The 55,548-nt window shown below is 65.0% G+C and carries 53 protein-coding genes and 1 tRNA gene (1 of these 54 only partly in view); 31 read left to right on the top strand and 23 right to left on the bottom strand.

Going from position 1 to position 55,548, the window contains the following annotated elements:
- A protein-coding gene (locus ILT46_RS09795; protein WP_199504465.1) for a serine hydrolase crosses the window boundary here: on the bottom strand, positions 1 to 82 show its 5' portion. It extends 923 nt beyond the left edge of the window; 82 of the gene's 1,005 nt are visible here — the first part of the coding sequence; it begins with the start codon at positions 80 to 82; its stop codon lies off the left edge, out of view.
- A 175-nt stretch (positions 83 to 257) separates the two neighbouring features.
- On the opposite strand from ILT46_RS09795, the gene ILT46_RS09790 reads away from it, so the two are divergent.
- The 3 genes from ILT46_RS09790 to ILT46_RS09780 all read left to right on the top strand — a co-directional run bounded on the left by ILT46_RS09790 (position 258) and on the right by ILT46_RS09780 (position 5,730).
- A complete protein-coding gene (locus ILT46_RS09790) occupies positions 258 to 1,583 on the top strand; it encodes a phosphotransferase (RefSeq protein ID WP_233397168.1) in 1,326 nt (441 codons plus the stop codon).
- Positions 1,583 to 2,869: an acyl-CoA dehydrogenase family protein gene (locus ILT46_RS09785; RefSeq protein WP_199504463.1), complete on the top strand. Its 1,287-nt coding sequence runs from the start codon at positions 1,583 to 1,585 to the stop codon at positions 2,867 to 2,869. Before ILT46_RS09790 ends, ILT46_RS09785 begins: the two co-directional genes overlap by 1 nt.
- Before the next feature lie 107 nt (positions 2,870 to 2,976).
- Positions 2,977 to 5,730 (top strand): TonB-dependent receptor plug domain-containing protein, encoded by a 2,754-nt coding sequence (locus ILT46_RS09780; protein WP_199504462.1) that lies wholly within the window; start codon positions 2,977 to 2,979, stop codon positions 5,728 to 5,730.
- 73 nt (positions 5,731 to 5,803) lie between these two features.
- On the opposite strand, the gene ILT46_RS09775 is transcribed toward ILT46_RS09780, so the two are convergent.
- From ILT46_RS09775 to ILT46_RS09750, 6 genes are all read right to left on the bottom strand, one after another.
- Positions 5,804 to 7,216: a baeRF12 domain-containing protein gene (locus ILT46_RS09775; protein WP_199504461.1), complete on the bottom strand. Its 1,413-nt coding sequence runs from the start codon at positions 7,214 to 7,216 to the stop codon at positions 5,804 to 5,806.
- 62 nt (positions 7,217 to 7,278) lie between these two features.
- Entirely contained in the window at positions 7,279 to 7,509 is a 231-nt protein-coding gene (locus ILT46_RS09770) for a hypothetical protein (RefSeq protein ID WP_199504460.1), read from the bottom strand.
- Between the two features lie 76 nt (positions 7,510 to 7,585).
- Positions 7,586 to 8,002 (bottom strand): secondary thiamine-phosphate synthase enzyme YjbQ, encoded by a 417-nt coding sequence (locus ILT46_RS09765; RefSeq protein ID WP_199504459.1) that lies wholly within the window; start codon positions 8,000 to 8,002, stop codon positions 7,586 to 7,588.
- A gap of 68 nt (positions 8,003 to 8,070) precedes the next feature.
- On the bottom strand, positions 8,071 to 9,711 hold the full coding sequence (groL, locus tag ILT46_RS09760; RefSeq protein ID WP_199504458.1) for a chaperonin GroEL: 1,641 nt from the start codon (positions 9,709 to 9,711) through the stop codon (positions 8,071 to 8,073).
- Positions 9,712 to 9,767: 56 nt separating this feature from the next.
- Complete coding sequence (gene groES, locus ILT46_RS09755) at positions 9,768 to 10,055, bottom strand: co-chaperone GroES (RefSeq protein ID WP_199504457.1); 288 nt, start codon at positions 10,053 to 10,055, stop codon at positions 9,768 to 9,770.
- A gap of 136 nt (positions 10,056 to 10,191) precedes the next feature.
- Positions 10,192 to 11,580 carry an MATE family efflux transporter gene (locus ILT46_RS09750; RefSeq protein WP_199504456.1) on the bottom strand — a complete coding sequence of 463 codons (1,389 nt, stop codon included), beginning with the start codon at positions 11,578 to 11,580 and terminating at the stop codon, positions 10,192 to 10,194.
- 90 nt (positions 11,581 to 11,670) lie between these two features.
- Between ILT46_RS09750 and ILT46_RS09745 the strand changes: the two genes are divergently transcribed.
- Both ILT46_RS09745 and ILT46_RS09740 read left to right on the top strand, forming a co-directional pair.
- Positions 11,671 to 12,222, top strand: a complete 552-nt coding sequence (locus tag ILT46_RS09745; protein WP_199504455.1) for an acyloxyacyl hydrolase — start codon at positions 11,671 to 11,673, stop codon at positions 12,220 to 12,222.
- A gap of 66 nt (positions 12,223 to 12,288) precedes the next feature.
- Entirely contained in the window at positions 12,289 to 12,747 is a 459-nt protein-coding gene (locus ILT46_RS09740) for a c-type cytochrome (RefSeq protein ID WP_199504454.1), read from the top strand.
- 515 nt (positions 12,748 to 13,262) lie between these two features.
- Here the strand turns inward: ILT46_RS09740 and rplL are convergent.
- The 6 genes from rplL to ILT46_RS12315 form a co-directional block, all read right to left on the bottom strand.
- Positions 13,263 to 13,640 (bottom strand): 50S ribosomal protein L7/L12, encoded by a 378-nt coding sequence (gene rplL / locus ILT46_RS09735; RefSeq protein ID WP_199504453.1) that lies wholly within the window; start codon positions 13,638 to 13,640, stop codon positions 13,263 to 13,265.
- Positions 13,641 to 13,708: 68 nt separating this feature from the next.
- Positions 13,709 to 14,224, bottom strand: coding sequence for a 50S ribosomal protein L10 (rplJ, locus tag ILT46_RS09730; RefSeq protein WP_199504452.1), 516 nt, complete (start codon positions 14,222 to 14,224; stop codon positions 13,709 to 13,711).
- 339 nt (positions 14,225 to 14,563) lie between these two features.
- A complete protein-coding gene (locus ILT46_RS09725; RefSeq protein ID WP_199504451.1) occupies positions 14,564 to 14,944 on the bottom strand; it encodes a hypothetical protein in 381 nt (126 codons plus the stop codon).
- A 70-nt stretch (positions 14,945 to 15,014) separates the two neighbouring features.
- On the bottom strand, positions 15,015 to 15,266 hold the full coding sequence (locus ILT46_RS09720; RefSeq protein ID WP_199504450.1) for a helix-turn-helix domain-containing protein: 252 nt from the start codon (positions 15,264 to 15,266) through the stop codon (positions 15,015 to 15,017).
- On the bottom strand, positions 15,266 to 15,814 hold the full coding sequence (locus ILT46_RS09715; RefSeq protein ID WP_199504449.1) for a DUF2975 domain-containing protein: 549 nt from the start codon (positions 15,812 to 15,814) through the stop codon (positions 15,266 to 15,268). The genes ILT46_RS09720 and ILT46_RS09715 overlap by 1 nt, the downstream gene beginning before the upstream one ends.
- Positions 15,815 to 15,839: 25 nt before the next feature.
- Positions 15,840 to 15,965, bottom strand: coding sequence for a hypothetical protein (locus tag ILT46_RS12315; protein ID WP_255528378.1), 126 nt, complete (start codon positions 15,963 to 15,965; stop codon positions 15,840 to 15,842).
- 389 nt (positions 15,966 to 16,354) lie between these two features.
- Here ILT46_RS12315 and rpoB point away from each other — a divergent pair, with 389 nt between their 5' ends.
- The 7 genes from rpoB (at position 16,355) to ILT46_RS09680 (ending at position 29,523) form a co-directional block, all read left to right on the top strand.
- On the top strand, positions 16,355 to 20,572 hold the full coding sequence (rpoB, locus tag ILT46_RS09710) for a DNA-directed RNA polymerase subunit beta (protein ID WP_199504448.1): 4,218 nt from the start codon (positions 16,355 to 16,357) through the stop codon (positions 20,570 to 20,572).
- Positions 20,573 to 20,686: 114 nt separating this feature from the next.
- Positions 20,687 to 25,018 carry a DNA-directed RNA polymerase subunit beta' gene (rpoC, locus tag ILT46_RS09705; protein WP_199504447.1) on the top strand — a complete coding sequence of 1,444 codons (4,332 nt, stop codon included), beginning with the start codon at positions 20,687 to 20,689 and terminating at the stop codon, positions 25,016 to 25,018.
- 77 nt (positions 25,019 to 25,095) lie between these two features.
- The gene (locus ILT46_RS09700) at positions 25,096 to 25,968 is read left to right on the top strand and encodes a hypothetical protein (protein WP_199504446.1); all 873 of its coding nucleotides are present in this window, start codon (positions 25,096 to 25,098) and stop codon (positions 25,966 to 25,968) included.
- Between the two features lie 27 nt (positions 25,969 to 25,995).
- Positions 25,996 to 27,348, top strand: a complete 1,353-nt coding sequence (locus ILT46_RS09695) for a glutamate--tRNA ligase (RefSeq protein ID WP_199504445.1) — start codon at positions 25,996 to 25,998, stop codon at positions 27,346 to 27,348.
- Between the two features lie 61 nt (positions 27,349 to 27,409).
- Positions 27,410 to 27,853: a cupin domain-containing protein gene (locus tag ILT46_RS09690; protein WP_199504444.1), complete on the top strand. Its 444-nt coding sequence runs from the start codon at positions 27,410 to 27,412 to the stop codon at positions 27,851 to 27,853.
- Between the two features lie 10 nt (positions 27,854 to 27,863).
- Positions 27,864 to 28,622, top strand: a complete 759-nt coding sequence (locus ILT46_RS09685) for a histidine phosphatase family protein (protein WP_199504443.1) — start codon at positions 27,864 to 27,866, stop codon at positions 28,620 to 28,622.
- A 7-nt stretch (positions 28,623 to 28,629) separates the two neighbouring features.
- On the top strand, positions 28,630 to 29,523 hold the full coding sequence (locus ILT46_RS09680; RefSeq protein ID WP_199504442.1) for an NAD(P)H-hydrate dehydratase: 894 nt from the start codon (positions 28,630 to 28,632) through the stop codon (positions 29,521 to 29,523).
- A 6-nt stretch (positions 29,524 to 29,529) separates the two neighbouring features.
- Here the strand turns inward: ILT46_RS09680 and pyk are convergent, their stop codons facing one another.
- Complete coding sequence (gene pyk, locus ILT46_RS09675; RefSeq protein ID WP_199504441.1) at positions 29,530 to 30,993, bottom strand: pyruvate kinase; 1,464 nt, start codon at positions 30,991 to 30,993, stop codon at positions 29,530 to 29,532.
- 148 nt (positions 30,994 to 31,141) lie between these two features.
- On the opposite strand from pyk, the gene ILT46_RS09670 reads away from it, so the two are divergent.
- Positions 31,142 to 31,378 carry a DUF2312 domain-containing protein gene (locus ILT46_RS09670; RefSeq protein ID WP_067676531.1) on the top strand — a complete coding sequence of 79 codons (237 nt, stop codon included), beginning with the start codon at positions 31,142 to 31,144 and terminating at the stop codon, positions 31,376 to 31,378.
- 70 nt (positions 31,379 to 31,448) lie between these two features.
- Entirely contained in the window at positions 31,449 to 32,468 is a 1,020-nt protein-coding gene (locus ILT46_RS09665; RefSeq protein ID WP_199504440.1) for an SDR family oxidoreductase, read from the top strand.
- A gap of 17 nt (positions 32,469 to 32,485) precedes the next feature.
- Here the strand turns inward: ILT46_RS09665 and ILT46_RS12175 are convergent, their stop codons facing one another.
- A complete protein-coding gene (locus ILT46_RS12175; RefSeq protein WP_199504439.1) occupies positions 32,486 to 33,214 on the bottom strand; it encodes a CPBP family glutamic-type intramembrane protease in 729 nt (242 codons plus the stop codon).
- Positions 33,215 to 33,302: 88 nt separating this feature from the next.
- Here ILT46_RS12175 and ILT46_RS09655 point away from each other — a divergent pair, with 88 nt between their 5' ends.
- From ILT46_RS09655 to ILT46_RS09635, 5 genes are read left to right on the top strand one after another with little or no spacing between them, the layout of a single operon-like run.
- Positions 33,303 to 34,046 (top strand): YebC/PmpR family DNA-binding transcriptional regulator, encoded by a 744-nt coding sequence (locus ILT46_RS09655; protein WP_199504438.1) that lies wholly within the window; start codon positions 33,303 to 33,305, stop codon positions 34,044 to 34,046.
- On the top strand, positions 34,046 to 34,396 hold the full coding sequence (locus ILT46_RS09650) for a DUF3147 family protein (RefSeq protein WP_199504437.1): 351 nt from the start codon (positions 34,046 to 34,048) through the stop codon (positions 34,394 to 34,396). Before ILT46_RS09655 ends, ILT46_RS09650 begins: the two co-directional genes overlap by 1 nt.
- Positions 34,393 to 34,878 (top strand): crossover junction endodeoxyribonuclease RuvC, encoded by a 486-nt coding sequence (gene ruvC, locus ILT46_RS09645; RefSeq protein ID WP_199504512.1) that lies wholly within the window; start codon positions 34,393 to 34,395, stop codon positions 34,876 to 34,878. The genes ILT46_RS09650 and ruvC overlap by 4 nt, the downstream gene beginning before the upstream one ends.
- Entirely contained in the window at positions 34,875 to 35,222 is a 348-nt protein-coding gene (locus tag ILT46_RS09640) for an ArsC family reductase (protein ID WP_199504436.1), read from the top strand. The genes ruvC and ILT46_RS09640 overlap by 4 nt, the downstream gene beginning before the upstream one ends.
- The gene (locus ILT46_RS09635) at positions 35,201 to 36,238 is read left to right on the top strand and encodes a glycerophosphodiester phosphodiesterase family protein (protein ID WP_199504435.1); all 1,038 of its coding nucleotides are present in this window, start codon (positions 35,201 to 35,203) and stop codon (positions 36,236 to 36,238) included. The genes ILT46_RS09640 and ILT46_RS09635 overlap by 22 nt, the downstream gene beginning before the upstream one ends.
- Here the strand turns inward: ILT46_RS09635 and ubiG are convergent.
- Positions 36,219 to 36,953 carry a bifunctional 2-polyprenyl-6-hydroxyphenol methylase/3-demethylubiquinol 3-O-methyltransferase UbiG gene (gene ubiG, locus ILT46_RS09630; RefSeq protein WP_199504434.1) on the bottom strand — a complete coding sequence of 245 codons (735 nt, stop codon included), beginning with the start codon at positions 36,951 to 36,953 and terminating at the stop codon, positions 36,219 to 36,221. The genes ILT46_RS09635 and ubiG overlap by 20 nt on opposite strands.
- Before the next feature lie 68 nt (positions 36,954 to 37,021).
- On the opposite strand from ubiG, the gene ILT46_RS09625 reads away from it, so the two are divergent.
- From ILT46_RS09625 to purT, 4 genes are all read left to right on the top strand, one after another.
- Complete coding sequence (locus ILT46_RS09625; protein WP_441344187.1) at positions 37,022 to 38,314, top strand: aspartate kinase; 1,293 nt, start codon at positions 37,022 to 37,024, stop codon at positions 38,312 to 38,314.
- Between the two features lie 72 nt (positions 38,315 to 38,386).
- Positions 38,387 to 39,022 carry a helix-turn-helix domain-containing protein gene (locus ILT46_RS09620; protein WP_199504433.1) on the top strand — a complete coding sequence of 212 codons (636 nt, stop codon included), beginning with the start codon at positions 38,387 to 38,389 and terminating at the stop codon, positions 39,020 to 39,022.
- Positions 39,023 to 39,141: 119 nt separating this feature from the next.
- Entirely contained in the window at positions 39,142 to 40,017 is an 876-nt protein-coding gene (locus tag ILT46_RS09615; RefSeq protein ID WP_199504432.1) for a GGDEF domain-containing protein, read from the top strand.
- Between the two features lie 37 nt (positions 40,018 to 40,054).
- Positions 40,055 to 41,221 (top strand): formate-dependent phosphoribosylglycinamide formyltransferase, encoded by a 1,167-nt coding sequence (gene purT / locus ILT46_RS09610; protein ID WP_199504431.1) that lies wholly within the window; start codon positions 40,055 to 40,057, stop codon positions 41,219 to 41,221.
- Here purT and ILT46_RS09605 read toward each other — a convergent pair.
- Positions 41,218 to 43,287, bottom strand: coding sequence for a S46 family peptidase (locus tag ILT46_RS09605; protein WP_199504430.1), 2,070 nt, complete (start codon positions 43,285 to 43,287; stop codon positions 41,218 to 41,220). The genes purT and ILT46_RS09605 overlap by 4 nt on opposite strands.
- A gap of 130 nt (positions 43,288 to 43,417) precedes the next feature.
- Positions 43,418 to 44,065 carry a hypothetical protein gene (locus ILT46_RS09600; RefSeq protein ID WP_199504429.1) on the bottom strand — a complete coding sequence of 216 codons (648 nt, stop codon included), beginning with the start codon at positions 44,063 to 44,065 and terminating at the stop codon, positions 43,418 to 43,420.
- Positions 44,066 to 44,271: 206 nt separating this feature from the next.
- Between ILT46_RS09600 and ILT46_RS09595 the strand changes: the two genes are divergently transcribed.
- The 3 genes from ILT46_RS09595 to ILT46_RS12170 all read left to right on the top strand — a co-directional run bounded on the left by ILT46_RS09595 (position 44,272) and on the right by ILT46_RS12170 (position 46,831).
- A complete protein-coding gene (locus ILT46_RS09595) occupies positions 44,272 to 45,282 on the top strand; it encodes an NAD(P)H-dependent flavin oxidoreductase (RefSeq protein ID WP_199504428.1) in 1,011 nt (336 codons plus the stop codon).
- A gap of 134 nt (positions 45,283 to 45,416) precedes the next feature.
- Positions 45,417 to 46,064 (top strand): OmpA family protein, encoded by a 648-nt coding sequence (locus ILT46_RS09590; RefSeq protein WP_199504427.1) that lies wholly within the window; start codon positions 45,417 to 45,419, stop codon positions 46,062 to 46,064.
- Positions 46,065 to 46,144: 80 nt separating this feature from the next.
- On the top strand, positions 46,145 to 46,831 hold the full coding sequence (locus ILT46_RS12170) for a CsbD family protein (protein WP_233397167.1): 687 nt from the start codon (positions 46,145 to 46,147) through the stop codon (positions 46,829 to 46,831).
- Positions 46,832 to 46,908: 77 nt separating this feature from the next.
- Here ILT46_RS12170 and ILT46_RS09580 read toward each other — a convergent pair whose 3' ends face one another.
- Positions 46,909 to 48,333: an aldehyde dehydrogenase family protein gene (locus ILT46_RS09580; RefSeq protein ID WP_199504426.1), complete on the bottom strand. Its 1,425-nt coding sequence runs from the start codon at positions 48,331 to 48,333 to the stop codon at positions 46,909 to 46,911.
- Positions 48,334 to 48,487: 154 nt separating this feature from the next.
- On the opposite strand from ILT46_RS09580, the gene ILT46_RS09575 reads away from it, so the two are divergent.
- From ILT46_RS09575 to ILT46_RS09565, 3 genes are all read left to right on the top strand, one after another.
- On the top strand, positions 48,488 to 49,348 hold the full coding sequence (locus ILT46_RS09575; protein WP_199504425.1) for a dienelactone hydrolase family protein: 861 nt from the start codon (positions 48,488 to 48,490) through the stop codon (positions 49,346 to 49,348).
- A 93-nt stretch (positions 49,349 to 49,441) separates the two neighbouring features.
- Positions 49,442 to 50,470: an SPFH domain-containing protein gene (locus ILT46_RS09570; protein ID WP_199504509.1), complete on the top strand. Its 1,029-nt coding sequence runs from the start codon at positions 49,442 to 49,444 to the stop codon at positions 50,468 to 50,470.
- A gap of 8 nt (positions 50,471 to 50,478) precedes the next feature.
- Positions 50,479 to 50,994 (top strand): NfeD family protein, encoded by a 516-nt coding sequence (locus tag ILT46_RS09565; protein ID WP_199504508.1) that lies wholly within the window; start codon positions 50,479 to 50,481, stop codon positions 50,992 to 50,994.
- 6 nt (positions 50,995 to 51,000) lie between these two features.
- Here ILT46_RS09565 and ILT46_RS09560 read toward each other — a convergent pair whose 3' ends face one another.
- On the bottom strand, positions 51,001 to 51,948 hold the full coding sequence (locus tag ILT46_RS09560; RefSeq protein ID WP_199504424.1) for an NAD(P)H-binding protein: 948 nt from the start codon (positions 51,946 to 51,948) through the stop codon (positions 51,001 to 51,003).
- Positions 51,949 to 52,127: 179 nt separating this feature from the next.
- Between ILT46_RS09560 and ILT46_RS09555 the strand changes: the two genes are divergently transcribed.
- Positions 52,128 to 52,214 (top strand) — tRNA-Leu (locus ILT46_RS09555).
- A 177-nt stretch (positions 52,215 to 52,391) separates the two neighbouring features.
- Positions 52,392 to 53,606, top strand: coding sequence for a tyrosine-type recombinase/integrase (locus ILT46_RS09550; protein WP_199504423.1), 1,215 nt, complete (start codon positions 52,392 to 52,394; stop codon positions 53,604 to 53,606).
- A 187-nt stretch (positions 53,607 to 53,793) separates the two neighbouring features.
- Here ILT46_RS09550 and ILT46_RS09545 read toward each other — a convergent pair whose 3' ends face one another.
- The 3 genes from ILT46_RS09545 to ILT46_RS09535 are packed head-to-tail and all read right to left on the bottom strand — an operon-like array spanning position 53,794 to position 55,294.
- The gene (locus ILT46_RS09545; protein ID WP_054945953.1) at positions 53,794 to 54,084 is read right to left on the bottom strand and encodes a hypothetical protein; all 291 of its coding nucleotides are present in this window, start codon (positions 54,082 to 54,084) and stop codon (positions 53,794 to 53,796) included.
- A complete protein-coding gene (locus ILT46_RS09540; RefSeq protein ID WP_199504422.1) occupies positions 54,081 to 54,731 on the bottom strand; it encodes a hypothetical protein in 651 nt (216 codons plus the stop codon). The genes ILT46_RS09545 and ILT46_RS09540 overlap by 4 nt, the downstream gene beginning before the upstream one ends.
- Positions 54,728 to 55,294 (bottom strand): hypothetical protein, encoded by a 567-nt coding sequence (locus ILT46_RS09535; RefSeq protein ID WP_199504421.1) that lies wholly within the window; start codon positions 55,292 to 55,294, stop codon positions 54,728 to 54,730. The genes ILT46_RS09540 and ILT46_RS09535 overlap by 4 nt, the downstream gene beginning before the upstream one ends.
- Positions 55,295 to 55,548: the final 254 nt, after the last annotated feature.

The following is a 55,548-nucleotide window of genomic DNA, read 5'->3' as shown; positions in this document are numbered from 1 at the left end:
CGCTCTGCGCGTGCGCGGGGGCAATGCTCGCCGCGCCGAGTGCCAATGCGGCGGTCAGCCGCCCGATCAGTCCCCGTTTCATTACCCCGATCTATCCCAAGCTTGCTTGCCCCTTGGTTAACTCGGGCGGCCGCGGCGGCAAGCGGCCAAGCGACAGGCCGTGGCGCAGCTTCGATATACGGGAAAATCCGGGGGGGCCGCTTGCCCGCCCGTGCCGGGCAGGGCAGCATCGCGATCGAGCAGGGCAGGGGATGGCAATGGCTGCACAGCTGAGCGCGCTTCTGAGGCCGATGCTGGCCCGGTTAGGTCTGCCGCCGGCCAGCGCCGTCACCCGGCTCACCGGCGGGGCGACGATGGAAAGCTGGTGCATCAGCTCCGGCGGCGCGGATTACGTGCTGCGCCGCGCGCCGTCGCCCGCCTTCATGGCCGGCCGTCCGTTCGGCCATGCGGAGGAGGCTGCGATCATCCGCGCCGCGCGTGCGGGCGGGGTGTGCGCGCCCGAAATCATCGGCGTCCTGGAAGACAGCGACGCCCTCGGCAGCGGTTTCCTGATGCGCGCTTTGCCCGGCACCGCCGATCCGGGCTCTATTCTCGGCACAGCGGACGGGCCGGCGCTGCTGGCTGAATGTGCCGGGCAGTTGGCGCGGATTCATGCGCTCTCCCCCGCCGCTCTGCCGGAAGCGGTCCCAACGCTGGATTACCGCGCGGGAGTCGCCGAGCTGGTGCGTCAGTTCGAGGCGACGGGCGGCGACCGGCCCATCATCGCACTGGGCCTTCGCTGGCTGCGGGATAATTGCCCGCCGCCGGCCGAGCCGGTGCTGAACCACGGCGATTTCCGATTGGGCAATCTGCTGGTCGATGATGGCCGGCTGACGGGCGTGCTCGATTGGGAGCTGGCCCATCTCGGCGACTGGCACGAGGACCTTGCGTTCGGCTGCATGGCCGTCTGGAGGTTCGCCCGCTATGACCGCCCGGCGCTGGGGCTGGGGGCGCTGGACGATTATTTTGCCGCCTACGACGCCGCCGGCGGGCGCACGGTGGATCTTGGGCGGTTCCGCTTCTGGAGCGTCTATCGCACTGTCTGGTGGGCGCTTGGCTGCCTGAGGCAGGCGCAGGTCTGGCGCGACGGGCAGGACCGGATGCTCGAACGCGTGGTCATCTCGCGCCGGACGAGCGAGAATGAGCTCGATTTGCTGATGCTGCTCGATGGCGAATTGGCGCCCGGTATCGCGCCGCCGCCGGCCAAGGCAGCCGCCGCGGAAACGGGCGAAGCGAGCGCAGCCGAACTGGCCGAGGCTGTGGGCGAATGGCTCGCCAGCCTGAAGGACAAAGTCAGCGGGCATGACCGGTTCCAGCTCGCCGTCGCCCGCAATGCGCTGGGCATGGCGGCGCGCGAGCATCGCATCGCCCCTAACGTGCGCGACCGGGCGCTCGCCGATGCGTTGCTGGCGGGACGCAGCGATGACGCCGCCGGCACCGCCATCGCGCAGCTGCGCCGCGATGCGCTGGACAAGCTCGCGGCCGACGTGCCCAAATATCCCGCCCTCGCCGCGGCGCGGGCGCTGTGGGAAGGAGAAGACTGATGGATTTCACCGTCCCCGCTGATCTCGAAGCCTATTACGCCGAACTGGTCCGCTTCATCGAGGCCGAGATCGTCCCGCTCGAACAGGCGGATGACAACATACGCTTCTTCGACCATCGCCGGGAACATTCCCGCACCGATTGGGAGCGCGGCGGCCTTCCCCGCGCCGAGTGGGAGGCGCTGTTGCGCGAAGCCAGCCGACGCGCCGACGCCGCGGGCCACTGGCGCTTTTCCGCGCCCAAGAAATATGGCGGGCAGGACGGGTCAAACCTGTGGATGGCGGTGATCCGCGACCGCTTCGCCCAGCGCGGGCTGGGCCTCCACAACGATCTCCAGAACGAACATTCGATCGTCGGCAATTTCCCCTTCGTGGCGATGTTCGAAACCTTTGGCACGGCCGAACAGCAGGAGGAGTTCATCGCCGGCGGCTTTGCGCGGGAAAGGCGGGTGGCGTTCGGCCTGACCGAACCCGATCACGGCAGCGACGCGACGCATATTGAAACGCGCGCAGTGCCCGAAACACGCGACGGCGTGGCCGGCTGGCGGATCGTTGGCGAAAAGATGTGGATCACCGGGATGCACCACGCGACGCATTGCGCGGTGTTCGCCCGCACCAGCGGTGCGGCGGGCGATGCGCGCGGGATCACCTGCCTGCTGGTGCCCAATCCCACGCCCGGCCTCGAGATCGAGGAATGGCTGTGGACCTTCAATATGCCGACCGACCATCCGCGCCTGTCGCTGACGAACGTCTGGGTGCCAACCAGCGCGATGCTGGGTGAGGAAGGGCGCGGGCTCGCTTTGGCGCAGAGCTTCGTCCACCAGAACCGCGTCCGCCAGGCCGCCAGCAGCCTCGGCGCGGCGACCTATTGTATCGAGGAAAGCGTGCGCTACGCCCGGCAGCGGAAGCCCTTTGGCGAGGAACTCGCGCGCAACCAGGCGATCCAGTTCCCGCTGGTCGAACTCGCCACCCAATGCGAGATGCTGCGCCTGCTGATCTACAAAACCGCGTGGGAGATGGATCGCCTGCCCCACGAGGACATCGAACGGACGATCTCCGACAAGGTCAGCATGTGCAACTACTGGGCGAACCGGCTGGTCTGCGAAGCGGCCGACCGAGCGATGCAGGTCCATGGCGGGATCGGCTATTCGCGGCATAAGCCGTTCGAACATATCTACCGCCACCACCGCCGCTACCGCATTACCGAAGGAGCCGAGGAGATCCAGATGCGGAAGGTCGGCGCCTATCTGTTCGGTTATTTAGGACCGCGGAGGGGGCTGTTCGCGTAACAACCTGTGCGTTGCAGCACCGTCACAGTTAAGAAACATTCGTGTCGTCCCGGCTGTTCATGTCGCGGCAAGGTGCTAGTCATCCCTCGACAGAGGGAGAACCGCCGATGACCGCCGCCCGCCGCTTCAGCCTGCTCGCTACCCTTTCGCCGCTCGCGCTGGCTGTGCCGGCCCATGCGCAGGACACGTCTGAGACGGCGCAGGACCAGCCGACCATCATCGTCACCGGAACCCGCGCCAGTGCCCGGACGGTGGAAGATTCGCCGGTGCCGGTCGACGTGCTGAGCGCCGATGCGATCCAGAATGGCGGGCAGGTCGAAACCAACCGCGTGCTCAATCGGCTAGTGCCAAGCTTCAACTTCCCGCAACCGGCGATCGCCGACGGGTCCGATGCGCTGCGCCCGGCGACCTTGCGCGGGCTCGCGCCCGATCAGACGCTGGTGCTGGTCAATGGCAAGCGGCGCCATGTCTCGGCGCTGCTCAACATCAACGGCACGGTCGGGCGCGGCTCGGCGGCGGTCGATATGAACTCGATCCCCGCGCTGGCGATCGACCGGATCGAGGTGCTGCGCGACGGCGCCTCGTCGCAATATGGGTCGGACGCGATCGCCGGGGTGATCAACATCCGCCTCAAGGCTGCGGGCGAAGGCGGGCGGGCCAGCGCGTCCTATGGCCGCTATCACACGACCATAAACGATGTGGCCGAAATTGCCGGCCTGCAATTGGTCGGCGGGCAGCCGGTGCTCGACCCGGCGGACGGCCGCTATCTCGCCGCAACCAGCACTGGCGAGCGCAAGGCGCGCGACGGCGAAAGCTATGCGGTGGCGGCCAATGTCGGCCTGCCCTTTTTCGGCAGCAGCGGTGGCTATCTCAACCTGACCGGCGAATATCGCCATCGCGGTTATACCAACCGCCAGGGCTATGATCTCAGGCCCAATTACATCCGCCCGACCAGCACGACGTTCGACCCGCGCGAGGCGAGCTTCGACCGGCTGCAATTCCGCTTCGGCGATCCGCAGGCGGACGATTTCATCCTGTTCGCCAATGCCGGAATCCCGCTGGGCGAGGCGGCGGAACTGTATGCCTTTGCCAGCTTCAACCAGCGCGATTCAATCTCGGCGGCCAATTACCGCCAGGCCAATGCGGCGGCCAATCGCGACTTTTCCGTGCTGGCGCCCAACCAATCGCCCAGCAACGCCAATTTCGTCGGGCTGACGCCGGACGGTTTCCTGCCGTTCATCCAGTCGGACCTGACCGACCGCGCTGCGACCATTGGCGTGCGAACCGAATTGGGCGGCTGGCGCGGCGATCTGTCGCTGAGCTGGGGCAAGAACACTTTCGACTATCGGGTGGAAAACTCGCTCAACACCAGCTTCGGCCCGCAATCGCAGCGCGCGTTCGATGCCGGCGGGCTGGGCTACCGGCAGTGGATCGCCAATCTCGACCTCAGCCATGAATACGAAGTCGGCTTTGCCGCGCCGCTGACCGTGGCGGTGGGGGCGGAATACCGCTCCGAAAACTTCACCATCCGCCCGGGCGATCTGCAATCCTATGCCATCGGGCCGTATTTCCGCGCCTCCTTTGCGACCACGGCCGTCAATTGCGCGGCCCAGACCGGCGTGTTCAATGCAACCAGCGGGATCTGCTCGTTCCCCGGCCGCACGGCGGGCGCGGGCGCGCAAGGTTTCCCCGGCATTCCGGCGGGCAGCGCGACGGATGAAGGCCGGCACAATGTCGCGGCCTATATCGAGTTCGATACCGAACCTTTCGCAGGCCTGACCACCACGCTGGCCGGCCGGTACGAGAATTATTCGGATTTCGGCAGCACGGTGACGGGCAAGTTTGCCGCGCGGTTCGAACTGACGCCCGGGTTCGCGGTGCGCGGCTCGGTCTCGAACGGGTTCCGCGCGCCGTCGCTGCACCAGCAATATTTCACCACCACCTCGACCAATTTCATCGGCGGGGTGCCGGTCGATATCAGCACGCTGGCGGTTGGCAGCCCGGTCGCGCGCGCGCTCGGCTCGCAGGATCTGCGCCCGGAAAAAAGCTTCAACCTGTCGGCCGGGTTCACTGCCAGCCCGCTCAATGGCCTGACGCTGACGGTCGATTATTACAATATCCGCATCAACGACCGGATCGTGCTGACCGAAAATCTCGGCGCGGCGGGCAGCGGCACGGCGGCGGTCAACGCCGCGGTCAAGGCGGTGCTCGACGCCGGCGGGTTCAATTCGGTCGGCGCGGCGCGGTTCTTCGTCAACGGCCTCGACACCCGCACGCAAGGGGTCGATGCGGTGCTCAACTGGCGGTTGCCGGTGGAAGGCGTTGGCCGCTGGAACCTGACTGCAGCATATAATTATAACGACCAGCAGATCCTCGAACGCAAGAACGAGCTGGGGCCCCTGGCGACCATCCCCGGCCTGATCCTGTTCGGCCGGGTCGAAGGGCTGCGCTTTACCGAAGGGCAACCGCGCGACAAAGTGGTCCTCAGCCTCGATGGCGATGTCGGGATGTTCGGGATTACGGCACGCACCACGCGTTTTGGCAAGGTCACCTCGCCCGGTTCGGCCAATCCGATCGCCGCGCCGACCAGCCTCACTGATTACGGGCCGGACGATATCTTCTTGCGGCCCAAATGGATCACCGACCTCGAGCTGCGGCTGAACCTTGCCGAGCGCCTCAGCATCGCGCTGGGGGCAGATAATGTGTTCGACATCTATCCTGACCGTTCGCCCTACGGTCCACGCCCGGCGACGATCGGTGGGCTCTACCCGGCGAACCAGCAATATATCCCGTTCTCGATCTTCTCGCCCTTCGGCTTCAACGGGCGGTATCTCTACGGCCGGGTCAGCCTCGACTTCTAAAGGCTCGGCACACAAACGACAAAAGGGCGGCCCGGCATCAGCCCGGCCGCCCTTCCTGCGCTTGCCCGATGGGTCAGGCGTTTTCGATCGCGCGGATGATATCCTCGACCGGCGAATTCGTCAGCGTCTTGTCGATCTCGCCGACTAGCGCGGCCTGCAATTCGGTATGATAATGCCGGCGCATTTCGCCCAGGCTCGACGGGTCGGCGATGATTACCACCTTGTCGAGCTTGTTGGTCACGGCGAGGTGGTTGAGCTTGTCGGCAACGCCCGCCGCGTGGCTCAACTCCTCCATTTGGCGCCCGCCATCGAGCCGGTCCGTCGCCTCGTGATCGCGCACGCCCGCACTCTTGTTGTTGGTTTCGATGTCCTTCGCTTCGATCCCCTGCAGCTTGATTGCATTGGCTTCGCCGACATTCCTGAAGAACCGGAACTGGGTGCCATCGACGACGGCGACATGGGCATTGGCGGGCAGTTTCATGAAAGCTCCTGTTGGCTGAACACCTGTCGGCTCAACGCGTACCGCCCGCCAAGGTGCCCGCTCAATCGTCGGTGGGCAGGTCGGGCTGACGTGGCAGGTCGGGCCAGCGGCGCTGCGGCGTCGCCTGCCGGTGCCAGACAACCATGTCGAACCCGGGTGTCCAGATGAAGGCGGTGCGGCAAAATCCTTCTGCCAATTGTCCGCGAACACAAGCCACCCTTCGGCCGGCCAGAATTTCCAGGCTGTGCGGAACCCGGCGAGCGCAGGTTCGGCGCGGAGGCGGTCCATGTCGATCCAGGCCGCCTGCCGTCCCGGAAGCGCCGCTGCGAACAGCGCGCCAACCGTGTCCGGCCCGCTATTGGGGAGCGGCACCAGTTGATCATTGACCCGGACCTGTGCCAGCTGTTGGCCCGTTCGCGCCGGGGTGGTCCGCACGATCGCGTCGGTAAAGCTGAAACCGATGCTGCGATAGCCGGCACCCAGCGCATCCTCGAGCTCCATCCCAAGCGAGCGATAGCCGCTCATCGCGGCAAAGGGTGGGTCCAGCCGGTCGATCACGTGCAGATCGTGCGCCCAGATGACCGCGCCTTTTCCGGTGCGCTGCTGCATCCTGAGAGCGATGCGCGCCATCGCCCTGTCGCGCCGACCGTAATATTCCGCCCGGTTCATCCCTTCCGGCGGGTCCAGCCCGTGCTCGAAAATGCTCAGCCCGGCGACCGCGGCGTCACGCGCGGCGAGGTAGGTCAACGCAATGTCCGCGTCGCGGCCGCTATCCTGCGCGTCGAAGCCTGCGATGCGGACCATGTCGTCCGGGTGCGCCAGGTTCCAGGCCCGCATCCACAGGACCAGCCCGGCAAATTCGTCGCCCTTGACGTTGCGGAACTGGCTGAGGTCGCGCAGCGCATCGGCCGGGTCGCCGATCCCGGCGCGGACATAGTCGTCAAGCCGCGCATTGGGCGCCAGATTGCTCTTCATCAGCAGCAGCCGCACCTGTCCGGTGCGCACCAGCGCCTTGATCAGTTCGGCCTTGAACGCCTGATCCTCGTGCGTGCCATGCGTCGCCTCGCCTATGCGACGATGCTGGCGCCGGCCAGCCGCGCGACTATGGGCGCGACGTCGGCTTCGGTCGGGCCGGCGGCGCTGATCGGCGTGGCGTTGGCGGCAACCCAGGCGGTAAAGGCCGCATCTTCTGCCGGGGTCGCATGGCGCGGTACTGGCTCGGCGGGTCGCGCCAGGGCAGGCGCCGCCGCGGGGAGAGCAAGTGTCAGGCCGGCGAACAGAATTCGGGTGCGCAGCATCGTGCGGCTCCCTCCCTTATCCGACCCGGCGCGTATCCTATGCCGCTTCTTTCCCCCGGCAAGCGAAAACCGCAGCTTATGCCCCGACGAGATGCAGTGCCACTTCGCGCCGGTGCGGCGCGCGGCGATGTTCGGCCAGAAAGATGCCCTGCCACTGGCCGAGAGCCAGCCGCCCGCCAACGAGCGGGATAGCGAGCGACACGCCGGTCAGCACCGCTTTGAGATGCGCTGGCATATCGTCGGGCCCTTCGTCGGCATGGGCGTATCCAGCGCCCTCCGGCGCCAGCCGGTCGAGCCATGCGCCAATGTCGTCCAGCACCTCGGGCGAGGCGTTTTCCTGAATCGTCAGCGAGGCCGAAGTGTGGCGGCAGAACAGCGTGAGGAGCCCGGACGCGAACGCTGCCTCAGCGGTCCATTGCGCCACGTCATGCGTGATCGGATAAAGGCCCGCGCCGCTGGTCCGGAAGGCGAGGATCGTACTGTGCTGCTCCATGGCGGGCGAACGAAAAAAGCCGGGAAGGTTTCCCCTCCCGGCTCCTTTTCGGATGCGAAGTGCGGGGCTTAGAAGCCCATGCCGCCGCCCATGCCGCCCATGTCGGGCATCGCCGGGGCCGGCTTGTCTTCCGGCTTCTCAGCGATGGCCGCTTCGGTGGTGATCAGGAGACCCGCGACCGAGGCCGCGTTCTGCAGCGCGGTGCGGACCACCTTGGTCGGGTCGATGACGCCGGCCGACACGAGGTTTTCATAGGTGTCGGTCGCCGCGTTGAAGCCCATCGTTTCGTCATTGCCGTCAGTCAGCTTGCCCGACACGACCGCGCCGTCATGGCCGGCGTTCGAGGCGATCTGGCGGACCAGCGACGACAGCGACTTGCGGACGATATCGACGCCGCGGGTCTGGTCTTCATTGGCGCCGTTGACGCCGTCCAGCGCCTTGGCGGCATAGAGCAGCGCGGTGCCGCCACCCGGGACGATGCCTTCTTCGACCGCGGCGCGGGTCGCGTGGAGCGCGTCGTCGACGCGGTCCTTGCGTTCCTTCACCTCGACTTCCGACGCGCCGCCGACCTTGATCACGGCCACACCGCCGGCCAGCTTCGCGAGGCGTTCCTGCAGCTTTTCGCGGTCATAGTCGCTGGTGGTGGCGTCGATCTGCGTGCGGATTTCACCCACGCGCGCCTTGATCTCGTCAGCCGAACCGGCGCCATCTACGATGGTCGTGTTGTCCTTGTCGATGGTGACCTTCTTGGCCTGGCCGAGCATCCCGACGGTGACCGATTCCAGCTTGATGCCGAGATCTTCGCTGATCATTTCGCCCGCGGTCAGGATGGCGATATCCTGCAGCATCGCCTTGCGACGATCGCCGAAGCCGGGCGCCTTGACCGCCGCGACCTTGAGGCCGCCGCGCAGCTTGTTGACCACCAGGGTCGCCAGCGCTTCGCCTTCGATGTCTTCGGCAATGATCAGCAGCGGACGGCCCGACTGCACCACCGCCTCGAGGATCGGCAGCATCGCCTGGAGCGAGGACAGCTTCTTTTCGTGGATCAGGATGTAGGGGTTATCGAGTTCGACCGTCATCTTTTCCGGGTTGGTGATGAAGTAGGGCGACAGATAGCCCCGGTCGAACTGCATCCCTTCGACCACGTCGAGCTCGAATTCGAGACCCTTGGCTTCTTCGACGGTGATGACGCCTTCCTTGCCGACCTTTTCCATCGCTTCGGCGATCTTTTCGCCGACTTCGCGGTCGCCATTGGCCGAGATGATCCCGACCTGGGCGATTTCCTGCGAACCCGACACCGGCTTCGAGCGGTTCTTGAGGTTTTCGGTGACCTTTTCGACGGCCAGATCGATACCGCGCTTCAGGTCCATCGGGTTCATGCCGGCCGCAACCGACTTCATCCCTTCGGTCACGATCGCCTGGGCAAGCACGGTGGCGGTGGTGGTGCCGTCACCGGCATTGTCGTTCGTCTTCGAGGCGACTTCGCGCAGCATCTGCGCGCCCATGTTCTCGAACTTGTCCTTCAGTTCGATTTCCTTGGCGACGGTAACGCCGTCCTTGGTGATGCGGGGGGCGCCGAAGCTCTTGTCGATCACGACGTTGCGGCCCTTGGGGCCCAGCGTCACCTTGACCGCATTGGCGAGCGTGTCCACGCCCTTGAGGATGCCTTCGCGTGCGTCGCGCGAGAAGCGTACGTCCTTGGCTGCCATTGGAATTTCTCCGTAAAATCAGAAGTTGAGGGGGAGGTAAGCGATGGGCGGCTGGATCAGCCGATGATCCCCATGATGTCGCTTTCCTTCATGATCAGCAGGTCTTCGCCGTCGAGCTTGACTTCGGTGCCCGACCATTTGCCAAACAACACGCGGTCGCCGGCCTTGACGTCGAGCGGGGTGATCTTGCCATCTTCGGCCTTGGTGCCCGAACCCACGGAAATGACTTCGCCTTCGCTCGGCTTTTCCTTGGCGTTGTCGGGGATGATGATGCCGCCGGCGGTCTTTTCCTCGGCTTCGATGCGGCGGACCAGCACGCGGTCGTGCAGCGGACGAAATGCCATGATATGTGCCTCTTTCGATAGAGTGTGAATGGTGCACTTGGCACTCGCCCGGGGGGAGTGCCAGCGAGGTCCATATGTGAATGGCGCGCCGGCGAGTCAACCGCTACGGCGGGAAAAATGTGCCGGGCCGCGGCGCCTAAGGGACCAGCGCCAGCGCCTCTCGCCGGTGCCAGCGCCAGGTCAAAAGCGCGGCGGCGAACACCAGCCCGACGGCCAGCCCGATCCAGATGCCGGTCCCGGCAAGCGGCGTATAGAAGCCCAGCCAGATCGCGGTGCCAAAACCCGGCACCCAATAGGAAAAGATCGCGATCAGCATCGGGATGCGCGTGTCCTGCAGGCCCCGCAACGCGCTCGCCGCGACCGCCTGGATGCCGTCGACCAGCTGGAACGCGGCGGCCACGACCATGAATTGCAGCGCAAAGCCGACCATAGCCGCATTGGCCCGCGCTGCCGGATCGACGTAGATGCGAAGGAGCCACAAGGGCGCCAGCACCATCGCGGCGGCGGTGGTCAGCATGAACGTGCCGCCAAGGATGATCCCGCCCCAGCCCGCGCGCCCCAGCGCCAGCCGGTCGCCCGCGCCGTAATGATAGCCGACGCGGATGGTGGTCGCCTGCCCGATCCCGAACGGCACCTGAAAGGCAAGCGCAGCGATCTGCAACGCGACCGTGTGCCCGGCCAGTTCGGACGCGCCGATCCGCCCCATCAGCAGCGCCGCGCCCGAAAACAGCCCCGCTTCGGCAAGGATAATGACCATTACTGGCAGGCCCAGCCGGACCAGCGTGCGCAGGCGCACCCATTCGGGCCGCCACCAATTGCCGAAGATGCGATAACGCCGCAGCCGCCGGTCGATCAGGATCGCACTGACATAGCTCGCCAGCTGCACCAGCGCGGTCAGCACGCTCGCCAGCGCCGAGCCCTCCAGCCCCAGCGCCGGCGCGCCGAGATTGCCGAACACGAAGGCGTAATTGAACAGCAGGCTGGCGGCGAGCGCGATGCCGGTGATCGCGGTGGCAAAGATCGGCCGGCCGAGCGCGCTGACGAAATTGCGCAGCACGCTGGCCGCGACCATCGGGATCATCGCGAACTGGATGATCCGCAGAAAATCGCCGGTGCGTGCCGCAATGTCCGGTTCCTGCCCGGACGCGCGCATCAGCGCCTCGCCGCCGAGGCCGCACAGTGCCATTCCCGCGAGGCCCGCACCCACTGCCAGCCACAGCGCCATGCGCACGCTGCGCCGCACCTCGCGCACCGCGTGCTTCTTGCGCCCGAGTTCTTCGGCAATCAGCGCCGCGACGATCCCCGTCAGGCCCGACAGCGCCCACATGACGAGGCCGAACAGCGCCACGCCGAGCGAGGCCGCGGCCAGCTCGCGCTCGCCCAGCCGGGCGACAAACATCACATCGACCGCGTGGACCAGCATCTGCAGCAGATTGGCCAGCGCCAGCGGCCAGCCGAGCGCCAACACCGCCAGCAGCTCGCTGCGCCAGGTACCGCTGCGGGCCGGGGGGATGAAGGATGCCATGACGCGCGGGCGGTAGAGCCTTGTCCGCCTGCGGGAAAGGGCCGAGGCGCTTCAGCTTGCGGCAAGCATGGCGCCGCCACAGCGCGGCCCATGACCAGATCAGCCTTGCGCGTCGCCACCGCCGTTGCTGGCTCTGCCATCATCTTCTCCGCCGCGCCCGCCCATGCCGGCGAGCTCTATGGCGGGCTTTATGCCCACGGGGTCGAAACCCCGTTCACCTTCGACACGGGCGAGGGCGGGGCCGATATCCAGGCCGGCTACCGGTTTGACGGGATCGAGGCGCTATCCGCCATCGGCAGCCCGGCGCCGCAATTGTTCGCCTCGGTCAACATGCATGGCGAAACCAGCTTCGTCGGGGCCGGGCTCAGCTGGAAAGCGCGCCTCGGCCCGGTCTATCTGCCCCCCGGCGTCGGGCTGGTGGTGCACAATGCGCCCGAATTGCGGGTCGATCCGGATAGCGGGATGCGCACCGATCTCGGCAGCCGGGTGCTGTTTTCGCCCGAACTGGCGGTCGGCACGCGGCTGTCTGAGCGCGTTTCGGTCGAAGCGAGCTGGGTGCATATCAGCGGCGCGCGGCTGTTCAATAACGAGCAGAACCCGGGTATCGACATGATGGGCGTAAGGCTGAATTACCGGCTGTAGCTTGCTGCCGATCAACGACAGCGCCGGCAACCTGTGCTAGCGGGTGCGCGGAACAGGGAGAGTGCCATGCACAGCATCAGGGCGTTTATCGTTGCATTTGCCATCAGCGCACCGCTGGTCGCTTGCGGTAGCCCGGCAGAGGCGCCCGCCGCACCCGCGACCGGCGCGGCGGCGATGGCGCAGACGGCCACACCGCCAGCCGCCTCTCCGACCGCGCCCATGGCCGCAGCGGGCGCCGCGCCGGCGGCCTTTGCCCAGTGCCGCGCCTGCCATTCGGTCGAGGCGGGCAAACACGGCGTCGGCCCCTCGCTGCATGGGGTCTTCGGGACCAGATCGGGCGAAATCCCCGATTATGCATTTTCGGAGGCAATGAAGACCGCCGGTCTGACCTGGGACGAGGCGACGCTCGACCGTTATCTCGAAAAACCGCGCGAGGTCGTGCCGGGCAGCAAGATGGCCTATCCGGGCCTGCCCGACCCCGCCGCGCGGCAGGCGATCATCGCCTATATGAAAACGCTGAAATAGGGCACTGTCGTACAGGGCCGACGCGGTGTTAGGCTGATAGGCGCTCTTTGCCATCGTCCGACCCACCTGACGCAGACCCAGCGGGGTCCCTGATCAGGTCCGGGGCGACAAGGATGGGGATGCAAATGTCGCATCCGCCGCTCTAACGCCCCACCCCGTCACCCAGGGCCTGACCCGGGGTCCAGCTTCTCTGGCCGCGATCGCCATGCCTTCGGATCAAAACCGCTCGCCTCGCAAAGTTGACACAGGTGTCGCCTTTGTCATCCGCCAAGCGCCTGCCCAACCCCCGTCACCCCGGGCTTGGCCCGGGGTCCAGCTGCCCTCCGAAGCTCAAGCGGGGCCCCGGATCAAATCCGGGGCGACAGAAAATGCGCGGGAAAATCACGTTAATCCAATAGATTATACGATAATCCCGACGTTAACACCACTGTCGCCTTTGTCACCCCGCGCAGCAAAAAGGGCGGCCCGTTGCCGGACCGCCCCTCGTGCAAAAAGCGAAGATGTGCCTGGTTGGCTTACTTCAGCTCGACGGTGCCGCCGGCTTCTTCGATCTTCTTCTTCACTTCTTCGGCTTCGGCCTTGTTCACGCCTTCCTTGATCGGCTTGGGCGCGCCTTCGACCAGCGCCTTGGCTTCGGTCAGACCGAGGCCGGTGATCGCGCGGACTTCCTTGATCACCTGGATCTTCTTGCCGCCGTCACCGGTCAGGATGACGTCGAATTCGTCCTTTTCCTCAACCGCTTCGGCAGCAGCGCCGCCACCGGCCGGGCCAGCAACGGCCACGGCGGCCGCGGCGGAAACGCCCCACTCTTCTTCCAGCGCCTTGGCAAGCTCGGCGGCTTCCATGACGGTCAGCTTCGAAAGTTCTTCAACAAGCTTGGCTACATCGGCCATGATCTGTCACTCCATTCAACTGGCTGGGGCACCTGCCCCGAATTGTCGCTTTTCGGGCGAAAAACCGCTTACGCCGCTTCCTTGGCGCCATAGGCACCGAAGACACGGGCCAGCTTGGCTGCCGGCTCGTTGACGACCCGGGCGATCTTGGTCGCCGGGGCGTTGATGAGGCCGATCAGCGTGCCGCGCAGCTCGTCGAGGCTCGGCATCGAGGCAAGCGCCTTGATCCCGGCTGAGTCGAGCACCTGGCTGCCCATCGAACCGCCGACGATTTCGAGCTTGTCGTTCGTCTTGGCGAATTCCACCGCAGCCTTGGCGGCTGCCACCGGATCCTCGGAATAAGCGAGGGCGGTCGGGCCGGTGAGATACTCATCCAGCCCGGTGTAATCGGTGTCCTTGAGGGCGAGCTTGGCGAGGCGGTTCTTCGCAACCTTGTAGGACGCCCCTGCTTCCCGCATCTTCGCGCGCAGATCGGTGGATTGCGCCACCGACAGGCCCAGGTTGCGGGTGACAACCACCACGCCTGCCCGGCCGAAGACCTCGTTAAGCTCGGCGACCGATTCGGTTTTCTGCGAACGATCCATGCCGTACTCCTTCACAAATGACCGCGTTGCCGCCCCGCACAGGGCGCGGCGCCGCGGCCGGCTCACTATTGTCCGCCGCGCGTGGCCGGACGGCCGTGCGAGGGCGGGCGAGTCCGTCGATAGGGAAGGAGGAGTGCCGTCACCGGCGCGCCGCTGCACGATGGCAGCGGATAATCTCGTTTCCCCGTCTAGGCTGCGGATTAAGCGCCGGCAGACCCGGTGCAGCAGCTGTCTCGGACGGATGACCGTGCAGACGCAAAGAGGCCCGCCGGTCGGGCGGGCCTCTAGCAGAACTCCGGCCGGGGTCAAGCCACGCTGGCAACCCCGCGCGGCACCGGTTTAGCGCAGCTGGTCGCGGGTTTCCTGCCGCGCCTTGGCCGCCGCTTCGAGGCGGTCGGCTTCGGCTTCGTTCACGCCCTCGACGCGGTCGGCGCGCTCTTCCAAGTTCTCGGCGGTTTCGTCGAGACGCTCAGCAGCCTGGCGGGTGGTTTCGCCCGCGGCGACGCCGTTGGGATTGGCGTTGGCGGTGCCGGTGGTGCCGGCGGCGCCGGTCGTGGCGGTCGCGCCGGTGGTCGCCGTGGTGGTACCCGTGTCGGCCGGAGCGGCCATCTCGGTGGTGGTGTCCGTCGCCGCGGGGTCGGCGGTTTCGGGGGTCGAATCGCAAGCAGCGAGGCCGAAAGCAAGCGCGATCGGGGCGGCGGTCAGAGCAATCTTTTTCATCGTCAATTCTCCCTAGTGGGTGCCTTTAAATCGCCACAATTAAACTTTGTTCCCGGCGCCGTCAGCCTTTCTACCCGTTTTTGCCGGCGGGTGCGTAGCCCAGCAGGTCACCTGGCTGGCAGTCGAGTTCGCGGCAGATCGCCTCCAGCGTTGAAAAGCGGATCGCCTTGGCCTTGCCGGTCTTGAGGATCGACAGGTTGGCCAGCGTGATCCCGACCCGCTCGGCCAGCTCGGTCAGCGTCATACGCCGGTCGTAGAGCAAGTCATCGAGTTTGATCACGATGCCATCACCTTCGGTCCGGGGGGTGTCGGGCGGGGCCATCAGACGGTCCCTTCCAGTTCGGCCCGCATCATCGCCCCCTGACGGAACACGCGGGCCAGGATGAACAGGGTCAGGATCAGCATGATGCCGCTCAACGAAATCGAGATGTGGTCCTCGATCACGAGCTTGCCATTGGCCCCGTCCTTGACCTCGTGCGTGAACCACAAGACCAGCGCGCCGACGGGCAGCGCGAGCAGGTGGCCGGTCAGCGCGGTCCAGCCCATCCGCGACAGGCGCTCGGCATTCGCCGGGACGAAAGGATCGCCTTCACTCACGCTGACAACGATCGCCAGGAGCTGCCGCATGAAATACATCGCCAGCCCGAGTAGGCCCCCAATCGCAAGTAGCAGGACAGACAGGGCGGGCACCAGCGTCCGGCCGTTGGCGATGCCTTCTCTTGCCATTTCGGACACGATCCGGTCGCCGGCAAACGGAACGATGATTGCCGCAAGGATGAGCATCGCGGCGGCAAAGCCAAGCACGGCAAGTAGGAAATAAAGCAGCCCGCGCGCAAAGGCGAGCAGCGGGTCACGGGTAAGAATGGACATCGCGTGGTCTCCTCAAGGTCTATGGTCAGGCGAGGTTGAGCGTCGCCGATGCGGCAGGGGCAGGCGGGACGGTCAGCACCGGGACGAATGTCGCGGTCACGATGAAGATCGCTGCGATAGCGGCGGTAAAATGTTGCGTGAGGCTGAGCATGATTGTTCTCCGATATGTTCGATATCGAAAATCGATAATGCGGGTCCCTCTTACTGTCAAACGATAATATCGAAAAGCGATGTATGTCTTATCGTTAGGCGTGATTGGCGAGCTGGTCGGTCAGAGCAGGACGGGCGTTTGACACGAGAGGATGCGCGCACTATAGCGCCGCCCGAACTGCCGTTTCGAGCAAGTCGGCCGCGGGCGCGCGTGCTGACCGGGATGGAAACGGGTTCCTCGACACGCGATGCTGGCTGCTCACGCCCTCCCTCTGGGGATCGGGCCGTGCGCGGCCTGTCTGCGTCCGGCGAGGCTTCCTCACGCACCGGCAATTTCCAGGCGCCTGTATCCCGGCGCACCACATTTCTGACAAGAGGCTGATCTCCTCCATGGCGACCAAGGCAAAAGACGCGGGCAAGCTGACGGCATCGGGCGCAGCCCGCACCGGCAAGGCGCAGGGCAGCGCGAAGCGGCGCATTCGCAAGATCTTCGGCGACATCCACGAAGTGGTGGAAATGCCGAACCTGATCGAGGTGCAGCGTGAAAGCTACGAGCAGTTCCTGCGCTCCGACCCGGCGACCGGCTATGTCTCGGGCCTTGAAAAGACGCTCCGCAGCGTATTCCCGATCCGCGACTTTGCCGGCACGGCCGAACTCGATTTCGTGCATTACGAGCTGGAGCCGCCCAAATTCGACACGGTCGAATGCCGCCAGCGCGGGATCACCTACGCCGCGCCGATGAAGGTCACGCTGCGCCTGATCGTGTTCGAGGTCGATCATGAAACCGAAACCCGCTCGGTGCTCGATATCAAGGAGCAGGACGTCTACATGGGTGATATGCCGCTCATGACCGAGAACGGCACGTTCATCATCAACGGCACCGAACGCGTCATCGTCAGCCAGATGCACCGTTCGCCGGGCGTCCTGTTCGACCATGATCGCGGCAAGACCCACAGCTCGGGCAAGCTGCTGTTCGCCGCGCGCGTCATCCCCTATCGCGGTTCGTGGCTCGATTTCGAATTCGACGCCAAGGACGTCGTCAACGTCCGCATCGACCGCAAGCGCAAGCTGCCGGTCACCAGCCTGCTCTATGCGCTGGGCCTCGACGGCGAGGACATCCTCCATCACTTCTACGACACTGTGACCTGGCAGCGGGTTTCGGGCAAGCAGGGCGAAGGCTGGAAGGTGCCCTTCACAGCCGAAGCATGGCGCGGGCAGAAGCCGGCCTTTGCGCTGGTCGACGCCGATACCGGCGAGGAAGTGTTCCCCGCCGGCCAGAAAATCAGCCCGCGCGCCGCTAACAAGGCGGCCAAGGATGGCCTCGCCAACCTGCTGATCCCGACCGAGGAAATCTTTGCCCGCTATTCGGCGCGCGACCTGATCGATGAAGCTACCGGCCGCATCTATATCGAGGCCGGCGACGAGGTGTCGCCCGATAATCTCGAGGCGCTCGATAAGGCTGGCTTCGACAAGGTCGAACTGCTTGACATCGACGAGGTCAATACCGGCCCGTGGATCCGCAACACGCTTAAGGTCGACAAGGCCGAGAACCGCGACGAGGGGCTCGAGGCGATCTACAAGGTGATGCGCCCGGGCGAACCGCCCACGAAGGAAACTGCCGAAGCGTTGTTCGAAGGGCTGTTCTTCGACGCCGAACGCTATGACCTTTCAGCCGTCGGCCGGGTCAAGCTGAACATGCGGCTCGGCCTCGATGCTGAGGACACCGTCACCACGCTGCGCAAGGAAGACATCCTCGCGGTGGTCAAGGAACTGGTCGATCTGAAGGACGGCAAGGGCGAGGTCGACGATATCGACAATCTCGGCAATCGCCGCGTGCGTTCGGTCGGCGAGCTGCTCGAGAACCAGTACCGCGTCGGCCTGCTCCGGATGGAGCGCGCGGTCAAGGAGCGGATGAGCTCGGTCGATGTGTCAACGGTGATGCCGAACGACCTGATCAACGCCAAGCCCGCAGTGGCCGCGGTGCGCGAGTTCTTCGGCTCCTCGCAGCTGTCGCAGTTCATGGACCAGACCAACCCGCTGTCGGAAGTGACGCACAAGCGCCGTGTCTCGGCGCTCGGGCCGGGCGGTCTGACCCGCGAACGCGCGGGCTTCGAGGTGCGCGACGTGCACCCGACCCATTACGGTCGCATCTGCCCGATCGAAACGCCCGAAGGCCCGAATATTGGCCTGATCAACTCGCTCGCCAGCTTCAGCCGGGTGAACAAATACGGCTTCATCGAAACCCCGTACCGCAAGGTCGCGGACGGCAAGGTCACCGACGAGGTTATCTACCTGTCGGCGATGGAAGAGCAGAAGCACGCGGTGGCGCAGGCCTCGGCCGAGCTGACCGAGGACGGCGCTTTCGTCGAAGAGCTGGTTTCGGCACGTGAGAATGGCGAATTCGTCATGCTTCCGCGCGAACAGATCACGCTGATGGACGTCAGCCCCAAGCAGCTCGTTTCGGTCGCCGCGTCGCTGATCCCGTTCCTCGAAAACGACGACGCCAACCGCGCGCTGATGGGTTCGAACATGCAGCGCCAGGCGGTGCCGCTGGTCAAGGCCGAGGCGCCGTTCGTCGGCACCGGGATGGAAGAAACCGTCGCACGCGATTCGGGCGCGGCGATCACCGCCACGCGCGGCGGTGTCGTCGACCAGGTGGACGCGACCCGGATCGTCATCCGCGCCGTGGGCGATGTCGAACCCGGCCAATCGGGCGTCGACATCTACACGCTGCAGAAATTCCAGCGCTCGAACCAGGATACCTGCATCAACCAGCGCCCGCTGGTGAAGGTGGGTGACGAGATCGAGGTGGGCGATATTCTTGCCGATGGTCCCTCGACCGATCTCGGCGAGCTTGCGCTCGGCCGGAACAGCCTCGTCGCGTTCATGCCGTGGAACGGCTACAATTACGAAGACTCGATCCTGATCAGCGAACGCATCGTCAAGGACGACGTGTTCACCTCGATCCATATCGAGGAATTCGAGGTCATGGCCCGCGACACCAAGCTCGGGCCCGAGGACATCACCCGCGACATTCCCAATGTCGGCGAGGAAGCACTGCGCAACCTCGACGAGGCGGGCATCGTCTATATCGGTGCCGAGGTGCATCCGGGCGACATTCTGGTCGGCAAGATCACGCCCAAGGGCGAAAGCCCGATGACACCGGAAGAAAAGCTCCTACGCGCCATCTTTGGCGAGAAGGCCAGCGACGTGCGCGACACCTCGCTCCGCCTGCCGCCGGGCGTTGCCGGCACCATCGTCGAGGTGCGGGTGTTCAACCGCCACGGCATCGAGATCGACGACCGTACCCGCGCGATCCAGAACGAGGAAATCGAGCGGCTGCGCAAGGATGCGGCGGACGAGCGCGCGATCCTCAACCGGGCAACGTATAACCGGCTGCGCGATATGCTTCTCGGCCAGACGATTTCGGCAGCGCCCAAGGGCGTCAAGAAGGGTGAAATCGTCAACGAGGAAATGCTGGACGGCATCGAACGCCACGAATGGTTCAAGTTCGCTGTCGCCGACGATGGCCGGCAAACCCAGATCGAGGCCGTCAAGAGCCAGTACGACGAGGCCGCCAAGGTCATCGACGAGAAGTTCGAGGACCGCAAAGAGAAGCTCGAACGCGGCGACGAACTGGCGCCGGGCGTGCTCAAGATGGTCAAGGTGTTCGTCGCGGTGAAGCGCAAGCTGCAGCCGGGCGACAAGATGGCCGGTCGCCACGGCAATAAGGGCGTCATCAGCCGGATCCTTCCGGCCGAGGATATGCCCTTCCTCGAAGATGGCACCCCGGTCGATATCGTGCTGAACCCGCTCGGCGTGCCGAGCCGCATGAATGTCGGACAGATCTTCGAAACGCATCTCGGCATGGCGGCCCGCGGCCTCGGCCAGAAGGTCGCTGCCGCGCTCGAGGATTGGCGCATTGCCAACCCCGATCCGCAGGCGGGCAAGGCGCCCGATGCGGTGCGCGAGACCCTGAAGGAGGTCTATGGCGAACAATACCACGCCGAGATCGACGCGCGCTCGGCGACCGAGATCGTCGAGCTGGCAGGCAATCTGACCAACGGCGTGCCGATGGGCACCCCGGTGTTCGACGGCGCCCGCGAAGCGGACGTGACGGCCATGCTGGAGAAAGCCGGGCTCGACGGGTCGGGCCAGGTGACGCTTTATGACGGGCGCACCGGCGACGCGTTCGACCGCAAGGTGACGGTGGGCTACATCTACATGCTCAAGCTGCACCACCTTGTGGACGACAAGATCCACGCGCGCTCGATCGGGCCGTACAGCCTCGTCACCCAGCAGCCGCTGGGCGGCAAGGCGCAGTTCGGCGGCCAGCGCTTCGGCGAAATGGAGGTCTGGGCGCTCCAGGCCTACGGCGCGGCCTACACCTTGCAGGAAATGCTGACGGTGAAGTCCGACGACGTGATCGGGCGGACCAAGGTGTACGAAGCGATCGTCAAGGGCGACGACACCTTCGAAGCCGGCATCCCCGAAAGCTTCAACGTGCTCGTCAAGGAAATGCGCAGCCTCGGCCTCAACGTCGAACTGTCCTCGCTCGGCGAGGACGACGAGGACGACGATCCGGCCATGCAGATCGCCGCGGAGTAATTTGTCTCCCCTCCCGTGCGCGGGAGGGGCCGGGGGTGGGCCTTTTATCCGGGTCCACCTTGAACAGACCCACCCCTAACCCCTCCCGCCAGCGGGAGGGGGATGGAGCGAAAAATGAACGAACTGACCAAATTCACCAACCAGCTCGCCAAGCCCGAGACGTTCGACCAGATCCAGATCGGCATCGCCAGCCCCGAGCGCATCCGCTCGTGGTCGTTCGGCGAGATCAAGAAGCCGGAAACCATCAACTACCGCACGTTCAAGCCCGAGCGTGACGGCCTGTTCTGCGCGCGCATCTTCGGTCCGGTGAAGGATTACGAGTGCCTGTGCGGCAAGTACAAGCGCATGAAGTACAAGGGCGTCGTCTGCGAAAAATGCGGCGTCGAGGTCACCGTCACCAAGGTTCGCCGCGAGCGCATGGGCCACATCGAGCTCGCCGCCCCGGTCGCGCACATCTGGTTCCTGAAGTCGCTGCCGAGCCGCATCGGCCTGCTGCTCGACATGCAGCTGAAGCAGCTTGAGCGCGTGCTGTATTTCGAAGCCTATATCGTCACCGAGCCGGGCCTGACGCCGCTGGAGAAGTACCAGCTGCTGACCGAAGACGAGCTGCTCGACGCGCAGGACGAATATGGCGAGGATGCCTTCACCGCCGGCATCGGCGCGGAGGCGGTCAAGCACATGCTGATGGATCTCGACCTCGAGCAGGAGCGCGACGATCTGATGGAAGAGCTGGCGACGACCAAGTCGAAGCTCAAGCCAGCCAAGATCATCAAGCGCCTGAAGGTGGTCGAAAGCTTCATCGATTCGGGCAACCGCCCCGAATGGATGATCCTCGAAGTCGTGCCGGTCATCCCGCCCGAACTGCGCCCGCTGGTGCCGCTCGACGGGGGCCGTTTCGCAACCTCGGATCTCAACGATCTTTATCGCCGCGTCATCAACCGCAACAACCGCCTCAAGCGCCTGATCGAACTGCGCGCGCCGGACATCATCGTCCGCAACGAAAAGCGGATGCTGCAGGAAGCGGTCGATGCGCTGTTCGACAACGGCCGGCGCGGCCGCGTCATCACCGGCGCCAATAAGCGTCCGCTCAAGTCACTGAGCGACATGCTCAAGGGCAAGCAGGGCCGCTTCCGCCAGAACCTGCTCGGCAAGCGCGTCGACTATTCGGGCCGTTCGGTAATCGTGACCGGGCCGGAACTGAAGCTGCACCAGTGCGGCCTGCCCAAGAAGATGGCGCTCGAGCTGTTCAAGCCGTTCATCTACGCCCGCCTCGACGCCAAGGGTCTGTCGATGACCCTGAAGCAGGCGAAGAAGTGGGTCGAAAAGGAGCGCAAGGAAGTCTGGGACATCCTTGACGAGGTGATCCGCGAGCACCCGGTGCTGCTGAACCGCGCGCCGACGCTGCACCGTCTGGGCATTCAGGCGTTCGAACCCGTGCTGATCGAAGGCAAGGCGATCCAACTGCACCCGCTGGTCTGCTCGGCCTTCAACGCCGACTTCGACGGCGACCAGATGGCGGTCCACGTGCCGCTCAGCCTCGAAGCCCAGCTCGAAGCGCGCGTGCTGATGATGAGCACCAACAACATCCTCAGCCCCGCCAATGGCAAGCCGATCATCGTACCCTCGCAGGACATGGTGCTGGGCCTCTATTACCTGTCGATGGACCGTGAAGGCGAGCCCGGCGAAGGCAAGATGCTGGCCGACATGGCCGAAGTGCATCAGGCGCTTCATGTCGGGGCGGTGACGCTCCATTCGAAGATCATTACCCGCGTGCCGCAGACCGACGAGCAGGGCAACGAGGTGATGCGCCGGGTCGAAACCACGCCCGGCCGGATGCTGATCGGCGAATGCCTGCCCAAGAGCCACACGGTGCCATTCGAAGTCGTCAACCGCCTCCTCACCAAGAAGGAAATCGGCGACGTCATCGATCAGGTCTATCGCCACACCGGCCAGAAGGACACGGTGCTGTTCGCCGATGCGATCATGGCGCTGGGGTTCCGCCACGCGTTCAAGGCTGGCATCTCCTTCGGCAAGGATGACATGATCATCCCCGACAGCAAGGAAGAGCTGGTCGAGGCGGCCAAGGCCGAAGTTGCCGATTACGAGCAACAATATCAGGACGGCCTGATCACCCAGCAGGAAAAGTACAACAAGGTGATCGACGCCTGGAGCCGCACCGGCGACAAGGTGGCCGAGGCGATGATGGACGAAATCCGTGCGCGCCCCAAGGACGATGACGGCCGCGAGAAGCCGATCAACTCGATCTACATGATGAGCCATTCGGGTGCGCGCGGTTCGCCGGCGCAGATGAAGCAGCTCGCCGGGATGCGCGGCCTGATGGCCAAGCCGAGCGGCGAGATCATCGAGACCCCGATCATCTCGAACTTCAAGGAAGGCCTGACCGTCCTTGAATACTTCAACTCGACCCACGGCGCCCGCAAGGGTCTGGCCGACACCGCGCTCAAGACGGCGAATTCGGGTTACCTGACCCGCCGTCTGGTCGATGTGTCGCAGGATTGCGTCGTGATCGAGGAGGATTGCGGCACCGAGCGTGCGCTCGAAATGCGCGCGATCGTTCAGGGCGGCAGCGTGATCGCCTCGCTCGGCGAGCGCATTCTTGGCCGCACCGTGTCGGAAGACATCGTCAATGCCGCCACCGGCGAAGTGATTGTCAAGGCCGGCACGCTGCTCGACGAGCCGATGGTCAAGACCATCGAGGAAGCCGAGGTGCAGCAGGCCAAGATCCGCTCGCCGCTGGTCTGCGAAGCCGAACAGGGCGTCTGCGCGACCTGCTATGGCCGCGATCTTGCGCGCGGTACGCCGGTTAATATCGGCGAAGCGGTCGGCGTGATCGCCGCCCAGTCGATCGGCGAGCCGGGCACGCAGCTGACCATGCGGACCTTCCACATCGGCGGCGCGGCGCAGCTCAACGAAACCAGCCACCTCGAAGCGATTTCGGACGGCAAGATCGAATATCGCGATATGCCGACCATCGTCGACAAGCGCGGCCGGATTCTGAGCCTTGCCCGCAACGGCGAACTGGCGGTGATCGATGCCGAAGGGCGCGAACGCGAAATCCACCGCGTGCCTTACGGGACCGTCCTGATGTTCAAGGACGGCGACAGTGTGAACGAGGGCGACCGCCTGGCTGAGTGGGATCCGTTCACCCTGCCGATCATCACCGAGCAGTCGGGCGTGGTCCGCTATCAGGATCTGGTCGACGGCAAGACGATGGAAGAGCGCGTCGATGATGCCACCGGCATCGCGCAGCGCGTCGTTACCGAAAATCGCGCTACCGGCCGCGCCAAAAAGGACGAGCTGCGACCGCGCCTGACACTGCTCGGCGACAGCAAGGACGAGACCGAAGCCGCGCGCTATCTGCTGGCGCCGGGCACCTCGCTCTCGGTCGAGGATGGGCAGCAGGTCGAAGCGGGCGACATTCTCGCCCGGGCCAGCCGCGAAGCCGCCAAGACCCGCGACATCACCGGCGGTCTGCCGCGGGTTGCCGAACTGTTCGAAGCCCGCATCCCGAAGGACAATTCGATCATCGCCAAGATTTCGGGCAAGATCGAATTCGTCCGCGAGTACAAGGCCAAGCGCAAGATCGCGATCGTCCCGGAAGAAGGCGATCCGGTGGAATATCTGATCCCCAAGACCAAGGTGATCGATGTTCAGGAAGGCGACTTCGTCAAGAAGGGTGATACGCTGATCTCGGGCAGCCCCAACCCGCATGACATTCTGGAAGTGATGGGGGTCGAGGCGCTGGCCGAGTATCTCGTCAACGAAATCCAGGAAGTCTACCGGCTCCAGGGCGTGAAGATCAACGACAAGCACATCGAGGTGATCGTTCGCCAGATGCTGCAAAAGGTCGAGATCACCGATGGCGGCGATACCACGCTGCTGCCGGGCGAGCAGGTCGATGCCGAGGAAATGAACGAGATCAACGGCAAGCTGGGCAAGGGCAAGCAGCCCGCCACGGGTACGCCGGTGCTGCTCGGCATCACCAAGGCCTCGTTGCAAACGCGCTCGTTCATCTCGGCGGCCTCGTTCCAGGAAACCACCCGCGTGCTGACGCAGGCGGCGGTCGAAGGGAAGAAGGACACGCTGATCGGGCTGAAGGAGAACGTCATCGTCGGCCGGCTGATCCCGGCAGGTACTGGCGCGGGCATGAACCGGATGCGGATCGCCGCCTCGGGCCGTGACGCTGCCATCCGCGCTTCGTGGAAGGCCGCGCAGGAGCATCTGCTGATGGCCAACAGCGCCGAGGAAGAGCACGCCGCCGAGCTCGAGCAGGGTGCCGAAGCCGCGCTTGGCAACGATCCGCTCGCGGTGATGGAAGGCGAAACGCACGGCACCGACGCCGATGCCGGCGATTACCTGCGCGAGGATCAGGCGCACGCGCCCGATCCGATCGAGATGAACGAACAGGCGGACGAGGAAGAGTAAGCTTCTCCACCAGTGCAATCACCAGAGGCCCCGCCGGAGCGATCCGGCGGGGCTTTTGCATGGCCGGGACGGCTGGTATGATCCGCCTCATGCCTCCTGTGCCACTTGCTCTGGCGATCCTGCTTGCCGCGTGCGCCCCGGCCACGCCCGAAGCGGCGCCCGAGCCTCCCGCTCCCGTCGCCGCGCCGCAGACGAGCATTGCCGGACGTTGGCGGCTGGTCGAACTCGACGGCAAGACCGGGACGCCAGGCTTCGGGATCGACCTGATGGCCGATGCCGGGCGTATCTGGTGGGAACCGGCCTGCGCCGGGCAGAGCGCGCGCTATATGGCTTCAGGCACCAGCTTTCGCCAATTGCCCCCAATTGACGCGGAGCCACGCGCGGTGTGCGACATCGGTTTCCCGCGCGAATTGCTCGACATGTGGGACGTGGTCGCCGCCGCGGACCGGGTTGATCGCGCCCCTGAGGGTACCTTGCGTTTATCGGGCGGAGGCCGTTCGCTGGTGTTGCGGCGCTTGCCCGACCTGCCACGACAGCCGGACGCGCCATCCTCGGCCGACCTCAACGCGCCCGTGGCGTCACCATCGCAGATGTCGTCCGCGCATTCGGTGTCACTCGCCGGGCACTATCGGGTGGCGGGGATCGATGGCGGCGAGCTAGGCGGAAGGCGCGGGCTGGCGCTCGAAATCGGCCGCGACCGGATTGAGTTCGACAATTGCCAGCAAATCGCCTGGCATTATCGCCATCGGGATGGGCGGCTGATGACCGAGCGCACCCCGGCCATTACCATCGATATCGCGCCGAAGCCGACACCCTGCGCGGCACCCTTATCTGAACCGGAAGCGCGCATGGTTGCGGCGATCGACGCCGCCGATACCGCTACACTCACCGCCAGCAACGGCATCCTGCTCAGCGGCGGCGGGCGCAGTGTGCTGCTGTTCTCGCAATAAGGCAGCCGCCGCGCTAGAGCGGCGCGCATGACGATCACCACCCGTTTTGCGCCGGCTCCGACCGGCCGGCTCCATGTCGGCAACATCCGCACCGCGCTGCACAATTACCTGCTGGCCAAGAAGCATGGCGGGACGTTCCTTTTGCGGATCGACGATACCGACGCGGCGCGCAGCGAGGAGCGGTTCGTCAGCGCCATCCGCGAGGATCTGGCCTGGCTGGGTCTCAACCCTGATGGCGAGGCGCGACAATCGGAGCGGCTGGACCTCTACAGCCGTGCGTTTGATGCTCTGCGCGCGGCGGGGCGGATTTACCCGGCCTATGAAACGGCGCAGGAACTCGACCTCAAGCGCAAGGTGCTGCTCGGGCGCGGGCTCCCCCCGATCTACGACCGCGCAGCGCTGGCGCTGAGTGATGCGGAGCGCGCGGAAAAGGAAGCTGCGGGCATCGCGCCGCATTGGCGGTTCAAGCTCGACCAAGATGCGCCGATCGTCTGGGACGATGCCATTCGCGGACCGCAGCATTTCGATCCGGCACAACTGTCCGATCCGGTGATCCGCCGCGCGGATGGCTCGTGGTTATATATGTTGCCAAGCGCGGTGGACGACATCGACATGGGCGTCACCCATGTGCTGCGCGGAGAGGACCACGTATCCAACACGGCTTTGCAGATTCAGATATTTACCGCACTTTTTGAAGCGGGCTTCGGTGCAGCAAAAACCCTGCCCTGTTTCGCGCATGAGGCGCTGCTGGTGGGCGCGGAGGGCAAGCTGTCCAAGCGGCTCGGCTCGCTCGGCGTGGATGAGTTGCGCGCGGCAGGCTTCGAACCCATGGCGCTGACCTCGCTCCTCGCACGGATCGGCACGTCGCAGCCGGTCGAGCCGCACCACGAGATGGAGGCGCTTGCGGCGGGGTTCGAACTGGCGGATTTCGGCCGCGCACCTGCGCGGTTCGACGATGCGGAGCTGGTGCGCATCAACGCTGCTCTCCTGCACCGAGCAGAGTTTGCCGAGGTCGCGGCGCGGCTGCCGGCAGGGATGGATGCAGCCGCGTGGCACGCCATCCGCCCCAATCTCACCATGCTGTGTGAGGCAGGCGAATGGTGGAAAGTCATCACCGGACCTATCGAACAGCCGGATTTCCCGCCCGAGGATCGCACCTTCCTCGCCCAGGCAGCGGATGCGCTGGTATGGACCGATGACCCGTGGCCCGCGCTGACCAGCGCGCTGAAACAGGCCACCGGCCGCAAGGGCAAGCCTCTGTTCCTGCCACTGCGTCAGGCGCTGACCGGGCGCGACCACGGGCCGGACATGGGTGAATTGCTGCCGCTGATCGGGGCAGATGAAGCCCGCGCAAGGCTGCGAATTGCGGCGGGGATGTGACAGTCGGGAACGGCTGGCGTCCGCTGCGTTATCTTGAGGAACCCTGCAACCGGAGTGAGCCATGCGCGAGAAAGAACCGACCGCCCTCGATATCGAAGCCGAAACCAAGGCAAACGACAACTATCGTACTGTCGCGTGGACCGGGCGCTATCTCCAGGTCACCTATATGTCCATTCCGGTCGGCGAATCGGTCGGGCTGGAGGTCCACGAGGAAACCGATCAATTTCTCCGTCTCGAGGCGGGGAAGGGCAAATGCGTGATGGGCCCGGCCAAAGACAATCTGACGTTCGAACAGGCTGTCGCGGATGACTGGGCGATCATGGTTCCGGCGGGGACATGGCATGATGTCATCAACGAAGGCGACGAGCCGATGAAGCTCTACGCCATTTACGCACCCGTCCATCACGCGGCCGATACCGTGCAGAAAACGAAGGAAGAGGCTGACGCTGACGAGGAAGCAGGGCGCGACGAGCCCCCGGCCTGGACGGTGCAGCCGGGCAAGTAAGGGGCGCATGATGACCCCGCGCTGGCCTGAAACTCTATGGATCGTCCGCCATGGGCAAAGCGCGGGCAATGTCGCGCGTGACGCGGCGCATGAGAGTGGCGCCTTGCGGATCGATCTCGTCGACCGCGATGTCGATGTCCCTTTATCCGATCTCGGCCGCGAGCAGGCAGCTTCTCTCGGCAAATGGTTTGCCGGCAAAGGCGAGGTGCCCGACGTCGTCCTCGCCTCGCCCTATGTGCGCGCGCAGCAGACGGCCGAAATCTTTCGGGCGAATGGCGGCTGCGATCCCGACGAATGCATCTGCACCGACGAGCGCCTGCGCGAAAAGGAGTTTGGCATTCTCGACGGGCTGACAACGGGCGGCGTGGCGCATTTTCAGCCTGACCAGGCGGAATTCCGCCGCTTGCTGGGCAAGTTTTATCACCGTCCCCCTGGCGGCGAGAGCTGGTGCGACGTGATCTTCCGCCTCCGCTCCCTGCTCGATACCGTGTCGCTCCATTATGGTGGCCGCAAGGTGATGATCGTGGCGCATCAGGTGGTCGTCTTGTGCATGCGCTATGTGATCGAAAACCTGTCGGAAGCGGAAATTCTCGCGATCGACCGAGAAGGCGATGTCGGCAATTGTGCGGTGACCGAATATCGCTTCGATCCCGGGGCGGGCAAGGATGGCGGGTTGAAGCTGGCGGCCTACAACATAACCGCGCCGATGGTCGAGGATGCTACTCCGGTAACGGCCGAACCCGACCGGATGGTTGCCGCGCGTGGCTAAAAAATCAGTGGCGCAGGCTGCCACCGTTCCGCTTGATCGCGCATGGCTGGCTTCCCATCCGTTGATCGGCGTCGCGCACGATACCGACAAGAACCGCCGCGGCACGGTTCTGGTAGTTGGCGGCAGCCGGCTTTCGGCGGGGGCCCTGCGCCTGACGGGCGAAGCTGCCTTTCGCGCCGGTGCTGGCAAGGTTCAGCTCGCGACCCCTGAATGCCTGGCCATCCCGCTGGGCATGGCCGTGCCCGAAGCCGGGATCATTGCGCTTGCCGAAGGCGAAAAGGGGGAACCTGCGCGCTCTTCCGCCGAGCAGCTTGGTAACGCGATGGAACGCTGCGACTGTCTGGTGCTCGGACCCGGCATGGGGGATAGCGAGGCAGCGGGAACATTGCTCGATGCAGCGTTCGCTACGCTCAAACGCGGTCAGGCGCTGGTGATAGACGCCGCCGCGATCCGCGCTTGCAGCGAACGCCACGCGGCGTTGCGAAAGGCTAGCGTTCCGTGCGTCATCACCTCGCATCCGGGTGAACTCGCGGCCTTGCTGGACGCCGACGACGCCCCGTCGCCGGATGAACAGGCGGTAATGTTGACATCGGCAGTCAAGGCGACCGGGCAACTCGTCCTCGCCAAGGGCGCGATCACGTTGCTTGCCGCGCCTGGCGAGCCGACGCTGTGCTTCGCTGGCGGCGGGCCGGGGCTCGCCACAGGTGGCTCAGGCGATGTTCTGGCCGGAATAATCGGCGCACTGCTGGCGCGCGGTCAGCCGCCGGTCAGCGCGGCAGCTTGGGGGGTATGGCTTCACGGAGAGGCCGGGCGGCGGCTTGCCGAACAGCAAGGGCCGCTGGGATTTCTGGCCCGCGAGTTGCCACCGCTGATTCCCTCGCTGATGCGGGGTTTTGCTTGATACGCGCTAGTGGCCCAGGCGCTCGAGTTCGTCGCCGCTGAGCGTCACCACATGGAGCAGGTTGGTGCTGCCCGGCGTTCCGAAGGGTACGCCGGCCAGCGCGATCAGCTTGCTGCCCGCCTGGCCGAAACCGTGGCGCAGCGCCATCCGCTTGCCCTTGGCGATCATCTCTTCAAAACTGCCGATATCGCGGGTGTGCACCGCGTGCGCGCCCCATAGCAAAACCAGTCGGCGTGCGGTTTTGAGCGCAGGGGCCAGCACCAGCATCGGCACCGCCGGCCGTTCGCGCGCCACGCGCCGCGCGGTCGAGCCGGAGCCGGTGAACACGACGATGCCGGCGACCGTCACCGTTTCGGCAATGCTCGCGCAGGCATGGGCGAGCGCATCGGCGGTAGTCCGGTCGGGCAGAATATCGGTATAGCTGACCTGCCGGCGATAGCCCGAATCGCGTTCCACCTCGCCGGCGATCCGGTCCATGATCGTCACCGCTTCGACCGGCCATTGCCCGGCCGCCGTTTCGGCCGACAGCATCACCGCATCGGCCCCGTCATAGACGGCGTTGGCGACGTCAGACACCTCGGCCCGGGTGGGGGCGGGGCTGCTGATCATGGACTCGAGCATCTGGGTCGCCACCACCACCGGCTTGCCCGAGGTCCGGGTCATGGAAACGATCCGTTTCTGCAACGGCGGCACCTCGAAGGCGTTGAGTTCCACCCCCAGATCGCCGCGTGCGACCATGATCCCGTCGGCCAGTTCGATGATCTCGGCCAGCCGCGAGATTGCCGCCGGCTTCTCGATCTTGGCCATCAAAGCGGCCCGCGCGCCGATAATCTTGCGCGCTTCGGCGACATCTTCGGGTCGCTGGACGAAAGAGAGCGCGATCCAGTCAGCCCCGTGCTCCAGCGCGAAATCGAGATCGCGGCGATCCTTGTCGGTCAGCGCGGGCACCGGCACCACCGCATCCGGGATGTTGACGCCCTTCCTATCCATGATGAACCCGCCCACCTCGGCGCTGCACAGCACGCGGTCAGGCTCGGCGCGGATCACCACCAGGCGCAGCTTGCCATCGTCGATCAGCAGGCGCTGGCCCTTGTGCAGCACGCCGAACAGTTCGGGATGCGGCAGGCAGACGCGGGTGTCGTCGCCCGGCGCTGGATCGCGGTCGAAGGTGAAATGCGCCCCGTGGCGGATGAACGCCTTGCCGCCTTCGAAGCTGCCCACCCGCAGTTTGGGCCCCTGAAGGTCCGCCAGGATCGCCACCGGCCGGCCAAACTCCTTTTCCGCCTCGCGGATCCGGGCGATAGTTTCGGCATGGCCGGCATGTTCGCCGTGGCTCATATTGACGCGGAAGGCATCGACGCCGGCCTTGAGCAGCCGGCGGATCATCTCCGGCTCGCGGCTGGCGGGGCCGATGGTGGCGAGGATCTTGACCTTGCGGTCGCGCGGGGAAAAGCGGGTGGGCTGGGCCATGGGGCCGCCTATGCCAGAGCGGTGTTGCAACACAAGGTCGGCCAAAGGCTGGCGGTCTGTGGATGGGCGCCGCTGGCGCCTTGCTGCTGCGGCCGGGGGCGCTATCGGACCGCCAACCGATTCACCCAATACCGGAGCCTAGACGATAATGGCCGATGCCACAGACGACCGCCTGCGCCTGCTGATCGAGCGCATCGAGCGCCTTGAAGAAGAAAAGAAGGGCATCGCCGATGATATCCGCGACGTCTATGCCGAGGCCAAGGCGGTCGGTTACGATGCCAAGATCATGCGCCAGATTGTTCGCCTGAGGAAGATGAAACCCGACGACCGGGCGGAAATGGAAATGGTGCTCGACACCTACAAGGCGGCGCTCGGTCTGGGGTAACTGCCGGGAACGCCGCGGCGCGCGGGCGATTGGAGGAGGAACCCTCTCGTCGAACGCAAGGTGCGCCCACATGGCCAAGCAAGCAAAATCCGCCCCGGCAAAAAAAGGCGCCGCAAAGGCCGCCAAATCCGGCAAGAACGACGAGGCCGCACGCAAGGTCGCCCCGTCCGCCAAGAAGGCGGAAGCGGCGAAGGCCAAGCGGCGCGGCACGGGCGACCCAAACAAGAAGCGCGGATCGAAATCCGGCCCGGTGGTCGCCGAAATCCCTTCGGGTCTGCCGGGTAGTGAAGCCGAACTTGCCGAACAGCCACAATTTGAACCGCGTTATCCCGGCTCGGGTCGGCTTGAGGGGAAAGTGGCGCTGGTGACCGGCGGCGATTCCGGCATCGGGCGGGCGGTCGCGGTGCTTTTTGCCCGCGAGGGCGCGGCGGTTGCGATCTCCTATCTTTCAGAAGAACAGGACGCGCGCGAAACACAGCGCGCCTGTGAAGCGGAAGGCGCCCGCGCGATGCGCTTTGCCGGTGACCTGGGTGATCCGAAGGTCTGCAAGAAGCTGGTCGATGCGGTGGTGAAGGCGTTCGGCGGGCTTGACGTGCTGGTCAACAATGCCGGTGAGCAGCATCCTAATGCGGAGATCACCGCTATCACCCCGCAGCAACTGCAGCGCACGTTTCAGTCAAACATCTATTCGATGTTCTATCTGACGCAGGCCGCGCGCCCTCATCTCAAACGCGGGGCGGCCATCATCAATTGTACCTCAATCACGAGCTATCAGGGCTCGGGCGAGTTGCTCGATTACAGTTCGACCAAGGGCGCTATCACCGCTTTCACCCGCTCGCTCAGCGAAAACCTGATCGAACACGGTATCCGCGTGAATGGGGTTGCACCCGGGCCGATCTGGACCCCGCTCAACCCGGCCGGAGGGGCACCGCCCGAAAAGGTGGCAAATTTTGGCGATGACAGCCCGATGGGCCGGCCTGGTCAGCCAAACGAAGTGGCACCCAGCTTCCTGTTTCTCGCCTGCGAGGATTCGTCATACATGTCGGGGCAGGTGCTGCATCCCAATGGCGGAACCGTAGTGAACGGATAAGCCAGCGGGAACTGCCCCTAGTGTACCCCGGCAGCGCGGGTCGCCAGCAGCACCGCGCCGACAATCACGCCGTTATGCAGCGCGTGGAGCAGGATCGCGCTCCACAATCCGTTGCGGACCCGCACATAGCCGAGCACCAGCCCGGTGAGGAATTGCGGGATCACCAGCGGCAACAGGAACAGCGCCGTGCCCTCGGTGTAATTGGTCAGGTGTACGCTGGCGAAGGCGGCGGTGGCGGCGAGGTAGAACCACCGGAAGTGGCGGCGGAAGAACGGCAGCGGATTTCGCCCGCGCCAGCGCCAGGCGGCGATGCCGGCTACCACCAGCGCGGTCAGCGCCGTCGCCCCACCGGCGAGCGGTTGCGCCGGGCCGAGCAGGATCAACGCTGCCAGCGCCGCCACGATCAGCAGCGGCGGCGCAATGTGCTGCGGCCGGCCCGACAGCCACGAGCGGAACAGCAATTCCTCCATTAGCGGCGCACCGATCACTATCAGTGTGATCAGCGGGCCGGTCAGCGGCATGTTGGCAAAGACATTGTCGGGCAGTTGGTAGCCCGCCATCTGCGCCAGTCCGGCGACGAGCACGATCGGCGCGAGCAGCGCCAGGTCGAGCAGCAGAAGCCTGACGGTCGAGGTAAGCGCAGCCCCGCTCAATCTCGCCGGGCGGTCGGGCAGAGCCGGCGCCTTGAGGAACGGCCAGAAGCCCCGAACGCTGGCGGGTGCTGCGGACAGCCCTGGGCGCGGCACTATACCTGCGCGTTCGCTACTTGAGACTTGCCCCTCCATGCGGCTATGCGCCCTTCGACAATTCATCCCGAAGGACGCGTTACCCGCCATGGCAGGCCATTCCAAATTCAAGAACATCATGCATCGCAAGGGCGCGCAGGACAAGAAGCGCAGCGCGATGTTCTCCAAGCTCAGCCGCGAGATCACCGTCGCGGCCAAAATGGGCGCGCCCGACCCTGACATGAACCCGCGCCTGCGGCTGGCGGTCAACAACGCCAAGGCGCAGTCGATGCCCAAGGACAATATCCAGCGCGCGATCGACAAGGCATCGAAGGGTGATGGCGAGAATTACGAGGAAATCCGCTACGAAGGCTACGGCCCGGGCGGGGTGGCGCTGATCGTCGAGGCGCTGACCGACAATCGCAATCGCACCGCCACCAATGTCCGCACCGCCTTTGCCAAGAATGGTGGCAACCTCGGCGCCTCGGGCGCGGTCAGCCATGGTTTCGAGCGCAAGGGGCTGATCGAATATCCGGCCGGCGCGGGCGATGAGGACAAGGTGCTCGAAGCCGCGATCGAGGCAGGCGCCGACGATGTCGAGAGCAGTGCCGACGGCCATGCGATCTGGACCGATATGGAAGCCTTGCACGAGGTCGCCGCCGCGCTCGAAGGGGTGCTGGGCGAGGCCGACGGCGTTAAGTTGGCGTGGAAGCCGGGTCTGACGGTCGATGTCGCCGAAAGCGACGCGCAGACGCTGTTCAAGCTGATCGACGCGCTCGACGATGATGACGATGTGCAGACCGTCTGGGGCAATTACGAAGTGTCCGACGACGTGATGGCGAAACTGGGCTGATGCTTCAGCTTGTCGCCAAGGCGCTGCTCGCCGGGGCGATGATCGCGGCGATCGGAGAGATCGGCAAGCGGCTGCCGGGGGTGGCCGCGCTGGTTGCCTCGCTACCGCTGGTGTCGGTACTGGGCATGATATTCCTGTGGTTCCAGCGGCCCGACGCCGAAAACATGGCGATCCATGCGGGTGCGACATTCTGGTACGTGCTGCCGAGCCTGCCGATGTTCCTTGTGATCCCGGCGCTGATGCGCAGCGGTGTGCATTTCTGGGTAGCGTTGACCCTTGGCTGCGCGCTGACAGTGGCGTTGTACCTCGGTTTGATCGGGCTGGCGCCGCGTCTGGGCCTGCGGATCTGACGCTGATCCTGGGCCTTGATCCGTCGCTGTCGTGCACCGGCTGGGGGGTAATCCGCGCCGAGGGGAGCCGGCTGGCGCATATCGCCCATGGCGAAGTGCCGAGCGCGCCGGCGATGCCGATGCCGTTACGGCTGGCGGGGCTTTATGCGGCGATTCAAGCGGTCATTGTCGACTACCGGCCTGAACGTGCGGCGGTGGAGGAGGTGTTTGTCAACCAGAACGCCCAATCGACCCTGAAGCTGGCCCAGGCCCGCGGCGCGGTGCTGGCGGCCTGCGGAGCGGCCGGGCTACCAGTGGCCGAACATGCCGCGCGACTGGTCAAGAAAAGCGTTGTCGGCACCGGCGGCGCGGACAAGCGGCAGGTGCAGGCGATGCTCCGCGTATTGCTGCCCGGGATCACCGTTACCGGCGCCGACGCCGCCGATGCGCTGGCGGTGGCGATTGCTGACGCGCATTTATCTCCACGGACAACAACGCCATGACCATCCAGCTCTACGGCATCCCCAACTGTGACACCGTCAAGCGCGCCCGCGCCTGGCTCGATGCGCGCGGCCTCGCCTACACTTTTCACGACTACAAGAAAGAGGGCGCCGATCCCGCGCGGCTGACGCGCTGGATTGCCGAGGTCGGCCACGAGGCGCTGCTCAACCGCCGCGGCACCACCTTCCGCAAGCTGCCCGAGGCCGAGCGCGAGGGGATTGATGCGGGCCGCGCTGTCATGCTGATGACGCGCGAGCCCAGCATGATCAGGCGCCCGGTGGTCGAACATGATGGGGCCCTGCTGGTCGGCTTTTCGGAGGATGGATGGTCCGCAGCTTTTTCGTGATGCTCGCAGCGTTGCTGGGCGCGCTCCCCGTTCTCGGCGCTGCGGAGCCGGCACCGGTCCTGATCATCGCGCATCGCGGCGCCAGTGGCGAACGGCCCGAACACACGCTGGCGGCGTATGAGCGGGCCATCGACCAGGGCGCCGACTACATCGAACCCGATCTGGTGGTGACCAAGGACAATATCCTCGTCGCGCGGCACGAGAACGAGATTTCGGGCACGACCGACATTGCCGACCGCCCCGAGTTCGCCGCGCGCCGCCGCTCGGCGACGATTGACGGCACGCTGGTCAGCGGGTGGTTTGTGGAGGATTTCACCCTCGCCGAATTACGCACCTTGCGCGCACGCGAGCGCCTTCCCGGCCTGCGCCCGGGCAATGCGCGATTTGATGGCCTCGACGCGGTGCCCACCTTTGCCGAGATCGTTCAGCTGGTCCGCGCCAAGGAGGCTGAAACGGGGCGGCGTATCGGCCTTTATCCCGAGCTCAAGCATCCGACGTTTCTGATGCAGCAGGGCTTTGACGTGGTCGATTTGCTGGTCACCGAACTGCGCCGAGCCGGACTGGCGGGGGCCGATGCCGCGCTGTTCATCCAGTGTTTCGAGGTCGGCCCGCTGCGCCGGCTTGACCGGATGGTCGAGGTGCCGTTGATCCAGCTGGTCGCGGCTGATGGCGGCCCGGCGGACGAACCCGCGCTGCGCTATGCCGAAATGCTCACGCCTGCCGGCCTTGCCGAGATCGCCATCTATGCCGACGGGGTCGGGGCCGATCTGCGGCTGGTCCTGCGCACCGATGGCGCCCCGACGCCGCTGGTGGCCGATGCCGCACATGCCGGGCTGGCTGTTCATGCATGGACCGTACGCAAGGAGAACGCCTTCCTCCCGCCCGCCTTACGCAGCGCAGGGGAAGAGGGTGCAGCGGGCAATATGGGTGGCCTGATCGCCTTACTACGCGCAGCAGGCGTGGCCGGCATCTTCACTGACGATCCGGCTGGAGCGGTCAGCGCCGCTCGGCGCTGAGAATGTAGTTCAACGCCAGATCGTCCGACAGGTGCAGCCCGCGCCCAGGGGTGAAGGCGATGCCGCTCCTGGCGGTGACGGTGAAGCCTTCAGACGCCAGGATAGCGCTCAACTCGTCCGGGGTGATGAAATCGTCCCACTGATGGGTGCCGCGCGGGATCAACCCCAGCAATTCGGCGCCTTCCACCATCAGCAACCGCGAGCGGGTCGTTCGGTTGGGCGTCGACAGGATCATCATTCCGCCGGGCGCGAGATGGCTGGCAAGCAGACGGACGAAAGCGGCCTTGTCCGCGACGTGCTCGATCACCTCAAGGCAGGTGACGAGATCGAAGTGCCCCAGTCCCAGCTCGGCCAGTTCGCCCGCGTGATAGGTGATGGCAAGCCCCATCGCCGCCGCATGGGCGAGGGCCGCCGCGACATTCTCCGCAGCTGCATCGACCCCGGTGACATCTGCCCCCAGCCGCGCCAATGGTTCGGCCAGCAGGCCAGCGCCGCAGCCGACATCGAGCGCGCGCTTTCCCGCCAGCGGCCGCGCGACCGAGCCTGTGGCCCAATGCCGGTCGATCGCCGCGCGGATGAAGCCCAACCGGACCGGGTTGAGCCGGTGAAGCATCGCGGACGATCCCTTGGGATCCCACCAATCCCCCGCCAGACGGCCGAAATGGGCGGCCTCTTCAGGGCGGATCGTCGCTGTCTGACGGCTTGCATCGCTCATCATGCAACCCTAACAGCCGCGACAGCCGCAAGCCAGCGGCAGCTTTGAGCGAAGGGGCACGCCCAGCCTTGGCACGGATCGTGATGAAATTCGGCGGTACGTCGATGGCCGGGACCGAGCGCATCCGCCGGGTGGCCAATATCGTGCGCCGCCAGGCTGCGCCCAAGCCCGATGGCACCCGCGACGAGGTGGTCGTGGTCGTCTCGGCGATGGCCGGCGAAACCGACCGGCTGGTAAATTTCTGCCGCGAGGCCAATGCGCTGTACGACCCGGCGGAATATGACGTGGTCGTCGCCAGCGGCGAGCAGGTCACCTCGGGTCTGCTGGCGCTTACGCTACAATCGCTCGGCTGTGCGGCGCGCAGCTGGCTTGGCTGGCAATTGCCGATCCGCACCAGCGACGCCCATGCCAAGGCGCGCATCGGCGAGATCGACAGTGCGGCGCTGATCGCCTCGCTCGAACGCGGCGAGATTGCCGTCATTCCCGGCTTTCAGGGCATGGCCGACGATGGCCGCGTGACCACGCTGGGTCGCGGCGGTTCCGACACATCTGCAGTCGCGGTTGCTGCGGCGGTGGGGGCGGACCGCTGCGATATCTACACCGATGTCGACGGGGTCTATACCACCGACCCGCGCATCGTCGCCCGCGCGCGCAAGCTGAAGGCGGTAACCTACGAGGAAATGCTCGAACTGGCGAGCGTCGGGGCCAAGGTGCTGCAAACGCGATCGGTCGGGCTGGCGATGAAGGAAGGGGTGCGCGTGCAGGTGCTCTCCAGCTTCATTGATGATGGCGCGACGCCGGCCGATGATCTTCCGGGGACGATGATCGTTTCGGAAGAGGAGATGAACCAACTCTTGGAGGATGGCGAAATGGAACGCCAGCACGTCACCGGCATCGCGCATGACAAGAACGAGGCCAAGATCATCCTCACCCGCGTGCCCGACAAGCCGGGCGCGGTGGCGACCATCTTCGAGCCGTTGGCCGGCGCCAGCATCAATGTCGACATGATCATCCAGAACGTCGGCCGCGACAAGGGTGAGACTGATGTGACCTTCACCGTGCCGCAGACCGATCTGCCGCGCGCGCAGGCGCTGCTGGAGGATCGCCGCGAGGATATCGGGTACAACCGCATCATCACCGACAGCAACATCGCCAAGATCAGCGTGGTCGGCGTCGGCATGAAGAGCCATGCGGGCGTTGCCAGCACGATGTTCCGGGCGCTGGCCGATCGCGGGATCAACATCCAGGCGATCTCGACCAGCGAGATCAAAGTCAGCGTGATGGTGGACGAGGACGAGACCGAACTGGCCGTGCGAGTGCTGCACACCGCCTACGGCCTCGATGCGGCGGAAGAGGGTTGAGGCGCGCCACGCCCGCGCTTACCGGAAATTAACCCCGCCCCGCGAACGCTGCTGCCGCACAAGGAGCGGCAGATGGTGATACGGGCGCATCTCGATCAGGCGGATCAGCGACAGGGAGTGAGGCGTCAACTGCGCCTCGCCACCAGCGGCGCGTTGCCTTCGGGCGAGGCAGCTAACGTGCTGATCCACAATGCCTCTGCCACCGGGCTGCTGATGCAGAGCCCCGCTCCGCTCAGCGAAGGCGAGACGATCGAACTGGTCCTGCCCGAAGCGGGTGTGGTCGCGGCCGAGATCGTCTGGCAGAGCGGTGAATTCTACGGCTGCCAGTTTGCCCAGCCGTTGCGTGAGGCGGTGTTGAGCGCCGCCGAACTGCGCAGCGCGCCGCCGGTTACCGAGGCGCTGCCGCCGGCAGGCACGCTGGGTGAACGGCTGCACCGGCTGCGCCTCGTCAGCGGGATGACGCTCGATGAGGTGGCACAGCGCTTGTCGGTCAGCAAGCCCACGGTCTGGGCGTGGGAGCATGACAAGGCGCGCCCGGTTCCGCAGCGGTTCGACGAAATCGCCGCGCTGTTCGGGGTGGATGCCAGCTCGTTGACGGAAAGCGCGCGGGCCGACCCGGCTGCAGAAATCATCGGCCGGGCGCGCCGAATGGTGGCCGAAGCACTGGGTATTTCTGGAGAGCGGGTGCGCATCATGGTCGAATACTGATTGCTGCGAAAAATAATTCATGGTTAACAGTGAAGGGCGAATCGAAGTTAGCCTGGTTAACACAACAGGCGTACTTCGGTTCGATCTCCATCGTACTGCAACCGGGGGCAATCGGTTCGATGGGATACGAATTCACGGCGCGCGAAGGCGCGGCTTTCTTGCGGCTTTTGACGGGGTCTGCACGGGATATCGTGCTGCGGATCGATGCGGGAGGCCGGATTGTCCGGGCCAGCGACGGGCTTGCTGCGCTCGGGGTGCAGCTTGCCGATATGCTGTTTCCCCCGACGCTGGCGGACCTTGCCGAACCGCGCTTCGCCGGACGCATCCGCGCCTATCTGGCCGAGCGGCCGTCGGCGCGTGTGGCGCCGCCCGATCTCGACCTGCCGCTGCGCACAGCGGACGGACGGCGCTGCTGGTATCGGCTGCGCGCGCTGCCGGTCGGTCGGGCAAGGGGGTTTGTTGCGCTGTTGCGCTCAATCGACGATCTGCGCGAGTTGGAGGATGCCGCCTTCGTCGCCGGCATGACCGACCCGCTGACCGGGCTCGCCAACCGTCATGCCTTCCAGGCGATGCTCGCGCATCTGATCGACAGCGGCCAAGGCGGGGTGTTGGCGCTGTTCGATCTCGAACGTTTCCGTGCGCTGAATTTCGCGCACGGCCCGCGCGCCTGCGACGAGTTGCTGCGCAGCTGTGCAGAGCTGATGCGGCAGGGCATGGCGCGCGATCACATCCTCGCGCGGATCGGGGCCGACATGTTCGCCGCGCTGATGCCCCTGCATGATCTCGCGCGGGCGCAGATCCCTGCGCAGCAGGTGTGCGAATGGTTCAACCAACTCGCCCGGCAAGGGGGCGGCCCGGCGCTGGCGCGGATGCACGCGGCCTGCGTGCCGTTTGCGGGCGATTTCGACGCGACCCTGCGCGCGGGCGAAGCGGCGCTGATCCGCGCGCGCGCCGGCGGCGTCCTGGCTGCCCGCACGATCAACCGCGCCGCCTGAGCTTGGCGCGCCTAGCCCGGCCGGTTAAGGCCCGCGCATGAGCTTCATTGCCACCGTCATGCTGCTCGGTTCAGGCGAGCTGGGCCGCGAATTCACCATCTCGGCCAAGCGGCTGGGCGCGCGGGTGATCGCCTGCGACGCTTATGACAATGCCCCCGCCATGCAACTGGCCGATGCGCGCGAGGTGTTCTCGATGCTCGACGGGGCGGCGCTGCGCCGCGCGGTGGAACGCCACCGGCCCGATTACATCGTGCCCGAGATCGAGGCCATCCGCACCGAGGTGTTGGCCGAACTCGAGGGCGACGGACACCGCGTCGTCCCGTCAGCCCGTGCCGCGCAGATGACGATGAACCGCGATGCGATCCGCCGGTTGGCGGCCGAGGAACTGGGCCTCGAAACCTCGCGTTACCGCTTTGCCGAAAGCCTCGCCGAAGCAGAGGCCGCGGCCGCGCATACCGGCTTTCCCTGCATCGTGAAGCCGGTCATGTCGTCCAGCGGCAAGGGGCAGAGCACGGTGCGCGATGCGGCCGGGATGCAGGCGGCGTGGGATTATGCCGTGGCCAATATGCGCGGCGATACGGCGCGGGTGATCGTCGAGGAGTTCATCGCCTTCGATTACGAGATCACCCTGCTGACCGTGGCGCACAAGGCCGGCATCACCTTCTGCCCGCCGATCAGTCACCGGCAGGAACGCGGCGATTATCAGGAAAGCTGGCAGCCGGCGGCAATGGCGCCGGCCGCGCTCGAGCAGGCGCAGGCAATGGCCGAGAAGGTGGTCGCGGCGCTGGGCGGCTGGGGACTGTTCGGGGTCGAATTCTTCGTCGCCGGCGAGCGGGTGGTCTTTTCCGACCTGTCGCCCCGGCCGCATGATACCGGGATGGTGACGCTGATCTCGCAGAACCTGACCGAATTCGATCTCCACGCCCGCGCGCTGCTGGGCCTGCCGGTACCGGGCGAAAGGCGCGCGCGCCCGGCGGCCTCGGCCGTGATCCTGGCCGACCGCGATAGTGACACGGTGCGCTATGACGGGCTGGCCGAGGCGCTCGCCGTGCCTGGCGGCACGGTCGATGTGCGGCTGTTCGGCAAGCCGACAGCGCGCCCCTATCGCCGGATGGGCGTGGCGCTGGCGACAGCCGGCGATACCGCAGCGGCCCGGCGGATTGCCGCCGAGGCCGCTGCGCGCATCCGCATCAGCTACGCCTAGCGGCGGCGGCGCTGGCGCGGCGCCGGGGCGGCCCGCAGTTCGGCCACCAGCGCCGGGGCCGGATAAATCTTCTCCAGTGCTTCCTGCACCGCATCGGTCGAGACGACCACGGTGCGGTTGAGCGCCGGATCGTAGCCGTAATTGCCGCCGAGCGAGTGGATGTTGCCGTCAAAGGCCGCGCCGATCACCGTCCCGTCGCGGTCGATCACTGGGCTGCCCGAATTGCCGCCGATAATGTCGTTGGTGGTGACGAAATTATAGGCCGTGGCCGGATCGATCGCCGCGCGATTGGCGGCAAAGGCGGGGGCAAGGTCGAACGGCGCATTGCCGGTCGCCCGGTCGAACGTTCCGCCCATGGTGGTGGCAATCGGCACCTCCTGCCCGCGCTCGGTCCAGCCCTGCACCCGGCCGTAGCTGATCCGCAAGGTGAAGGTCGCATCGGGATAGAGCGTGTCGCCGAACGCTGCTAAGCGGGCATCGGCCAGCTGCGCGCCGGCGGTGGTCAGCGGCCCGGCATAGCGTTGCTTGACCTGCTGCTCCAGTTCGCGCTGGCGCGGGTCGAGCCGGCGGGCATATTGGATCATCGGATCGTCCGACGCCTCGATCGCAGCCCTGCCGCCTTCCCACAATTGCCGGCGATAGGCCGGGTCGGCGAGGCGGGTGCCGGTCACCAGCCGGCGGGCCAGCTGCTCGGGGCTTTCCTGACCAAGCAGCAGGCGGGTATCGGGATCGTCGGCCCCCAAATATTCGCGCGCCTTGCTGAGGCTCCAGCTCATCATCAACTCGTCGAGCCAGGGATAGACCGGGCGCTGGTCGAGCAGGCGCTTTTCCGTGAGCGGCAACGCGCTGTCGGTGAAGCCCGGCAGACGCTCGCCATTGGGCTTGCCGCGTTCTTCGGCGGCCATCACCAGCGTCTGGGCATAGGCGTAAAGGTCGCCCGACGGGTCGGTGAAGCGATAAGGCAGATAGAGCGCGCGATACGCCGTCACCGCCTGTTCGACGCTGCCCCACGGATCGGCAGCCCCGACGCTGCTGCGCGCACGCAGATCGCGCTCGGCATCGGCGAGCGTGCGGGTGAACGCCGGATCGCCCAGCGCCTTGGTGCGGCCAATCTGGACCTTGAGCGAGTTTTCGAGGCCGTTCAGCGTATCGAGCCCTTCGCGGTGGTGCTGGGGGCTCTCCTCCATCGCGCGGATCAACCGACCGCGCAGTTCGGAGGTCGTCGCCACGGTCACCGGCAGGCGCACCTCGCGTTCAAAGGCCAGCTGGCTCTGCGTGAACAGGCGCGAAGTTGACCCCGGATTGCCGACCACAAAGGTCACTTCGCCGGCCTGCGGCGCGCGCGGGTTCCAGCGCAGATGCTGCGGTGTGGCAACCGGCCGGTCGTTTTCATAAGCGCGCAGGAAAGCCGCATCGAGCGAATAGCGCGGGAAATTGAAATTGTCGGGATCGCCGCCGAACGTCGCGGCGCGGTCCTCGCCTGCCCAGACCAGCCGGATGTCGGAATATTTGCGATAGGTGTAGAGCTTGTACTGCCCACCGCCGAACAGGGTGACGACCTGGCAGCGGGTGGTCGCACGGTCGGTGCAGCCGGCGGCCTCGATCGCGGCGATCCGCGCATCGCGTGCATCGGTCAGCGCCTTGCCGGCCAGCGTGCCGATCGCGCCCTTGATGTCGGCCGTCACGTCAGTGATGCTGGTGACGATCTCGGCCTGCTGTCCAGGGCAGGGCAGTTCGTCCTCGAGCCGATTGGCGACGTGGCCGCGGTCCAGATAGTCCGCCGTGTCGCTCGAATTGTCGAACAGGCACGAGGCGATGCAATGGTGGTTGGTCAGGATCAGGCCGCGCGGCGAGACGAAGCTGGCCGAGCACCCTCCCGTCAGCCGCACCGCGCCGGCGCGCACGCGGTCGAGCCATTGCTGGTCGGGCGCCCAGCCATATTGCTCGCGCATCCGTTCGGCCGGGAAATTGTCGAAGGTCCACATCCCCTCCTCGGCGGCGGCGGGGGTGGCAAAACCGATCGCGGCGAAAGAGGCTGCGGCAAGAAGCGCAAGACGTGCTGACATGGTGTGTTCCCTCGGGAGTCGGGTGATGGCTGCTGTGTTGTCGCCAACCGCCTCCAAGTCCAGAGGGTGCATAGAAAAAAGCGCGGCGCCGGTTGCCCGGGCCGCGCGTTTTAGTGACTGCGCGTGGCAATCAGTTGAACGTCACATAGCTTTCGCTGCAGACATTGATGCCGCGCCGTTCGATGTTCCGGCTGCTCGAGGTTTCGGCGCGGAAATCGAAATTGCATGCGCCCGAGCCGTCATCGACATTCATCGTGACCTGCGAGCCGGCGGCGATGGTCTGCGAGCTGCCGAGGCGATCGGGGCCCCAGCTGCCGGCGCCCGAGTTGGACCAGCGCAGGATCATGATCGTTTCGCCGGTATAGTTGCGGATGGTCATCTGCCGGTTGCGGCCGTCGCCCGAATTGCCCTGGCTGACCGCATTGCCGCCACCCTGGTTGACCATCGTCACGGTGTACTGGTTGTACACGCTGCCCAGGTTCTGCACCCGCAGCGAATAGTTGCGGCAGCCTCCGCCGCCCGACACCGTGAAGAAGGTGATATCGGTCGTGTCGGTATCCTGGTGCACCAGGTTGCCGTTTGAATCATAGACCCAGAAATCGAGGTCGGTGTCATTGTCGCCATCGACCGTCACCTGAACCTGCGGATTGCAGATGTTGAGGCTGATCGTGTCGGTTGAATTGGCGTTAACGCGGTACGTTTCGGCCTGCGCTGTGCCGGCCCAGCCAGCCATCAGCGCCGCTGCGGCAAAAACGCCGGATTTGATCCAAGATCCCATTGCTTTCCCCCTTCTTTCTCATGGGACCGCGCCGGTATGCCGCCTGCCCCGCCTGAACGTCGGTGAAGTCAACATATCGCAATCTTCCCACCAAGGAACAGCCAATCTTATTCCGTTCGGGATTTGTCACGTTTTGGAACGCGTCTGTTATACTTTGCCGGTCGTGCGCCTTGTTCGCCGCGGCGGGCTTGCTTACAGCGGCGCGGATGACAGCCTATCCAAAGACCGCCGCGTTGATGGAGCGCGGCGCCGCATTCCTCGGCAGCGAATATGCGATCATGTGCGGCGCGATGAGCTGGGTGAGCGAGCGCCATCTGGTCAGCGCGATCTCGAATGCCGGCGGGTTCGGTGTGATCGCTTGCGGCGCGATGACGCCCGAGCTGCTCGATGCCGAAATCGCTGCGACCGCGGCGCTGACCGCGAAGCCCTTTGGCGTCAACCTCATCACCATGCACCCGCAATTGCCGCAGCTGATCGCGGTCTGCACCCGCCACCGGGTCAGCCATGTGGTGCTGGCGGGCGGCATTCCGCCCAAGGGCAGTGTCGAAGCGATAAAGGCGGGCGGCGCCAAGGTGATCGTCTTTGCGCCCACGCTGGCGCTGGCGAAGAAGCTGCTGCGTTCGGGCGGTGACGCGCTGGTGATCGAGGGGATGGAGGCGGGCGGTCATATCGGCCCTGTTTCGACCAGCGTATTGGCGCAGGAGTTCCTGCCCGCGCTCGCCACCGACCATCTGGTGTTCGTTGCCGGCGGCATCGGCCGGGGCGAGGCGATTGCCGGCTATCTCGAAATGGGCGCGGTCGGCGTCCAACTCGGCACCCGCTTCGCCTGCGCCAGCGAGAGCATCGCCCATCCGGCGTTCAAGCAGGCGTTCTTCCGCGCCAATGCACGCGACGCGGTGGTCAGCGTGCAGGTCGATCCGCGCCTGCCGGTGATCCCCGTGCGCGCGCTGCGTAACAAGGGCACCGAGGCGTTTACCGCCAAACAGCGCGAGGTCGCCGAATTGCTTGATTCCGGCAATGTCGAGATGATCGAAGCGCAGTTGCAGATCGAACATTACTGGGCCGGAGCGCTGCGGCGGGCGGTTATCGACGGCGATATCGAGAACGGATCGCTGATGGCTGGCCAGTCGGTCGGCATGGTGACCGAAGAAGAGCGGGCCGCGGTCATCGTTGATCGCCTGCTGGCCGAATGCGAGGCCGCGCTCACCCAACGGTGACAGGTTGCAGTGCGCAACCGAAAACTGGCGAGATTTCCTTTCTTTAGCTCCGGAACCATTGTCTTGTTCACCCATTAGCAATCGGGGTCTGCGGTTTTCGCAACCTTCTGCAATGCTTTGGTGAGGAGAACAGCATGGTCGATCCGCATAACAACGACCGCGACGTACACGGTCATTCCACGATCAAGGACGCGCCAGATCGCGACCGTGGCGGCATGGGCTGGTTGCCCTGGGTGCTCGGCGCGCTGTTGCTGCTGGGTCTCCTGTGGCTGCTGACGCGCGATAATGACGAAGACCGCGTTGTCGAACCGGTAGCCGAAGAAACGCTCGCGCCGACTGCGACCGAAACGACGCCTGCCGCTGCGATGACCAACGGCACTGCCGCTGGCACGGTGGCGACCACCGCCGCCTATAGCGGTGCAGAACTCGACCGGTATCTTGCCTCGCAGGATCCCATCGGCCGCGCCTATACGTTCGACAAGGTGACCTTTGCTTCGGGTTCGTCCGCACTTTCGGCTGACAGCAACAGCGAGATCGCCGACGTTGCCGCTGTGCTGAAGCGCTATCCGAATGCCCGCGTTGCGCTCACTGGTACGGCTGATCCGTCGGGCGATGCCGCCGCCAATCAGAAGCTGTCGGCGGATCGGGCCAATGCGGTTCGCGACGCGATCGTCAAGGCGGGCGCCGCTGCCAACCAGATCACCACCGCTGCGGTGGGTGAAACGGGTGCCACCGCTACGGCTGGTAACCGCAAGGTCGAGATGCGGGTTACCGCACGCTAAATTCAGTACACCAACTCGGCCGGGGCCTCCCCCTAACCACGCGCCCCGGCCGGGTCTCTTCTACGGGAAAGGAAATTGCCATGTCGCAAGTAATCACCGCTTATTATGACAGCCGCGAAGAGGCCGAACGCGTGCAGAACCGTCTGCGTGAACTCGGCATCGTCAAGGACAACGCTGATACCCACAGCAGCGGCGGCCTCTATCACAGCGGCTCCACCAATTATCGTGCCGGACATTATTCCAGTGCTGAAGATCGCGGTTTCTGGGCGAGCGCCGACCACAGCAGCGATGATTATCTCATCCCCGACGAAGATCGGCACGCCTATGAAGAAGGTGTGCATCGCGGCGGCGCGGTCCTCACTGTCACCGTCGACGATCAGATGGCCCAGCAGGCCCGCGATATCATCGAGCAGTCGAACGCTGAAGATATCGATACCAAGGCCTCCGAATGGCGCAGTTCGGGCTGGAACGCTCCCGCCAGCGCCGCTGCAGGGACCGTTGCGGGCTCGCGGTATTACGATCGGGACACCGACACTACGTCGACCCGCTATCGCTCCTATCGTCGGACAGATATCGGCAACGGCCCGGGCGAAACCAGCTACAAGGCTTCCGGGATGGCCAATGAAGCCATCGGGAAAGTCAAGCAGGCGGTCGGTTCGGCTGTCGGCAGCGAAAGCTTGCACCAGTCGGGCCTAGCGCAGGAGCGCAAGGGTGAAGCGCAGCAGCAGACCGGCGAACAGCTGGGCAATCGCGGCAACGAGCTCTAATCGGCCATCTCTCCCAGGGTCGCACCAGGGGGAATTTGGGGGGCGGCATCGCGAGATGCCGCCCCTTGCTTATGGTATCAGACCGCCGCGTTCTTGCGCACCGTGATTACCTGCGGATAGGTGAATTCGAGCAGCCCTTCCTTGCCATATTCGGCACCAAAGCCCGACTGCTTGTGCCCGCCAAACGGGACGAATGGTGAGAGGTGCATGTATTCGTTGATCCACACCGTGCCGGTTTCGAGCTGCTCGGCAATCCGCACGCCGCGGTCGGTGTCCTTGGTCCAGACCGCACCGGCAAGGCCATAATCCGATGCGTTCGCGCGCTCGATCACTTCCTCATCGGTAGAAAACTTCATCAGCGGCATGACCGGTCCGAACTGCTCTTCGGCGACGATGCGGGCATCCTCGGGCGGATTGTCCAGGATCGTGATCGGCACAAAATAGCCTGTTCCGCTGGGATCGACATCGCCGCCCAGCAGGAACTGGTAACCCTGGTCCTTGGCATCCTGGATCAGTTCGCAGACCCGTTCGAATTGCTTGCGGTTCTGCACTGGCCCCACGCCGGTGCCCTGTTGCGCCCCGTCGCCGACCTTCACGGTGCGGGCATAATCGGCAATCGCCTTGCTCAGTTCGTCATAGATATCCTCGTGGATATAGACCCGCTTGGCGGCGACACAGATCTGCCCGGCATTGGTGAAGCTCGACCAGAACAGTTGCTCGGCGACCTTTTCGACATCGGCATCGGGGAGCACGATCGAGGCGTCGTTGCCGCCCAGTTCGAGCGTGATGCGTTTCAGATCGCGGCTCGCGCCTTCCATGATCTTCTTGCCCGTCGCGGTCGAGCCGGTGAAGGTGATCTTGTCGATACCGGGGTGGCTGGTGATGAGCGGCCCCAGACTGTCCTCGCCGGTAATGATGTTGACGGTGCCAGCGGGCACGACATCCTTGATCAACTCGGCCAGCCGCAGCGTGGTCAGCGGCGTGAAGGGGGAGGGCTTGAGCACGATGGTGCAGCCCGACAGCAGCGCGGGCACGATCTTCTGCACCGCCATCATCACCGGGAAGTTCCACGGCACGATCCCGCCGACCACGCCCACTGGCACCCGCCGGGTTCGGCTGATGCGCGCGTCGCTGTCCTCGTTCACCTCGTCATCGAGCTCGAGCGTCGATTGCGCGCCCGCCATCATCGAAGCGCCGATAATCTCGCCAATGGCCTGTTGATGCGGCTTGCCCTGTTCGGCGGTGAGCAGGCGGTGCAGCTCGTCGGCATTTTCCTTGATCGTTGCCGAGATCGCCTGGATCACCGCCCGGCGCTGTTCGATCGGCGTTTTCGACCAGCTCCTGAACGCGGTGCGCGCCGCAGCCACCGCCCGGTCAAGCTCGTCCTTGCCGCAAGCGGGGACGGTGCCGATCACCTCCTCGGTTGCCGGGTTGACGACGTCCATCGTCGCTGTGGTCGAGATCATCTCGCCACCGATGAGATTGGCATAGGGCTTGGTCATTCGTGCTCTCCTTGCACCGCCGAGCGGACATTGCCGCATCGATTCGTTTTTTGCGTTGTTGCCCGCAACCTATCAAGCGGTCGCCCCCAGCGCCACTTGCCAACCTGCCGGCTGCGCCTAGGCTACGGCGGACGAACAGAAAGAGACCTGGCTCATGTGCGAAGAGGACGTCCATCACCGCCAGGCCAGACTGACCCGGCGCCAGTTCGCCGCAGCCAGCGCGGGCACCGCCGCGAGCCTCGCGCTGGCGGGCTGCGCGAGCCTGCTGCTGACCGACGCTGGCCTTGCTGAAAGCCGCGAGCGGATCGCCACCCCGTCAGGAATGATGGATGCGCTGTTCGTCCGGCCGGGACGGGGTCGGCATCCGGCAATCCTCGTCTGGCCCGACATCGCGTCGCTGCGCGACGCGTTTGGCGCGATGGCGCGGCGCATGGCGGCTGCCGGCTATGCGGTGCTGGTGCTCAACCCCTTCTACCGTGACCAGCCGGCGCCGCAATTCGCCAGCTTCGCGGATTTCCGCGAGCGCGACGGCTTCCTTCTGGTCGGCCCGTGGCGGGACAAGCTCACCCGTCCGGCGGTGAGCAGAGATGCCGAGGCCGCGATTGCGTGGCTGGATCGGCAACCAAGCGTCGATCTGCGTCGGGGGGTGGGGGTCGAGGGATATTGCATGGGCGGCCCGCTCGCCGTGTGGAGCGCGGCCGCCGTGCCGTCCCGCGTCGGCGCTGTGGCAAGCTTCCACGGCGGCGGTCTGGTGCGCGAAGGCGCCGACAGCCCGCACGCGCTGTTGGGCGCGGCGCGGGCGCACTATCTGTTTGCCATCGGGCAGGACGACCATGCCCGCGACCCCGCTGTGCGCCCGGCGCTGGAGGCTGCCGCCGCCGCCGCAGGGCGAGAAGCGGAGGTCGAGGTTTATGCCGCCGACCATGGCTGGACCGTACCCGACAGCCCGTCCTATCACGCCGCCGAGGCCGACCGCGCCTTTGCCCGCAAGCTGGCGCTCTACGCCGGCTTATAGCCGCTCGTCGGTCGGCGGCGCGCGGCGGTCCGGTTTTCCTTGCCCGCTTTCGGCAGCCTTCTATCATGCGGCTTCCTGGTGGAGAGTGAAGCGATGGATTTCTTCCTGATCGGATTGTTGCTGCTGCTGGTCCTGTTCCTGCTGATGGCGGTGCGGGTCGTGAAGCAAGGGTTTGTCTATACGATCGAACGGTTCGGCCGGTTCACCAAGGCCGCCGATCCGGGCCTCCATCTGATCACCCCCTTCGTTGACCGGGTCGGGCACAAGATCAACATGATGGAGCAGGTGCTCGACATTCCTGGGCAGGAAATCATCACCAAGGACAACGCCATGGTCGGCGTCGATGCAGTGGTGTTTTTCCAGGTGCTCGACGCCGGCAAGGCCGCGTACGAGGTGCACAATCTCTACGCCGCGATCATGGCCATCACGACGACCAATCTGCGCACGGTGATGGGCAGCATGGACCTCGACGAGACGCTGTCCAAGCGCGACGAGATCAATGCCCGGCTGCTCGGGGTGGTCGATCACGCAACCTCGCCCTGGGGTGTCAAGATCACCCGCGTCGAGATCAAGGACATCCGCCCGCCGCTGGACATTTCCGAGGCGATGGCCCGCCAGATGAAAGCCGAACGGCTGAAGCGTGCCGAAATCCTCGAGGCCGAGGGCGAACGCGCGAGCCGCATCCTGCGCGCCGAGGGCGAGAAGCAGAGTGCGATCCTATCGGCCGAAGGCAAGAAGGAAGCCGCCTTCCGCGACGCCGAAGCTCGCGAACGCGCCGCCGAGGCTGAAGCCCGCGCCACGCAGGTCGTATCCGACGCGATCGCCACGTCGGGCAGTCAGGCGATCAACTACTTCATCGCGCAGGAATATACCAAGGCGGTCGGCAAATTCGCCACCAGCCCCAATGCCAAGACCATTCTGTTCCCGGTCGAAGCGACGCAGTTGATCGGCTCGCTTGGCGGGGTGGGCGAGCTGCTGCGCGAAGTTGTCGGGCCGCAGGACGGCGCGACCTCGGCCGCACCGCGCCTGCCCGAGCCGGGTCCGGGCGATGTGCAGGTGCCGTCACGGTCTACCAGCGGCGCGCCGCGTCCCAGTGTCCCGCGCAGCGGCGGGCAGGGTTGAGCCTGCCGATGGACGATCTCGCATCCATCGACGCGCACTGGATCTGGCTGACCATCGGACTGGCTCTGGCCGCGCTCGAACTGCTGGTGCCCGGCGTCTATCTGATCTGGCTGGCGGTGGCCGCATTCCTGACCGGCGCGATCACCTTTGCCCTGGATCCCTCGCTACCGATCCAGATTGTCAGCTTCACCGTGCTGTCGTTGATCACCGCATATGCCGCGAATCGCTTCTATATTGAACAGCCTATCGCCAGCAGCGACCCCCATATGAACAATCGCGGCGCACGGTTGACCGGCCAAACCGCCACCGTCGTTCAGGCCATCGAGGAGGGCGGAACCGGCCGCGTGAGGGTGGGTGATGGCGAATGGCTGGCCGATGGCCCACCGCTCGCCGCCGGGGCGCGGGTGCGGATTACCGGCCATGCAGGCGCGGTGCTGCGGGTTGAGCCGCTGGTGCTCCAGGCGCCCGTCGATCCCGGCGATGCGGCGCGTCGCCGGCTCGAAGATGGCGGAGACGAAGCCTAGCTTGCCTCAAGCGGTCCGCAGATGGTCGCTGAAACGGCCGTGGCGGCGATAGCGGGTCATCCAGCGGTCGAGGAACAGGCCGATTGGTTTCGGCTCGACGCCCAGCGCCTCGATCCCCGGATATTGGCCGCTGGGTACATTACCCGCCTTGAGCATTTCCCACTGGTCGCTGGACAGCGGTACGAGCGGGAGTTTGGTCATGAGCGCCGACAGTGCATCGGGCACTTGCGGAAACAGCCTCTTGCGCCCTTGCAGGCGGGCGACCTCATCGTGCAGGCCAAGCATCGTCAGATCCTCGGGCCCGGCGATTTCGTAGATCTTTCCGCCATGCGCCAACGGATCGGCCAGCGCATGGACGATCGCGCCGGCGGCATCGCCGACGAACAGCGCGCGGAGCGGCGCATGCGGGGCGAACACCGGAACGATCGGCCAGGTCCGCACCATGCCCGCGATCAGCGGGATGAGCCCGGCCTGCTGCCCGAACAGCACCGAAGGGCGGATGATCGTCGCGCTCGGAAACGCGGATTGAACCGCCGCCTCGCCGGCCGCCTTGGCCTGGGCATAGCGCGAAGGAGAGCCGGCATCGGCGCCGATGGCGCTCACCTGCACAAGGCTTTCCACGCCCGCTGCGGCGGCGGCCTCAGCGATATTCCCCGCACCGGCGCCCATCAGCGCCATCAGGTCACCGTGGAAGCTGCCGACCAGATTGACAGCGGCATCGGCCCCGGCGAGTGCGGCTGCAACACTGCCCCGATGGCGAACATCGCAGGGGGCAAATTGCATCTGCCCGAGATTGGCGAGCGGCTTCAGCGACCAGGCGTCGCCAGCACTGCGCCCCGCGATCCGCAAGCGCGCCCCGCGCGCGAGCAGTGCCTGCGCCACGTGGGTCCCGACGAACCCGCCGCCGCCGAACAGCACCACCAGTTTGCCGTCGAGAGGATTGTTGCGCGCCATCTTCGCCAAACTCTTTAGCCTTGAGGCCGAAGCCGTTGAACCACGACCAGCCATTGCCTCATCCCCTGCCTCAGGGCAACCTTCCGGACGCGGTGCAATGGGCGTTGACAGGCTGGCCCAGACTTCCTAGTTGCGCGCCCCTACCCGCGGTTCCCGGCGCCTTTGCCGAGCCGCTGTGTGCCCAGATGGCGGAATTGGTAGACGCACCGTCTTCAGGTGGCGGCGCTCGCAAGGGCGTGGAGGTTCGAGTCCTCTTCTGGGCACCATTTGTTCTCATCAGAACGTTCCAAAACATTGCAGAAACGGCGGAATTCTGCCATTCTTGACCTCTAGCGCAGAAAGCGAGGTCTTGTTTTGTTCCGCTTTGTTCCAACGTCTCTGGGGGCCTCGGCTGGGGGCTCCAGCTCAAAAGCCCCCAAATCGCACGAAAGTGAGGCCCCCAAATGAGCCTCAATGTGCAGGAAATCAAAGGCTTCCGGGCTGCCGACAAGTCATACAAGAAATACGACTCGCGGGGGCTGCTGCTTTTGGTGAAGCCGAACGGCTCCAAGCTCTGGTATTTCAAGTACCGCTTTGGCGGTAAGGAGAAGAAGCTGCCCATCGGCGCGTTCCCTGAGATCAGCTTGTCGCAAGCGCGCCAGCTTCGCGACCGAGCACGGCTCAAGGTTTCCGATGGCATCGATCCAATGCTGGAGCGTAAGCGCAAGAAGGCCAGGATCAAGCTAGGTGCGGAGAACACCTTCGAGGTCATCGCCAATAAGTACATCGACGAGAAGATGGTGCCCGAAGGCAGGGCAGAGGCCACGCTGCGCAAGGCGCGCTGGTTCCTTGAACTGCTCAAGCCAGCGATCGGCAATATGCCAATCAACGATGTCGATCCGCAGTTGATGCTGGCGGCGCTCAAGAAACTCGAAGCCAAAGGTAATCTCGAGACAGCGAAGAAGTGCCGCTCCTTCGCAAGCCGGGTGTTCCGGTATGGAGCTGCGCTTGGCCAGTGCCAAACCGATCCGACTTCGATCCTGCAGGGTGCACTGGTCACGCCCAAAGCACGGCACTACGCGGCGATCCTCGAACCAGAGAAGTTGGGCGGGCTGCTCCGTGCTATCGATGATTTCGAATGTTACCCGGCGACGAAGTTCGCGCTGAAGATCGCACCCCATGTCTTTGTGCGACCCGGTGAGCTTCGCCACGGCGAGTGGAACGAGATCGATTGGGACAAGGCCACCTGGACAATACCGGAAGGCAAGATGAAGGCGCGGCGGGCCCATGTGGTGCCGCTATCACGCCAAGTGTTGGACCTGTTGCGAGAGCTCAAACCAATTACCGGGAGCAAGGGCTACATCTTCCCGGCGTTCCATACGCGTCAACGTCCCATGAGCGAGAATACAATCAACGCGGCATTCCGGCGTATGGGGTTCACCAAGGATGAAGTGACAGCGCATGGCCTGCGCTCAACGGCCTCGACCATGCTCAACGAGAGCGGGCTTTGGCACCCAGACGCAATCGAACGTGCTCTGGCCCACGGCGACAGCAACGCTATTCGGGGCGTCTACAATCGCGGGAACTACTGGGATGAACGCGTAAAGATGGCGCAATGGTGGAGCGATTATCTTGATGAGCTTCGGCGACGCGAAGCGGCTCGCCTCATCGTAAAGTGATGCAGAGGCAGCTTCGCGCCCCAAATATCGTCGTTCGGTCTAGCTCCGAGCGAACCTTAAAGCGGACGTATGCTAAGCAACTGCGATCCGCTTCACGAACGAGCGCTAGGTTGGTTTTGCGAGCCGAGTGCAATCGTACTGGACAAATCCCCCCCGCCCGAAAGCCCGATAGAGTCCGCTAGTTCGCTTAGGGGTAAATTTTCCGTGCGGCCTGAAGCTTGACGGCGCTGATCTCGCGCTCCTCCTCAAATGTCATCAAGGATAGATCGATGGGGCGGCCAAGTTGATCAGGATCGATCGCTGCACGCAAGGCGTCTGCCTGCGCCGCAGTTCCACACAAAATCAGAAGGTCAACATCGGAGCAAAACTCCTCCTCCCGATCCATTGAGCCGAACAGGTACCATTCCGTCCCTGCTGCGACCGCTCCGAGCTGCCCGGCCAAAACTACGAGTGCATCTACATTTTGGGCGCGGGTCACTTAGCGAGGCGTCGCATGAGGTCACCGAACATCATGGCCTCAGCCCCCATCGAGTCTGCTGCGTTTCGTGCTGCATCGGTCACCTTGCCGTAGCTCGACATTTTCAACGCGATGTCGAAGGCGCCGACCATCTTGCGTGCGTTGCGGAGGTCTTCCGCACTGAGGTTATACGCATCTATGAGAGCGATAGTTAGGTCGCCGCCCCTTTTGCGGTGGGCGACGAATACAGACTCGTACAGCCGCGAGACTTGCCTAACATTAGAGTGCTGGCCGATCGCGTCCTCGAAGAAGGCGAACTCCTTGTTTCGGTAGCCGGTCAGGTCGCCTTGTCGTACTGCCTTCCCGAGTTCCCCGAACGTTCCGAAGCCCGCCGGCACGCCTTGCGCCAGAGCGATAGCATCACCGGTCCAGATAGAGCTCGATGGCACATTGATGATGAAATCCGGCTTGGTCGCCATCGCTAGTACGGGGGCAACGTCACCCGCTTCGACCATCGGCTTGGCGCCGATTACAGCAACGGTGCCGGTATTGCCCTTGCCATCATCGATTATCAGGAAATCCTCTGCGGTCCGCCCCACTACTTTGTAGCCCGATTGATCATCGACGTGGGCTTCGACCCAATCTGTAACGCTGCCGGCCACGATCATTTCTCCAAAATTGTCTGCATGCCCGCTGGGAAGCAGCTTGCATCTTCGTTCGCACCACCGATGTGGACGGCTTCGAGGTCGTCGACGTGCTGGCGGAATGCCTCGACGGTTTTAAGTTCCTCTTCGGAGAGCAAATGCCGGTTCGCGTCGAGCTGAGCCAGCACGCGATTGTTGTTGGGCAGGATCCCGGTGAGCATCTTGCGGCGCCACGTTTCGGCCGCGCCGCTTTCCGGATCGCGTGCAGCCTCAATGTGAGGACCATATTGACTGAAGATCGCATGGTTCTTGGCTAGCAGCGGGGCGATCGCTTCCCGCGCAGCGGCACGATCGGGGAACTTCGTAACACCGAATACCGCCGCCAGCTTTTTGGCGTGCTCGCGTTTCCATTCGAGGATGCGCGTGTCGGGAAAGGCGTCCGGCGCCTTGTCGATCATGGTATGGCAGATCGCGCAAAGCAGGATCAGGTTCTCGAAGGCTCCCCTTTCTTCCTTGGAAAGTTCCGGATTGGCGCGGGGCCCATCGTCATTTGCTGCGAATACATGGGCCATTTCTGCGACGTTCACGGCTTGGCCGTCCGCGTCGATAAAAAGCTCCCGAAGGCAGTCCGGATTTTGACAATATCCGCCTGATGCAGCGAACAGACGCCGCTGAGTGTTGGTGTTCGGTGAGGCAGCACCGCGAGCACAAGCCAAGTTCAATCTCCGAGATCGCCAATTTGTCAGCAAATATAGGAAACCACATTAGGAATTTTAGGTTTGGACAGGCGAGCAGATATTGATCTGAGTCGCTCCAATGTCCGTCGTCAGAACATTTGGCG

The organism is Qipengyuania sp. YIM B01966 (assembly GCF_016461955.1).
Taxonomy (GTDB): domain Bacteria; phylum Pseudomonadota; class Alphaproteobacteria; order Sphingomonadales; family Sphingomonadaceae; genus QFOP01.
This window is presented reverse-complemented; position numbering and strand designations above follow the sequence as displayed.

Excerpts from the sequence above, each read along its gene's own strand:
- ILT46_RS09790 (WP_233397168.1), top strand. The coding sequence starts at position 258 with ATGGCTGCACAGCTGAGCGCGCTTCTGAGGCCGATGCTGGCCCGGTTA.
- ILT46_RS09785 (WP_199504463.1), top strand. The coding sequence starts at position 1,583 with ATGGATTTCACCGTCCCCGCTGATCTCGAAGCCTATTACGCCGAACTG.
- ILT46_RS09780 (WP_199504462.1), top strand. The coding sequence starts at position 2,977 with ATGACCGCCGCCCGCCGCTTCAGCCTGCTCGCTACCCTTTCGCCGCTC.
- ILT46_RS09770 (WP_199504460.1), bottom strand. The coding sequence starts at position 7,509 with ATGCTGCGCACCCGAATTCTGTTCGCCGGCCTGACACTTGCTCTCCCC.
- ILT46_RS09765 (WP_199504459.1), bottom strand. The coding sequence starts at position 8,002 with ATGGAGCAGCACAGTACGATCCTCGCCTTCCGGACCAGCGGCGCGGGC.
- groL (WP_199504458.1), bottom strand. The coding sequence starts at position 9,711 with ATGGCAGCCAAGGACGTACGCTTCTCGCGCGACGCACGCGAAGGCATC.
- groES (WP_199504457.1), bottom strand. The coding sequence starts at position 10,055 with ATGGCATTTCGTCCGCTGCACGACCGCGTGCTGGTCCGCCGCATCGAA.
- ILT46_RS09750 (WP_199504456.1), bottom strand. The coding sequence starts at position 11,580 with ATGGCATCCTTCATCCCCCCGGCCCGCAGCGGTACCTGGCGCAGCGAG.
- ILT46_RS09745 (WP_199504455.1), top strand. The coding sequence starts at position 11,671 with ATGACCAGATCAGCCTTGCGCGTCGCCACCGCCGTTGCTGGCTCTGCC.
- ILT46_RS09740 (WP_199504454.1), top strand. The coding sequence starts at position 12,289 with ATGCACAGCATCAGGGCGTTTATCGTTGCATTTGCCATCAGCGCACCG.
- rplL (WP_199504453.1), bottom strand. The coding sequence starts at position 13,640 with ATGGCCGATGTAGCCAAGCTTGTTGAAGAACTTTCGAAGCTGACCGTC.
- rplJ (WP_199504452.1), bottom strand. The coding sequence starts at position 14,224 with ATGGATCGTTCGCAGAAAACCGAATCGGTCGCCGAGCTTAACGAGGTC.
- ILT46_RS09725 (WP_199504451.1), bottom strand. The coding sequence starts at position 14,944 with ATGAAAAAGATTGCTCTGACCGCCGCCCCGATCGCGCTTGCTTTCGGC.
- ILT46_RS09720 (WP_199504450.1), bottom strand. The coding sequence starts at position 15,266 with ATGGCCCCGCCCGACACCCCCCGGACCGAAGGTGATGGCATCGTGATC.
- ILT46_RS09715 (WP_199504449.1), bottom strand. The coding sequence starts at position 15,814 with ATGTCCATTCTTACCCGTGACCCGCTGCTCGCCTTTGCGCGCGGGCTG.
- ILT46_RS12315 (WP_255528378.1), bottom strand. The coding sequence starts at position 15,965 with ATGCTCAGCCTCACGCAACATTTTACCGCCGCTATCGCAGCGATCTTC.
- rpoB (WP_199504448.1), top strand. The coding sequence starts at position 16,355 with ATGGCGACCAAGGCAAAAGACGCGGGCAAGCTGACGGCATCGGGCGCA.
- rpoC (WP_199504447.1), top strand. The coding sequence starts at position 20,687 with ATGAACGAACTGACCAAATTCACCAACCAGCTCGCCAAGCCCGAGACG.
- ILT46_RS09700 (WP_199504446.1), top strand. The coding sequence starts at position 25,096 with ATGATCCGCCTCATGCCTCCTGTGCCACTTGCTCTGGCGATCCTGCTT.
- ILT46_RS09695 (WP_199504445.1), top strand. The coding sequence starts at position 25,996 with ATGACGATCACCACCCGTTTTGCGCCGGCTCCGACCGGCCGGCTCCAT.
- ILT46_RS09690 (WP_199504444.1), top strand. The coding sequence starts at position 27,410 with ATGCGCGAGAAAGAACCGACCGCCCTCGATATCGAAGCCGAAACCAAG.
- ILT46_RS09685 (WP_199504443.1), top strand. The coding sequence starts at position 27,864 with ATGACCCCGCGCTGGCCTGAAACTCTATGGATCGTCCGCCATGGGCAA.
- pyk (WP_199504441.1), bottom strand. The coding sequence starts at position 30,993 with ATGGCCCAGCCCACCCGCTTTTCCCCGCGCGACCGCAAGGTCAAGATC.
- ILT46_RS09670 (WP_067676531.1), top strand. The coding sequence starts at position 31,142 with ATGGCCGATGCCACAGACGACCGCCTGCGCCTGCTGATCGAGCGCATC.
- ILT46_RS09665 (WP_199504440.1), top strand. The coding sequence starts at position 31,449 with ATGGCCAAGCAAGCAAAATCCGCCCCGGCAAAAAAAGGCGCCGCAAAG.
- ILT46_RS09655 (WP_199504438.1), top strand. The coding sequence starts at position 33,303 with ATGGCAGGCCATTCCAAATTCAAGAACATCATGCATCGCAAGGGCGCG.
- ILT46_RS09650 (WP_199504437.1), top strand. The coding sequence starts at position 34,046 with ATGCTTCAGCTTGTCGCCAAGGCGCTGCTCGCCGGGGCGATGATCGCG.
- ILT46_RS09640 (WP_199504436.1), top strand. The coding sequence starts at position 34,875 with ATGACCATCCAGCTCTACGGCATCCCCAACTGTGACACCGTCAAGCGC.
- ILT46_RS09635 (WP_199504435.1), top strand. The coding sequence starts at position 35,201 with ATGGTCCGCAGCTTTTTCGTGATGCTCGCAGCGTTGCTGGGCGCGCTC.
- ubiG (WP_199504434.1), bottom strand. The coding sequence starts at position 36,953 with ATGAGCGATGCAAGCCGTCAGACAGCGACGATCCGCCCTGAAGAGGCC.
- ILT46_RS09620 (WP_199504433.1), top strand. The coding sequence starts at position 38,387 with ATGGTGATACGGGCGCATCTCGATCAGGCGGATCAGCGACAGGGAGTG.
- ILT46_RS09615 (WP_199504432.1), top strand. The coding sequence starts at position 39,142 with ATGGGATACGAATTCACGGCGCGCGAAGGCGCGGCTTTCTTGCGGCTT.
- purT (WP_199504431.1), top strand. The coding sequence starts at position 40,055 with ATGAGCTTCATTGCCACCGTCATGCTGCTCGGTTCAGGCGAGCTGGGC.
- ILT46_RS09605 (WP_199504430.1), bottom strand. The coding sequence starts at position 43,287 with ATGTCAGCACGTCTTGCGCTTCTTGCCGCAGCCTCTTTCGCCGCGATC.
- ILT46_RS09600 (WP_199504429.1), bottom strand. The coding sequence starts at position 44,065 with ATGGGATCTTGGATCAAATCCGGCGTTTTTGCCGCAGCGGCGCTGATG.
- ILT46_RS09595 (WP_199504428.1), top strand. The coding sequence starts at position 44,272 with ATGACAGCCTATCCAAAGACCGCCGCGTTGATGGAGCGCGGCGCCGCA.
- ILT46_RS09590 (WP_199504427.1), top strand. The coding sequence starts at position 45,417 with ATGGTCGATCCGCATAACAACGACCGCGACGTACACGGTCATTCCACG.
- ILT46_RS12170 (WP_233397167.1), top strand. The coding sequence starts at position 46,145 with ATGTCGCAAGTAATCACCGCTTATTATGACAGCCGCGAAGAGGCCGAA.
- ILT46_RS09580 (WP_199504426.1), bottom strand. The coding sequence starts at position 48,333 with ATGACCAAGCCCTATGCCAATCTCATCGGTGGCGAGATGATCTCGACC.
- ILT46_RS09575 (WP_199504425.1), top strand. The coding sequence starts at position 48,488 with ATGTGCGAAGAGGACGTCCATCACCGCCAGGCCAGACTGACCCGGCGC.
- ILT46_RS09570 (WP_199504509.1), top strand. The coding sequence starts at position 49,442 with ATGGATTTCTTCCTGATCGGATTGTTGCTGCTGCTGGTCCTGTTCCTG.
- ILT46_RS09565 (WP_199504508.1), top strand. The coding sequence starts at position 50,479 with ATGGACGATCTCGCATCCATCGACGCGCACTGGATCTGGCTGACCATC.
- ILT46_RS09560 (WP_199504424.1), bottom strand. The coding sequence starts at position 51,948 with ATGGCGCGCAACAATCCTCTCGACGGCAAACTGGTGGTGCTGTTCGGC.
- ILT46_RS09550 (WP_199504423.1), top strand. The coding sequence starts at position 52,392 with ATGAGCCTCAATGTGCAGGAAATCAAAGGCTTCCGGGCTGCCGACAAG.
- ILT46_RS09540 (WP_199504422.1), bottom strand. The coding sequence starts at position 54,731 with ATGATCGTGGCCGGCAGCGTTACAGATTGGGTCGAAGCCCACGTCGAT.